Raw genomic sequence first — 56658 nt, 5'->3', positions numbered from 1 at the left:
CCGGCCGCGACGGCGGCCTTCATGGCGGTGAGCAGCCGCTCCTCCAGCTCCCCGGTGGCGGCGGCGTACGCGTCGAGGAGTACGCCGGGCAGGTGTGCGCCGCAGAGCATGTTGCCGGCCGCGACCGCGCCGTCGGCGGTGGCGGCGGCGTATGTGCCCAGGGTGCGCGAGCCGCTGTAGGCGTGTCCGGGGCCGGTGCGGCCCAGCACGGTCAGCTGCCGGTACTCGATGGTGGCGGCGTTGCGGGCGGCGCCGGTGACGTCGGCCAGGGCGCGGGCCGGGTCGCCGTGGCCGGCGAGAGCGTCCAGCAGGCCGGTGCCGAGCGTGGGGTCGGTGATGTTCTGCGAGGTCGCCGCGCCGACGCCGGGCCGCAGATGGACGACGCGGGCGGCGACCGCCGGGCTGGAGGAGCTGGCCGCGACGCCGAACCGCTCGCCGTCGCGGACCACCAGGGAGAAGGTCATGCCCGTGCCTCCTTCGACGGGTCGGGGAGCACGGCGATCGCGTCGATCTCGCACAGCCACTCCGGGCGGGCCAGCGCGGAGACCACCAGGCCGGTGGAGATGGGGTGGACGCCCTTGGTCCAGCGGCCGACGGTGCGGTAGACCGCCTCGCGGTAGCGCGGGTCGACCAGGTAGATGGTCAGTTTGACCAGGTGTTCCATCCGGCTGCCCGCCTCTTCCAGCAGCGTCTTGATGTTGGCCATGGCCCGCTCGGCCTGTGCCTCGGCGTCACCGATGCCCACCGACTCGCTGGTGTCGAGGTCCTGGCCGATCTGGCCCCGGACGTACACGGTGTCGCCGGCGACGACGGCCTGGCAGAGGTCGTTGCCGAGGTTCTGCTCGGGGTAGGTGTCGCGGGTGTTGAACGGGCGGATCCGGGTGTGTCCGCCGGTGACGACGGGGGCGTTCGCCGTGCGGCCCTCGCTCGGGGAGGTCATCGTGCTGCTCCTCAGTTCTGCGCGGCGGCGGGGGCGGCCGCTGATACGGGCGCGGGGGCGGGTACGGGCGCGGTGCCGTGGGCGAAGTAGCCGCGCCGGGTCGCGATGTGGTCGGCGACGTAGCGGGCGTCGTGCCAGACCCCCCAGATGAAGCTGGAGCCGCGGCGGGACAGCCAGGGCAGTCCCAGGAAGTAGACGCCGGGCTCGGTGGAGATGCCGCGCCGCTGGTCGGGCCGGCCGTGCTCGTCGAAGGCGTCGACCTGGAGCCAGCCGTAGTCGGTGGCGAAGCCGGTGGCCCAGACGATGGCGGTGACGCCCGCCTCGGCCAGGTCGAGGTCGGCCCGCGGGTCGGTGACGCACCGCGGGTCGGGTCCCAGGACGTGGGCTTCCGGCTCCTCGGGGAGGTCGAGGCCGTTGCGCTCGACGTACGCGTCGGCGGCTCGCAGCAGGCCGAGGTACTTCTCGTCGCCGAGCGCGATGTTGTCGGCGAGGTCCGGTGCGAAGCGCAGTACGCCGTCGGCGTAGGACTCGGTCATGCCGACGAGCTCGATGCCGGTGCCGGCCAGGGCGCGGAAGTCCACCGTGTGGCCGCCGCGGGCGCCGCTGACCGCGATGGTGACGTGGGCGGCGCCCTGCGGCGGGGTCTGCGCGTCCCAGAGCCCGAGTACGCCGAGCCACCAGCAGAAGTCCCGGCCGCGGTACTGCCGGGGCGGCCGGTCGTGCGGGCCGACGGAGAGCAGGACCCGGCGTCCGGACCGGCGCAGTTCGTCCGCGATCTGGACGCCCGAGGAACCGGCGCCGACGACGAGGACGGCGCCCTCGGGCAGTTGCTCCGGGTTGCGGTACCCGCTGGAGTGCAGTTGGACGGGGACCGCGCCGTCCGGGACGACCGGCGGGATCACCGGCCGCTGGAACGCTCCGGTGGCGGCCACCACGAAGCGCGCGTCGATGGTGCCGTCCGAGGTCTCCACCCGGAAACCGGGCCGGCCGGTGTGCCGGCGCACCGAGGTCACCTCGACACCGCACCGGACGGGGGCGCCGATCTTCGCGGCGTACGCCTCGAAGTACTCCGCGACCTGCTCCTTCGAGGCGAAGGCGTCGGGGGCGACGTCGGGGAACTCCATCCCCGGGAACCGGTCGTGCCAGGCGGGTCCGTTGGCGACCAGGGAGTCCCAGCGCTCCGAACGCCAGCGCTCGGCGACGCGGTGCCGTTCCAGGACGAGGTGCGGTATCCCGTGGGCGCCCAGGTGCTCGCTCACCGCGACGCCGGCCTGCCCCGCCCCGACGACGACTACTTCGGTCTGTTCACTCGGCATTTCGCCTCCACTCGGGCGGTAGTCCATCCGGTGTCGCGTTGACTGTGCTACCGCACGAGACATCCTCAGCCGCACCCATAACCCTGTCCAACAGATGTTTCCGTTGCAGGCAATCTGTTTTCCAGATGCGCTTGCTCGCGGAGCCGGGCGCCGGGCGCCGGGCGCCGGGCGCCGGGCGCCGGGCGGGAACTCCGCGCCCGGATGGGGCGTTGCGGAGGACGACTTGATCGTTTAGAGGTGCGGGACACGGCGGCGGTGCCGTCGGCGGGGGAAGTGAGCAAGCCATGGCCATGGTGGGGCTGTTCTGGATCGCCGAGGGCGATGTGTACGTGGGCGCGAAGCCGTCCGGGCTGCATCCGGGGGTACGCCTGACGCCGGAGGGCGTCGTGGCCCTCGGCGACGGACAGTCCGGTCTGCGTCCGTGGGCGGGCATACGGGCCCTGACGGTGGCGGACGTTCCCGTGAAGACTCTGCGGCGGCGGGTCGGGGCGGTCGCCGACCTGGCCGTGAGCACGGTGATCGGCCTGGTCGAGCCCACCGGCCCGGGCGGGGCGGACGACGCTCCGGGGCTGATGACGGTCCGGGTGCAGACGCCCGACGGCGTGCACGAGCTGGCGGCCCACACCGCCGCGGCCGTCGGCTACTCCGAGACGGAGACCGACCTCTCCCGGGCCCTCCTCGCCCGCCTCACGGAGGGCGCCGCGCCGGCGGCCACGACGCTGGCGGCGATGTCGCAGTGGGGCCGCGCCCGGGAAGGGGACTCGCCCCGGGCGGCCGAGCGGGAGAAGCTGCTGCGGGAGTGGCTGGACCGACGCTGACGGTCCCGGCCGGCGCGGGCCGCCGGCCGCTTCACGGTGTGTCCGGCGCCGTCCGCGCCAGGTACTTCCGGTTGGTCTCGATGAGGCCGTCGAGTGCGGACCTGGCGGCGGCGAGGCCGTCCATGGCGGCGGACAGCCGGGCCCGCTCGTCGTTCATGACCACCAGGGCCCGCCGTGCTCCGCCCCGGCTGGGCTCGGCCATGCAGGGCACCATCTCGGCGATGGTGCCGCTGGACATGCCCGCGGCCAGGAACGCCTGGATCAGCCGCACCCGTTCGACGTGCCCGTCGTCGTAGTGACGCTGGCCGCTGGGTGAGCGGGAGCTGACGAGCAGGCCCTGCTCCTCGTAGTAACGCAGCGACCGACGGCTGACTCCCGTGCGGGCGGACAGTTCACCGATCCGCATCTCGACTCCTCCTCGCGTGCCGGGCCACAGCGGCTTGCCCCTCACATCGATGTGAAGGTTTAGGTTAACTCCCGAAGTCGCCCCGCCTCGACGAAAGAGAGCGCCGTTCCATGCTCAAGTTCGCTTTTATGATCAACCGTATCGACGGGATGTCCTACGAGAGCTTCGCCGCGTATCACCGGGACCGGCACGCTCCCCTCTTCACCTCCATTCCGGAGGCGCGGCGCCATGTGCGGAAGTACACCGTGTCGCACCCGGTGCCCGCCGAGCACTACCCGAGCCCGGCCTACGACGGGCTGACGGAGATCTGGTTCGACAGCTGGGCGGACCACGACGCCTTCTTCGGGTCCGAGAACTACAGGACACTGGTCAATCCGGACGAAGCGAATTTCATCGACATGAGTTCGGTGGCGGTCATGGTGACCGAGGAAAGAGTCGTGCTCACCGTCTGAGGGCCGGCCGGGCCGGGAAACGTCAGGCCCGGATCGCGGAGATGTCGAACTGGAGCCGGATCTTCTCGCTGACCATCGCGCCGCCCGCTTCGAGGCGCTGGTTGTACACCAGGCCCCACTCGGTGCGGTCGATCGTGGTGGTGCCGTCGAAGCCGGCCCGCTCGTAGCCGAACGGGTCCATGACCGAGCCGAGGTAGTCGAGTTGCAGCTCGACCGGCCGGGTGACGTCACGGATGGTCAGGTCCCCCGCCATCCGGAAGCTCTCCCCGCCCTCGTGGACGGTGGACGTGCTGCGGAACACCATCTCCGGGAAGCGGCTCGCGTCGAAGAAGTCACGGCCGACGAGATGCCCGTCGCGCTGTTCCACGCCGGTGTCGACGCTGGCGACCTTGATGACCAGGTGCGCCCGCGACTCGGCGGGCCGGGCCCCGTCGAAGTACAGCCTGCTCTCGTAGTCGGTGAAGGCGCCCCGCACCGTCGTCACCATCGCGTGCCGCACCGAGAACCCGATGCGGCTGTGCGGACGGTCGATGGTCCACTCGCCGGTCAGCGCGCGCAGCCGGGGGTCGAGCCCGACACCGGCGGGTGTGACCTCCTCGAGAGGCGCGCTGAAGTCGACAGGTGACGCCGGCTCGGCGGTCGCGCTCTGGCGACGGCTGAAGATACCCATGAGGTCGTAAGCCCTTTCGACTCGTTCGCTCCGTGCTATCACGGAGTCGACGACGGAGGGTCCGCGATATAGGCACCCTCGTCCGGGTTCCATGCCGCCGACCGCAAAGCTGCACAGGTTCCCCGAAAGTGTGTACGGAATCCCTCCGTCACCAGGTCCGGTCTGAGTAGGGTGCTCCGCATGAAGGCACTTGTGCTGTCCGGTGGCTCCGGTACCCGTTTGCGCCCCATCACCCACACCTCCGCCAAGCAGTTGGTGCCGGTCGCGAACAAGCCGGTGCTGTTCTACGGCCTGGAGGCGATCGCGGACGCCGGGATCACCGAGGTGGGGATCGTCGTCGGGGACACCGCGGCGGAGATCAGGGAGGCCGTCGGGGACGGTTCGCGGTTCGGCCTCGATGTCACCTACCTCCCCCAGGACCGGCCGGCGGGGCTGGCGCACGCGGTGCTGATCGCCCGTGAGTTCCTCGGCGCGGACGACTTCGTCATGTACCTCGGCGACAACTTCGTGGTGGGCGGCATCACACCGCTGGTGGAGAGCTTCCGCTCGGAACGGCCGGACGCGCAGGTGCTGTTGACGAAGGTGTCCGATCCCGCCCAGTTCGGGGTGGCCGAACTCGACGCCGAGGGGCGGCTGGCCGGCCTGGAGGAGAAACCCCGGGCGCCCAAGAGCGATCTCGCGCTCGTCGGTGTCTATCTCTTCACCCCGGCCGTGCACCGGGCCGTGCGGGCCATCGCCCCGTCCCGGCGCGGGGAGCTGGAGATCACGGACGCCATCCAGTGGCTGATCGACGAGGGGCACGACGTCCGCTCCACGACCGTCTCCGGCTACTGGAAGGACACCGGCAACGTCACCGACATGCTGGAGGTCAACCGTTCCGTGCTGGAGACCGTGGAGTCGCTGCGGGCGGGCAGCGTCGACGCGGACAGCGAGCTCATCGGCCGGGTGCGCGTCGAGGCGGGCGCCCGGGTGGTGCGCAGCCGGATCGTCGGCCCCGTGGTCGTCGGGGCCGGCGCCGTCGTGGAGAACGCCTATGTCGGCCCGTTCACCTCGCTCGCGCCGGGCTGCCGGATCGTGGACAGCGAGATCGAGTACTCCATCGTGCTGCGCGACGCGTCGGTGACCGGGGTCCGCCGGGTGGAGGCCTCGCTCATCGGACGCGACGTCGAGGTCACGCCCGCTCCCCGCAGCCCGTCGGCGCACCGGTTCGTGCTCGGTGACCACAGCAAGGTGCAGATCTCCTCGTGACCGCCCGCCCGCTGCCCCGACAGAAAGGTTTCGCCGGATGAACGTACAGGTGCGGCCGACCGCCCAGGTCGACGAGACGGCCACGGTCGGCGACGGGTCGACGGTCTGGGACCTGGCCCAGATCCGGGAGGACGCGCGGCTCGGCCGCGGCTGCATCGTGGGCCGGGGGGCCTACGTCGGCCCGGGCGTGCGGATCGGCGACCACGTGAAGCTGCAGAACTACGCGCTGGTCTACGAACCCGCGGTGCTCGCCGACGGGGTGTTCGTCGGCCCGGCGGCGGTGCTGACCAACGACTACTTCCCCCGGTCGGTGGATGTGGAGGGCCGGCTGAAGCGGGGCGGCGACTGGCAGGCCGTGGCGGTCGTGGTGGACGAGGGGGCGTCGCTGGGGGCCCGTTCGGTCTGCGTGGCCCCGGTGCGGGTCGGCCGCTGGGCGCTGGTCGCGGCGGGTGCCGTGGTGACCCGGGACGTGCCCGACTTCGCGCTGGTGGCGGGCGTACCGGCGCGGCGGATCGGCTGGGTGGGGCGGGCCGGCGTCCGGCTGACCGAGCGCGCGGACACGCCGGGCGGCTGGGAGTGCCCGGAGACCGGAGCGCTGTACGAGGAGAAGGACGGCGGGCTCGTGGAAGGCGCGTGACGCCGTTCCCGGCCATCCTCGGTCCGTCCCGGCTGTTTTCAGCTGTTTCTCGCGAAGCGCGATTACTCGAACATCTACCGGCATAGCATGTGCACGAAGTGTGCAGACCGAGCACAATGAGCACACAAACCAGTCGTGCCCAGGGGGGGTTACGGGGTGATGGGGACACCTGTGTCCAAAGCCGGGAGCGTCTGCCGCGCCGGCGTCTGACGTCTGCTTCTCCACCGTCCGGCCGGTCGCGGCCCGACGGACACCAGTCGGTTGAACACAGGACCCACAGGGGGGTTGGTGTGTCCGAAACATGACCATTTCACGTCTGGCGGCGCTCGGTCGTGACGAACCGTCACTGCTTCCGCTCGCCCAGCGGCTGCTGACCCTGGCGGAGTCGGGCCTGCCGTCGATGCTGCTGCCCGGCAAGGAGGCCTTCGCCTTCACTCTGGCCGCGACCAGGGCCCCGGACGGCTCCTGGCGCGTGGAGCAGCGCGGGACCAGCCGGCGGTACGCGGCCATCACCGCGCTCGGCGTCCAGTACCTGCCCGAGGACCGGCAGCGCGCGGTGCTCGCGGGGCGTACCGCCCAGGAGTTCACCGGTCTGCTGGTGGAGGCCCTGCCCTCGGTGACCAACCTCGGTGACGCGGCGCTCATCGCCTGGGCCGCCGCCGAGACCGGGCACCCCAAGCTGTCCGACGCGCTGGCCCGGGTGGCGGCGCTGGACGACTTCGGCCGCCCCCAGTACACCGTCGAGGCGGCGTGGGTGCTGTCCGCGCTCGCGGCGGCCCGGGACACGGCCGACGTGGAGGGGCACCTGACCGCGGCCCGCGACCGGCTGCTGCGGTCCCGCAGTGGATCCGGCCCGCTGTTCCCGCACGCCACCGGCCCCGGCCTGCTGCCCTGGTACCGGGCGCACGTGAGCTGCTTCGCCGACCAGACGTATCCGCTCCAGGCGCTGGCCCGCGCCCACGTGAGCGGTGCCGGCGACGCCGAGGCGCTGGCCGCGGCGGCGGCGTGCGCCACCCGGATCTGCGAGCTCCAGGGCCCGGCCGGCCAGTGGTGGTGGCACTACGACGCGCGCACCGGCGATGTCGTCGAGGGCTATCCGGTCTACAGCGTCCACCAGCACGCGATGGCGCCGACCGCCCTGTTCGACCTGACCGAGGCCGGCGGCGGCGATTTCGGCGCGGCGGTCCGGGGCGGCCTGCGCTGGATGACGGACGTACCGGAACTGGCCGGGCACCCGGCCGCCGAGGAACCGCTGATCCACGACGAGCTGGGCGTGACCTGGCGCAAGGTCTACCGGGGTGATCCGGGGAAGGCCGTGCGCGCCGTGCGGGGACTGGCCACCCGGGCCGTCGCGGGCCTGCGGCTGAAGCCGCTGGACCGGGTGTACCGCCCGCTCTCCGTGGACCGCGAGTGCCGGCCCTACGAATTCGGCTGGCTGCTGCACGCCTGGCACGGGGGCCGGGCATGAGCGGGCGGCGGTCACTGTTCGGGATCGAACTGGACCCGCTGACCATGGACCAGACCGTGCAGCGCTGCCTGGCCGCGGTGCGCGACGGCCGGCAGCTGGAGATCGGCGTGGTCAACGCGGCGAAGCTGGTGAACATGCGGCGCGATCCGCGGCTGGCGGCGGCGGTGACCGGCTGCGACCTGGTCCTCGCCGACGGGCAGGCCGTGGTCTGGGCCGCCCGGGTGCTGCGCGCCCCGCTGCCGGAACGGGTGGCGGGAATCGACCTGTTCCTGCGGCTGCTGGCCGAGGCGGAGACGGCGGGCATCCCGGTGTACTTCCTCGGCGCCCGGCCGCAGGTGCTCCAGGAGATGCTGCGCCGGGTCGCCGTCCGGTTCCCCGCGCTGAAGGTGGCGGGCCACCGCGACGGCTACTTCGAGGACTCGGAGCAGGAGAGCATCGCCGAATCCATCGCGGAGAGCGGCGCCCACCTGCTCTTTCTTGGCATGACCTCACCAAAGAAGGAGATCTTCACCGCCTCCCACGGCGCGCGCACCGGCGCCCGCGTGGTGCACGGCGTGGGCGGCTCCTTCGACATCCTGGCCGGGGTCACCCGGCGGGCCCCCGAGTCATGGCAGCGCCGGGGACTGGAATGGCTCTACCGGGCCCTTCAGGAACCGCGCCGGCTGGGCCGGCGCTATCTCACCACCAACGCTGTCTTCGTCCTCATGACGGCCCGCGAGCGCTTCCGGCTCACCCCGTCGATCGCTCCCGCGAACAGGAGTCACTGATGCGCGTCGTCGTGGTCGGACAGGGATACGTCGGCCTGCCGCTGGCCATTCGGGCCGCCGAGGTCGGGCACGAGGTGATCGGCTACGACGTCGACACCCGGCGGATCAAGAGCCTCGGCTCCGGGCAGTCCTTCGTGGAGGACGTCTCCGCCGAGCGGATCCGGGCCGCCCTGGACAACGGTACGTATCGCCCGAGCGACCAGGCGCGGGACTGCGGCGGTTTCGACGTCGCCGTCGTGACCGTGCCCACCCCGCTCCACGAGGGCACCCCCGACCTGCGGTACATCAAGGAGTCGGCGGTCACCCTCGCCCGCTATCTGCGCCCCGGCGCCACGGTCGTCCTGGAGTCGACCACCTATCCCGGCACCACCCAGGACCTGTTCGGGCCGCTGCTGGAGGAGGGGTCGGGACTCACCGCGGGCAGCGACTTCCGACTCGGCTACAGCCCCGAGCGGATCGACCCCGGCAACGCGGTGTGGGGTTTCAAGGAGACCCCGAAGGTCGTCTCCGGCGTCGACGAGGCGTCACTGAAGGCGGTCCAGGACTTCTACGGGCGGCTCGTCGACACCACCGTGCCGGTGGGCTCGCCCAAGGAGGCGGAGCTGGCCAAGCTCCTGGAGAACACCTTCCGGCACGTCAACATCGCGCTGATCAACGAGATCGCGATGTTCGCCCACCATCTGGACATCGACGTGTGGCAGGCCATCGACGCGGCCTCCAGCAAGCCGTTCGGGTTCATGAGGTTCACCCCCGGGCCGGGCGTCGGCGGCCACTGCCTGCCGATCGACCCCTCCTACCTGTCCTGGCGGGTGCAGCGCGAACTCGGCCAGAGCTTCCGGTTCGTGGAGCTGGCCAACGACGTCAACAACCACATGCCCGAGTACGTGACCCGGCGGATCACCGACCTGTTCAACGCCAGACGCCGGTCGGTCAACGGTTCACGGATCCTGCTGCTCGGGCTCGCCTACAAGAAGAACACCGGCGACGCCCGCGAGTCGCCCGCGCTGCGCATCTCCCAGCTCCTCCTCGACCTGGGAGCGCAGGTCAGGGCGGCGGACCCCCATGTGGTGGAGAGCCTGCCGGTGGACACCCGGCTGGTCCGGGTCGACCTCCAGCCGGACGAGCTGGCGTCCGCCGACGTGGTGGTGCTGCTCACCGACCACGACTCCTTCGACTACGAACTCGTCGTGGAACACGCTCCGTTCGTCCTCGACTGCCGCCGCCGGCTGCCGTCCGGCCCCACGATCGAGGTGCTCTGAGCGATGCCGCGCATCATCTGTGTCGCCGGGGCCCGCCCCAACTACATGAAGATCAAACCGGTGATGGACGCGCTGGAGCGCCGGGGCGCCGAGGTGCTCCTCGTCCACACCGGCCAGCACTACGACCCGGCCATGAACGACGTGTTCTTCGCCGACCTCGGCATCCGGCCGCCGGACCGCTTCCTCGGCGTCGGCTCCGGCAGCCACGCCGAGCAGACCGGCCGGGTGATGGCCGCGTTCGAGCCGCTGCTCGACGAGGTGTCCCCGGACCTGGTGGTGGTGGTCGGCGACATCAACTCCACCCTGGCCTGCGCCCTGGTCACCGCGAAGGCGGGCCCGCTGCTCGCGCACGTCGAGGCCGGGCTGCGCAGCCGCGACTGGAGCATGCCGGAGGAGGTCAACCGGGTCGTCACCGACCGGGTCAGCGACTATCTGCTGGCCCCCTCCCCCGACGCGGCCGGCAACCTGCGCGCCGAGGGCTACCGGGAGGACCAGATCCACCTGGTCGGCAACGTCATGATCGACACCCTGCTGGCCAACCTGGAGCGGGCCCGGGCCTCGGACGTCCTGGACCGTCTCGGCCTGGCCCGGGGCGGATACGGCCTGGTCACCCTGCACCGGCCCGCCAACGTCGACGACCCCGAGGTGCTCGCCGGGCTGCTGAAGGCGCTGGGCGAGATCGCCGGCCGCTGCCCGCTGGTGCTGCCCGCCCACCCGCGCGCGGCCGGCCGGCTGGCCGAAGTGGGCGTCCCCGGCGGCATCCAAGTCGTCGCGCCCGCCGGGTACTTGGACTTCATCGCCCTCCAGGACGCGGCACGGGTCGTACTGACCGACTCGGGCGGGGTGCAGGAGGAGACCACCGCGCTGGGCGTGCCGTGCGTGACACTGCGGGACAACACCGAGCGGCCGGTCACCGTCGAGGAGGGCACCAATGTGCTCGCCGGGCGGCACCCGGCACGCGTCGTCAGCACCGTGCACGCGGTACTGGACACGCCGCCCGCGCCGCGCCGGCCCGCGCTGTGGGACGGCCGGGCCAGTGACCGGATCGCCGACGTACTGCTGAACGGAGACACCGCGGGCACCCGGCCGCGGCCCACCGGCCGACCGGCCCCCACCGGCCCGACGTTCCCCATATGATCCGATTGCCACACATGCTCGTCGAACATCGTGTCGCCAGGGGGGACCGTCATGGATCTCGCGGAGATCTTCCGGGTCATGCGCAGGCGCTGGTACGTCCTGCTGCCGGGACTGCTGCTGACCGCCGGACTGCTGGCCGTGGTGGCCGTATCGGTGCCGGTGTCGTACCAGTCGCAGAGCACGGTGGTGCTGCTCAACTCGCAGAAGGCGACGGCCGATTACGACGGCAACCCCTTCCTGAGCACCCAGACCTCACTGACCGGCATGGCCGACAGCCTGGCCCGCAGTCTCACCTCCGACGACTCGCTGCGGGAGCTCAAGTCCCGGGGCGCGAAGGGCACGTTCGAGGTGAAGCTCGCCGACAACGCGCAGGGGCCGCTGCTGTGGCTGACCGTGACCGGCACCGACGCGGACGCCGTGCTGGCCTCCGACAAGATCCTGGCCACCTATGCCGGGGAACGGCTGAAGCAGTTCCAGCAACAGCAGTCGGTGGAACCGAAGGCCATGATCAGGATGACCACGATCGTGCCGCCGCAGCAGCCGGTGGCGCAGACCAAGACCCGGCTCCAGTACCTGATCATGGCCGGTGGGCTGGGGCTGGTGCTCACCCTGGTGGCCGCCTTCTACGTGGAGGCGCGCACCAGGCCGCACACCTCCGCGCCGAACCCCGAGCCGGAACCGGAACCGGCGTCGGCGCCGGATGAGCGGCCCACCGCGCAGCAGCCGGCCGCTGACGAGACGCTCGCCATCCGGCGGCCGCCGAGCTGGTCGAAGGCGGCCGGCGCAACACCCGAAGCGCCGCGGTCCGCCGTGGCGGTGACGTCTCCGGCACAGCCGCTCGACGAGGAGCCGACCCATGGACATCGCCCGCGCACCGGAGGGTGAGGCGAGCACCGCGCCCGCTCCGGCGGACGCCGGCCCCTCCCCCTCCGCCTTCGGGCGCAAGGTCCGCTCGGCGGCCCGCTGGAGCCTGATCAACACCGTCGTCCTGCGGCTGGGCAACTTCGCGACCGGCATCGTACTGGCGCGCTTCGCGCTCGGCCCCGCGGAATGGGGGGTGTACGGCATCGCCCAGACGGTGCTGCTGGTCCTGCTGTCCGCGAACGAACTGGGCGTGGGCCTGGCCATCGTGCGCTGGGAGGGTGACGCCCGGCGGTTCGCGCCGACCGTACTCACCCTCAGCACCCTCTCCAGCGGGCTGCTGTACGTTGCCCTGTTCGCGGCGGCACCGGCGCTGGGCGGACTGCTCGGCTCGCCGAACGCCACCGAGGTACTGCGGGTGATGTGCCTGTGCGTGGTGATCGACGGGGTGGCCCAGGTACCCGGTGGCTTCCTCACCCGGGAGTTCGCCCAGGGCAAGCGCATGATCATCGACGCGCTGAACTTCGTGACCGGCACGGCGGTCACGCTGCTGCTCGCCTTCGCGGGCTGGGGCGCGATGAGCTTCGCGGTCGGGGCCGTGGTGGGCAACGTCGTGACGCTGATCGGCTGCTGGCTGGCGGCACCCGGCACCCTGAAGTACGGCTGGGACCCCGGGCAGGCGCGGGCGCTGCTGCGGTTCGGGCTGCCGCTGGCGGGGGCGAGCATGCTGGCGCTGGCCGTGGTCAACGTCGACACGATGGTGGCCGGCGCGACGCTGGGCAGTGTGTCGCTGGGCTTCTACGTGCTCGCCTTCAACATCTCCGGCTGGCCGGTGCGGATCATCTCCGAGGCCGCCCGCCGGGTCTCCTTCGCCGGGTTCTCCCGGCTGGCCGAGACACCGGGGGCCCTCGCCCAGGGGTTCAGCCGGGCCCTGGGGGTGCTGATCACCGGCACGGTGCCGCTGTGCGTCCTGCTGGCCGGCCTCGCGGAGCCGGTCGTCCGGCTGGTCTACGGCAGCCAGTGGACCCCGGCCGCCGCCGCGCTGCCCTGGCTGATGGTGCTCGGCCTGATCCGGATCGGCAGCGAACTCGCCTACGACTGCCTGGTCGCCGTGGGGCAGCGCCGCTCGCTCTTCCTGGTGCAGGGGCTGTGGCTGGTGGCCCTGATCCCGGTGCTGCTCGTGGCCGCCCGGCTGAACGGCGTCGTCGGCGTCTCCCAGGGCCATGTGCTGGTGGCCGGCGGCCTGGTGGTGCCGGTCTTCCTGGTCGCCCTGCGCCGGGGCGGGATCGGTCTCGGGCTGATCGCCCGGGCCTGCGGGTGGCCGTTCCTCGGCGGGGCCGTGATGACCGTGCTCGTCCTCGGGCTGCGGCAGCCGTTCGGCGACGGACCGCTCGGGCTCGCCGCCGTCTGTGCCGTCGCCCTGGCCGGTTACGCGGTGTGCGTATGGCCCAGCCGCGGCTTCCTGCGCGGCCGGCCCCCGGCCGCCGTCCCGGTTCCACCGGCCCGACCGGACATGAGGTGAGCCCGATGACACGGCGTACCGGACCCGGCCCGCTCGCGGGGTTACTGCTCGCCGCCCTGCTGGCGGTGGCCGGCACGGCCTGTTCGGAGCCGGAGCGGTCCGCGGCGCCGCACTGCCCGGACGGGGCACCGACCTGTTCCGCGAGCACCTCCTCGGCCCCGCCGAGCAGCACCCCGGGCACGCCCAGTACGACGGCGGCGGCCCCGACCACCGCGCCGGCCCCGGCTCCGACACCGACGCCCACGTCCACGTCCACGGAGAAACCGGCCGGGAAGCCCACCGCCGGGGGCGCGTGCGCCTCCCCCGGCGCCTGCGGTTTCCCCGACGCCCGCACCACCGGTCACCGCACCGCCCTCGAGCCGCACCACACCGGCTACCAGACCATCCGGACCGACGGGACGGTCATCCGGGGCCGGGACATCACCGGCTCGCTCGACATCTACGCCAACGACGTCACCGTCATCGACACCCGGATCACCTCGGACAACTGGTGGGGCATCAACCTGCGCCCCGGCTACCACGGCCTGCGGGTCCTGCACTCCACGATCACCGCGGTGCCCGGCAAGGGGCCGGACAACGGCGGTGTGGACTACGCGGTGTCGAACATGGGCGGCAGTTCCGTCGAGGTCGGCTGGTGCGACGTCTCGGTGTTCGGCGACGCCCTGTCCATGGGGCAGGGGAACCTGCACGACAACTACGTCCACGGCATCGTCCCGTTCGTCAACCTGGGCGGCGAGTGGCAGCACACCAACGCCGTGATCAGCGGCGGCGGCAACACCGGCCGGCTGGTCATCCGGCACAACACCCTGCTCAACCCGACCAGTCTGAAGCAGGGTGCCTCCGGGAGCATCGGCCTGTTCGCGGACACCGGCGTGGTCCGCAACGTCACCGTGGCCGACAACTGGATCGCGGGCGGCGCGTACGCCCTGTACGGCGGTTCCACCGGTGCCACCAACATCAAGGTCACCGGCAACGTCTTCTCCACCCAGTACCATCCCGCCTCCGGCGGCTACGGCGTGGTGGCGCACTGGAACGCGGCCGGCGCCGGGAACGTGTGGCGGAACAACCGGATGTCCGACGGCCGCCCGGTCCACCCGGAGCCGGCCTCATGAGCGGCGGCACGGCGCGCGGCGTCGCGCGGGCGCCCTGGACGCTGCTCAAGGCCCTGTTCGGCTGGCTGGTGCTCTTCGAGGCGCGGAACAAGGTGCTGCTGGCGCCCGGCGCGGTGCGGCTGCGCCGGTTCGAGGACGCCGAGGTCAGACGGCTGGCGGCGGTCCGGACGGCGCCGCCCGCCGCGCTGGTCGCCACGGTGATCGCCACCCACCGCCGCCCCGAGGCGCTGCGCGCCGCCGTGCGCTCGGCGCTGGAGCAGACCGTCCGCGACCAGGTGGTCATCGTCGTCGACGACGGCGCCGGACTGCCCGAACTGCCCGCCGATCCCCGCCTGTCCGCCGTCTCGCTGGCCCGCAACACGGGGGTCGCGGGCGTCGTCCGCAACGTGGGCATCCGTCTCACCCGCTCGCGGTACGTGGCGTTCCTGGACGACGACAACCTGTGGGAACCCGACCACCTGGAGCGGGCGCTCGCGGTCCTCGCTGCCCCCGGCGGACCGGACGCCGTCTACACCGCACTGCGCCGTGTCCTGCCCGACGGCACCGAGCACGACATCCTGTCGGTGCCCTGCGACCGGCGCCGGGCCGCCCGCGAGGCGTTCTGGGACACCAACGCCTTCGTCGCCCGCCGCACCCGCGCCCTGTACTTCAGCCGGCTGCGCCGGACCCCGGAGGTGCTGCCCCGGGAGGACTGGGAGCTGATCCGCCGGTACGGCCGCCGGCACCGGGTGCGCCATGTGCCGCACCCCACCGTCCGGTACCTGATGAACCCGGCCAGCTTCTACACGCAGTGGCAGCAGTCCCGTTGAGACCCGATACTCCGCTCCGACCACAGGTGGTTGATCCCATGCCCCGCTCCCGCGCCCTGCGGAACAGATTCGTCGACGCGCCCGGCTCGCTGGGCGAACGCCTGCGCGTCGCCCGCTGGGAACGGTTCCAGCGCTGCTTCCCCGGCATCGAGCACATGCGCGTCGTCGACCTGGGCGGAACGGCCGAGATGTGGCTGCGCGCGCCGCTGCGCGCCAAGCACGTCCATCTGATCAACCTGGAGGAGCACCCCGCCGAACTGCCCGACTGGATCACCGCCGAGGTCGCCGACGTGACCGACGCGGCGGTCGCCGCCGAGCTGAGCGCGCACGGCGGCTACGACCTGGTGTTCTCCAACTCGGTCATCGAGCACGTGGGCGGCCACGGCCAGCGCCGGAAGTTCGTCGCGGCGGTCGGGTCGTTGGCCCCCCGGCACTGGATCCAGACGCCGTACCGCTACTTCCCGGTCGAGCCGCACTTCGTGGCGCCCGGCTTCCAGTTCCTGCCGCTGGCCGCCCGGGCCCGCCTGGTTCGGCGCTGGCCGCTGGTGCACAGCCGCCCCGACAGCCCTCAGTCCGCGATGAACGCGGTGATCAACATCGAGCTGCTGACCCGCACCGAGATGCGCTACCTGTTCCCCGACTCGGTGCTGCTCAGCGAACGGGTGCTCGGTGCCCCGAAGTCGCTCATCGCCGTCCGGAGAGGGCTCTGATGCTGAACAACCTGGTCAACCGGCATGACGCGGACCGGCTGCTGCGCAAGGTGCGCAAGCTGGACCTGGACCCGGTGCTGGCCAAGCTGCGGGTGCGGGGCGGCGCGCGGGTGGTCCAGCACTGGTCCCGGGTCGACCCGTCGCTGACCGAGTGGTGGGCGATACCGGCGGTCATCAAGCGGTGGAACCTGCTGATGACCGGCGACCCGGAGCTCTCCTTCCCCGAGTACGTGGCCGCCGAGCACTTCGCGCCGCGCACCGGTCTGCGCGGCCTCTCGCTCGGCTGCGGCACCGGCGGCAACGAGCTGCTCTGGGCGCGGACCGGTGCGTTCGCTCTGCTGGAGGGGGTGGACGTGGCCGAGCAGCGGATCGACTTCGCCACCCGCACCGCCGCCGAGCAGGGTCTCGCCGACGTGCTGCGGTTCCGGGTCACCGACGTCAACCGGATGGCCGCCGACGGCGAGCGTTTCGACGTACTGCTGGGCCTGCAGTCGCTGCACCACTTCGACCGTCTCGACGAGACCCTGCCGCGGCTGTCCGGGCTGCTGGAGCCGGGCGGGACCTTCGTGGTCGACGAGTTCGTCGGCCCCACCCGGTTCCAGTGGACCGACGCCCAGCTGGACGCCGCGAACGCGTTGCTGGCCCTGCTCCCCGAGGAGCGCCGGCGGCTGGCCGACGGCCGGATCAAGCGCCGGGTGGTGCGGCCGAGCCGGATGTCGATGGTGCTGGACGACCCCTCGGAGGCGGTGGACGCGGCGGCCCTGCTGCCCGGTCTGCGGCGCCACTTCGACGTCGTCGAGGAGCGGCCGTACGGGGGCACGGTGCTGCACATCGCGTTCTCCGGGATCGCGCACAACTTCCGGGACCAGGAGCCCGCGACGCTGGCCCTGCTGGAGCGGTGCTTCGCCGCCGAGGACGCGGCGCTGCCGGAGGTCGGGCACGACTTCGTCGCGATGGTCTGCCGGGCGCGCACCCCCTGACCGGAGCGCCGGGGCGGTCAGGGCCCCGGCGTGGCGCGCAGGGCGCCGGGCCGGACCAGCGCGGCCACGGCGGCGCGGGCGGCCGGGCGGCCGAGGGCGGCCCGCGAGGTCTCGCGCAGCAGGACGGCGGCACGGAACGCGGCGGTGGCCAGGGCGCCGTGCCGCCGCCGGTACAGGCGGACCCGGTTGAGGGTGAGCAGGGTCCACAGGCGGGGCGACACCCGGGAGTCGCCACCCAGGTGCACCGCCTCGGCGGTCGGCTCAAGGCAGGTGGCGTGTCCCCGGTCCCGGGCCCGCAGGCAGTACTCGGTCTCCTCCGAGTACAGGAAGAACGACTCGTCCCACCGCCCGCAGTCGGCCAGGCACTCTCCCGATATTGCCATCAGCGCCCCGGTCGCCCAGTCCGCGCGGGTGGGCCGCCGGTACGCGGCCGGGTCGGTGACCATCTCGCTCAGCGCCGGGAAGCGTCCGGCCCGGGTGTTGCCGATGAGCGCCTCCCCGAACGCCCGCAGCACGGTCGGCTCCCGGCGCAGCGACTGGTGCGGCGCCTCGCCGCCGTCCTCGTACAGCAGCGGTACGACGATCCCGGTGCCGTCCCCGAGGCCGTCGACCAGGCGTTTGGCGCAGCCCTGCCGCATCCGGACGTCGGGGTTGCAGATCAGCACGGCCCCGTATTCGCCGGCCGCGTCCAGCGCCGCGTTGATCCCGGCGGCGTACCCGGCGTTGCGGCCGGTCTCCACCACGACGGCGGCCGGGGCCAGCGTCCGCAGCACCGCCACCGTGTCGTCGCCGGAGTCGTTGTCGGCGACGACGAGCCGCCAGTCCAGGCCGGCCATGCCGTCGGGCAGCGCGGCGAGGAAGCCGGGGAGCACCGCGGCGCTGTTCCAGGTGACGACGACGACGGCGACGGTGCTCATCGGGACTCCGCGAGGTGGGGAAGCCGGGCTTCGGGGGCTGTACGGGGTGCGGGTACGGCGATCGTGGCAGCGGCGGCGGCCTCGCGGCGGACGAAGCCGAGGTAGCTGCCGCCGGCGCCCAGGAGCAGGAAGAACATGCCCGCGTACATGGGGAAGCTGAGCGCGTCGAAGGTGGCGCTGATGACGAGGGCGACCAGGGCGGAGGCGAGGAAGGCCTGGCCGAGTTCCCGGTCCGACTCGGTGCGGGCGAGCCGGCGGATGGCGCCGCCGGTGTGGACGCCGGTGACGATCAGCACCAGCAGGGCGATCAGGCCGAGGACGCCCATCTCGGCCAGGACCAGCATGTACTCGTTGTCGGTGAAGAAGTACAGGTCCGGGGTGAAGGTCCCGAACCCGCGGCCGAACCAGGGGTGTTCCTCGAGGTAGGGCACGATGGCGCCGTACTTCACGGTGCGGGCCTGGGTGCTGCTGTCGGAGTCGGACAGGAAGCTGGCGAACAGGTTGGTGATGGTGCCGATCAGGCCGGGGATGATCACCTTGAAGCCGGCCACCGAGCCCAGGATCAGGCCGATGGCGGCCCAGCGGCGCTGCGGCTTCCAGCGGGGCACCAGCACGAGGATCGCGATGAAGGCGCCGATGATGGAGGTCCGGGACACGGTCAGCGGCAGCGCGCCCGCCATGATCGCCACCGGGGCCCAGCGGCGCAGCGCGCCGGCGTGCCGGCGTACCGGGTCGAACGCCTGGTGGACGGCGAACGGGACCAGCAGGGCGAGCATGCCGCCGAACTCCAGCGGGTGGGCGGTGGTGGAGCGGGGCCGGGTGAACGAGCCGCGGTCCATCGCGCCGCTCCCGGCGCTGCTGGACTGGAGGCCGGGGATGCTGATGGAGTCGGCGATGTTGGTCGCGGCGAAGAAGTCGTAGTAGCCGAGCAGTGCCACCACCGTGCCCAGTACGACGAGCCGGCGCATCAGGGTCTCCAGTCGGCTGCGCTCCTGGATGCCGGCCGAGGCCAGCACCACCAGCGCCACCCACACCAGCAGTGCGATGAGCCCCCGGTCGGCGCCGAGGGTCTCGGCGTGCGTGCTGCCGCGGGTGGCGGCCGCCAGGTAGGACAGCAGCACGGCGGCGGCGAGCACGCACATCGCCACCCGCGGCAGTCTGGTGCCCCGGGCGGGCACGATCCGGCCGCCGAGCCAGGTCGCGAGGTACCAGAGCAGCCCGAGCAGGGCGAAGACGTTGGCGGGGGTGCCGACGCCGCCCAGCGCGGGCAGCGTGAGGTTGGAGGGGACGAAGACGGCCAGCACCAGGTAGCCGGTGAGGATCGTGGTGGCGTCCAGCCGGCGCACCAGCAGCCCCCTGGGCCGCTCCGGGGGGCGGGCGCGGTGGCGGCGGGGCACGTAGCCGGCCAGGGCGCGGCCCCGGCGGCGGACCACCGCGACGCCCTCGGCGAGGATGGACAGCAGGAACGCGGCCACCAGCCCGACGATGACGACCGCCGCGATGCCCTGGTAGCGGCTCTTGGACTGCGGGGCCGGGGTCTGCGGCAGGACGACCGGCGCGGACTGCACCGCGTACACCGCCGGCACCTTGGCGGCGGACTGGAGGGCGGTCAGCTGTTCGCCGGCGAACTCGGTGAGGGTGGTGGTCTCGCGCAGCACGTTCGCCCGGTCGGTGCCGGTGACGCCCAGGGTGAGCAGCGGTCCGTCGGCGTTGGCCGCGAAGGCGACCGTGTACTGGTCGGTGACGCCGCGCGAGCGCAGCTCCTTGGCCGCGTCGCTCGACTGGAGGGTGCGGATCAGCACGTCGGCGGTGACCACGAGGGAACCGCCCGCGTTGGAGAGGGGGTTGCCGAAGGTGGGGGCCAGTTCGGCGGTGGCCGTGGAGTCGATGAGGGTGACGGAGCTCTGCGACTCGTAGGAGACCGGGATGGTGCGGTACAGGTAGCCGCCCGCCAGCAGGCTGAGCAGGGTGAGGGGGACGACGAAGTACCAGCGGCGGCGCATGATCGCAAGCAGGTCGGCAAGGCTCATGAGGGCTCCGGGGCGGGTGATTCGGTGGCGGTGGGCCCCGGCGCCTGCGAGGATCGGTGACGCCGACCGAAGGAGTCCCCTTGTCGCCCCGTGACGTCGCCGAAGCGTTGCTCCGCCGCTGGTACGTGGCTCTGCTCGGGCTGGTGCTGACGGCCGCCGGTGGCTGGCAGGTGCTGCATACCGCGCCCCGGTACCTGAGTTCGGCGGTGATCGTGCTCAAGCCGCCCGCGACGGGCAACCAGCCCAATCAGCTGACGAACCTCCAGCCGCCGCTGGCCACCCTCTCCTACGGGGTGATCCAGCAGCTCGAATCGCCCGCCGGGCAGGCGGAGCTGACCAAGGCCGGGGTGCGGGGCGGGTACCGGCTGATCCCGCGCAACAGCGGCACCAGCGCGACGCCGCAGTACCTGATCCCGTCGGTGCAGGTGCAGGCGGAGCGGGCCGGCGGGGCCGCGGCCGACACGGCGGTCCAGCGGGTCATCGACGTCTACACCCGGCACGTGGCGGCCGTCCAGGACGCCCAGCGGGTCGCGCCCCGGCTGCGGATCACCCCGTCCGTCCTGGTCGCGCCGAGTGCCGCTCCGGTGCTCGGCGTCCGCAGCCGGGCGCTGGCGGGCACCGCCCTGCTGGGCCTGACCGGCACCTTCCTGGCCGCGCTGTGGTGGGACCGGTACGCGCGGCGCCGCAGGCGGAACTCCCCGGACCCCGTCCGGCACCCCGAGGGCGTCCCGGTGACCGGCTGAGTGGTGCTGACCACGCATCAGATACCGCGCCGCTTCCAGGACTCCCACCACAGCCGCTCCCGGCCGCGCTCGGCCACCGCCGACCAGACCAGCGGCTGGAGGTACGGCATGGCCCGCGGGCCGATCCGGCGGCGCAGCCGCAGCGCACGGTACTCGGGCAGCGCCCGGTACCCCGGCAGGCACTGCTCGGCGAAGGCCACGCACTCCTCGACCGGGACCACCGCCGTGCGGCCCCGGTCGTAGGCCCGGTAGGCGCGGCGCAGGGCGAACCGGGCCAGCCGGGTGTGCACCTGGCCGGCCAGCCGGTCGGCGCCCGGCAGCCGGTCGGCGCACTTGGCGAGCACCGAGTCGAAGGCCACCAGCCGCTGCCGCAGGTCGTCGAGCTGGCCGCCGAAGTCGGTGGTGGACATGTTGTCGCCGTGCACCCGGTAGTACGCCTGGTCGGCGCCGCGGACGTAGCCGACGTCGGCGTGCGCGGCCAGCCGCATCCACATCTCGATGTCCCCGGCGTGCGGCAGGGCCGGGTCGTAGCCGCCGACCGCGCGCTGGAGACTGGTGCGCACGACGACCTCCGGTGAGGTGATGCAGCCGGTGCCCTCGCGGAACCGCCGGTCCAGCCACCAGCGCCCCGGGTAGACGACCGAACCGGTGCTCGTCGTACGGGCCCTGGGCAGCGGTCCGCCGTGCCGAAAGCGCAGCGGCCGCCCGTAGGCGAACCCCGCCTCGGGGTGGGCGTCCAGCAGGGCGGCCGCCCGGACCAGGGCGCCCGGCACCAGCCGGTCGTCGGCGGAGAGCAGCGCCACGTAGTCGCCGTCGGCCCACTCCAGGAGACCTTCGTTGTACGTGGCGATGTGCCCCTTGTTGGCCGCGTGCACCCGTACCTCGATCCGCGGGTCGGCGGCGGCCAGCTTGTGCGCGGTCTCCGCCGAGTCGTCGGGCGAGGCGTCGTCGATGATGAGCACCCGGACGTCCACGCCGTCCTGCTCGTCCAGGACGCTGCTGACGCAGTCGGCGAGGAAGTGGCCGTACTTGTAGCAGGGGATGACGACACTGACACTGCTCATCGTGGCAAGGCCCATCAGTTCTTCGGGTGGCGGACGGAGTCGGCGGTCAGGGTCCAGGTGCGCGATCGCACCGTTTCGCGGTGCTTGTCCCGGGCCGTCACCGTGATCTCGAACCGGGTGCCGTCCGGCAGCGGCGCGGACAGGTGGACGGTGGCCCTGCGGCTCGCCCGGTCGTAGGCGGTGACGGCCTTGACGTGGAGGTCCTCGGCGGCGGCCCGGTGGGCGCCGGGCAGGATGTCCAGGGTCGCCCTGACGGACGACACCTCGGCGTCGGCCGGTACGGTCACCGCCAGTGGGTCCACCGCGTCGGCGGTGTACGTCACCGTGGACGCGGTCGGCTCCGCGGAGCCCTCCGCCGCCAGCGAGGCGCTCGGGTCGTCGGCGGTGAAGACCGGGCCGACCCAGTAGTTGGCGGAGCCGTAGGAGCCGGTCGGGAAGGCCGGGTCGGTGCTGTACTTGTACAGCCCGTTGGGGTGGGCGGCGGTGTCGGCGGTGGCGGTCAGCGGATAGGACTGGTGGGCGGCGGCGAAGTAGCCGCCGTCCACCGCGTACCGGCCGCCCGGTGCGTGGTAGGAGGCGACGTACGCGGTGCCGGCGGTGACCTTCACGGGGGTGTCGAAGACCAGGGTCTGCCAGCCGGAGTCCGTCTCGCCGGTGAAGGTGCCGCCGGCCAGCAGGGTGCCGTCGTCGGACCAGAGGCTGCCGGTGTGGGTGCCGGTGTTGGCGGCCCCCTTGTAGAAGGTGACGCCGGTGATCCAGCCGTCCGCCGAGGAGGTGAACCGGGTGCCCAGCTCCACCGAGTTGGTGTCGGAGGTCATGTCCGGGACGGCCGGGGTGGCCGAGGGACTCCACAGCGTGCAGGGGCAGGTGACCGGTGGCGGGGTGGCGCTGGTGGTGAAGGACCAGGTCACCGGTGCCGTCATCGTGTTGCCCCAGACGTCGGAGGCGCGCACGGTGGCGGTGTAGGTGGTGTGCAGGGCCAGCTGGCTGGACGGGGTGAAGGTCACCTTGTCCGCCGCGGGCACGGTCACCGCGCCCGGCACCGTGTTGCCACTGGCGTCCCGCACGGTGAAGGTCAGGTCGTCCGGGTCGACGGACGCGCTGAGCACGGCCGACACCGAGGCGGTGATCGCGGTGTCGGTGGCCCCGGAGGGCGGGGAGGTGGCGGTGACGGTGGGCGGGGTGGTGGAGGCCGTCGAGGTGTCCAGCACCACGTCGACCCAGTAGTTGCTGCCGTCCGACTGGGTGGACGGGAAGGTGCTGGCGGAGCCGTACTTGTAGACGCCGTTGCCGCCGTCGGTGCCGGACTTCAGGGCGGTCAGCGGTTCCAAGCCGGTGTCCTTGCCGGTGAAGTAGCCGGCGTCGTAGGAGTATCCGCCGTTCGGCGCGAAGTAGGACGCCACGTAGGTGGTGTTGGCCTTGACGGAGACCGGGGTGGCGAAGTTGAGCTGCTGCCAGCCGGAGGCCGTCTCGTTGCCGAAGGTGCCGGTGGCCAGCCGGGTGCCGGACGCGGTCCACAGGCTGCCGGTGTGCGTGCCGGTGTTGTTGGGCGACTTGTAGAAGCGTACGGCGGTGACCGAACCGGCTTTGGTGGTGCGGAACTTGACGCCCAGCTCGACGGAGCCGCCGTCGCCCGAGTTGACCTTGCCGGGCACGGCGGTGGCCGGCCAGACGGTGCACGGGCAGGTCTGCGGCCCGACGGTGAGCGGGATGGTGGTGACCGGGCCGATGTTGACGCTGTCGTCGACCGCGCGGACCTTGACCGAGGCGGGGCCCGGGGTGGTCGGGATCCAGCTGTAGGACCACGACGCCAGTCCGGTGGCGGCCTGCCAGGTGGCGCCCCCGTCGGTGGAGACCTCCACCCGGGCCACCACACCGCCGGAGTCGGTGGCGGTGCCCTTGACGGTGACCGCCTTCAGGGCCGGCACGGTCGTCTGGGCGGCCGGCGCGGACACGGTGACGGCCGGGCCCGCGGTGTCGGTGGAGGCGGTGGCGGCGACCAGGTCGCTCTGCCGGGTGGCCGGCTGCACGCCCAGGTCGGCCAGCACGTTCACGGTGGCCTGCTGCATCCGGACGTCCTCGGTGACCACCGTGTCCTCGGGGTCGTAGGTGGGCACGTTGGTCAGCCCCCACGACCACTGCACGGTTCCGGCGCCGAACACCAGGGCCCCGGAGTCCTGGTCGCGGAAGGCGACCAGGCTGTGGGTGGCGGTGCCGTTGCCGTACAGGTTGCCCCAGTCCGTGCGGAGCTTGTCGTCGTTGATCTCCACGGTGGTGGACGACAGGTTGATCGCCCCGGTGGGCCGGGTGCTGTTGTCGATGTCGCTGTCCCACTCGTAGCCGAGGGTGCCGGTCGGGAAGGTGGCGGTCTGGCTCGCGGTGAGGTTCGCGACGGAGGTGTTGCGCCAGATGCGGTTCCTGCCGTACGAGCCGGGCACGGTGATGGCGTCGGCCCGGTAGCCGTTCACGGTGAACATGGAGCCGGTGAGGATGTTCGGCGGCTGGTAGTCCTGGCCGTACTGGGTGCTGGCCGGGTCCATCCAGGTGCCGGTCCAGGTGCCGCTGGGGTCGGCGATGCCGTTGTTCTGGGCCATCTTGGTCATCTTGTAGCAGACCAGGGTGCGGTCGGCCGTGCCGGTGCCGTCGATGCTCGGGGCCAGCCGGGTCTGCCAGAACACCTCGTTGCCGCTGAAGAACGCCTGCTGGACGCCGGCCTTGCGGGCGTTCAGGACGTTGGTGTATTGGCTCTGCGTCCAGTACTCGTCATGGCCGGAGGACATGTACACCTGGTGCTTCTTCAGCAGGGTGGCGCCGTTGACCGACACGTCGACGCCGGACAGGTAGCTGACGTCGTAGCCGTTGCGTTCCAGCCAGGCGAGCATCATGAACTCGGAGCCGTAGATGCCGTTGTCGCCGCCGATGTCCAGCGGCCGGTTGTAGCTGACCTCGTAGGCCCGGCCGTCGGGCGCGGGTCCGGCGCCGCCGTAGAGGTCCTGGCCGCCGTAGTCGTTGTACGCCTGCCAGGTCTGGTCGCTGGTCTGCACGACGATGTCGGAGGTGCTGTCGTCGTCGCGGACGACGAACGGGTACGGCATCAGGCCGTCCCCGTCGGCCTGCGCGAGGTTGGCGATGTACAGGCCGGAGACGGCGTCGGCGGGCACCGTCCAGGTGACGTTCACCGGCCAGTTCCCGCAGTCGACCAGACCGGTGTTCCTGGTGGTGCAGGCGGCCGGCGCGGTGGTGTAGTTGCCGGGGTACGTCACCGCCTTCTGGGCCTCGGTCGACATCAGGCGCGCGCCGTCGCCGCCGTACCAGCCAAGGCGGTAGATCTCCACGTGGTACGGGACCGGCGACTGGATCTTGAACTGGACGGTGTCACCGGCCTGCACGCTCTCCTTGGTGGTGAAGCCCTGGATGTCGCCGTAGGAGTTCGACGCGAACCAGTCGGACTTCGGGCTGCCCGCCTTGGAGTTCTCGCACACGATCGGGTTCGAGCCGGTGCCGCACGGATCGGCGGCCGCCTGCGCGGCCCCGGCCTGCGGGAGCACCGCCCAGATCAACGCCGCCACGACGGCGAGCCGGATGCCCTGAAGCCGTCTGCTCCATCTTTTCATGAGTACCTCTCAGCGGTGCCGCGTCAGCCGTCGAGCGCGTGGGCGAGCGTGTCGACGACACGCCGCTGCTGGTCGGGGGTGATCTGGGGGAAGAGCGGCAGGGACAGCGTGCGGTCCGCCACCCCCTCCGCGTTCGGGAAGTCGCCCCGGGCGTGGCCGAGGTGACGGAACGCCGGGGTGAGGTGGACCGGGTCCGGGTAGTGCACCCCGGCGCCGACGCCCTCGGCGTTGAGCTTGCCGACGACGGCGTCCCGGTCCGCGCCGGTGACCTGGACCGTGTACAGGTGCCAGACGTGCACGTTGCCCGGTTCGGTCACGGGCAGCACGATCCGGCCGGCCGCCGCGAGACCGGCCAGCAGTTCGTCGTAGCGGGCGGCGGCCGTGCGGCGGGCCGCGTTGCCGGCCGCCAGCCGTTTCAGCTTGGCCCGCAGGACCACGGCCTGGAGTGCGTCGAGGCGGCTGTTGAACCCGGGGACGTCATGGCGGTACTTGGCGACACCGCCGTGGTTGGCGACGGCGCGCACCAGGCCGGCCGCCTCCTCGTCGTCGGTGAGCACGGCGCCCGCGTCGCCGTAGGCGCCGAGGTTCTTGCCCGGGTAGAAGCTGGTGGCGGCGAGGTGGCCGCGGCCCGGGGTGCGGCCGTCGCGGGAGGCGCCCTGGCACTGCGCGGCGTCCTCGACGATCCGCACCCGCGCGGGCAGCCGCTCGGCCAGCGCGGCCACGTCGGCCATCTGCCCGTACAGGTGGACCGGGACCACCGCGCGGGTGGCCGGGCCGACCGCGGCGAGCGCCGCCGCCGGGTCCAGGAGGTGGCTGCCGGGCAGGCAGTCGGCCGGCACCGGGCGGGCGGCGATCCTGGCCACCGCGCCGGCCGTGGCGATGAAGGTGTTGGCGGGCAGCACCACCTCGTCGCCCGGCCCCACCCCGGCGGCGCGCAGCGCCAGTTCGAGGGCGTCGGTGCCGTTCGCGACGCCGACGCAGTGTCCGACACCGCCGAAGCCGGCGTACTCGCGCTCGAAGCGGCGGACCTCCTCGCCGCCCACGAACGCGGTGTGCGCCAGGATCCGGTCGAAGCCGGCCCGTACCTCGTCGGCGACCTCCTCGTGGGCCGCCTTGAGGTCCACCAGCGGTATCCGGTTCATCTGACAGGTCCCCCCTGTGCGTGCGCTGTGCGCGAGTCGAGTTCGGCGCGCGCGGGCGCGGGCGCCGCGCGCAGCCGGCGGGCCGGGCTGCCCACCCAGACCTCGCCCGGCGGTACGTCGCCGAGCACCGCGCTCCCCATGCCGATCAGCGACCAGGCGCCGACCGTCGTGCCTTCCCTGACCAGCGCGCCGGACGCCACGTAGGCGCCGCGCCCCAGCCGTACGCCGCCGCCCAGCCGCACTCCGGCGGCGAGGGTGGCGAAGTCCTCCACCACGTCGTCGTGGGTGAGCACGGTGTGCGGCATCACCGCGACGTGCGCGCCGACCCGTACCGCGGCGGTCAGCACGCAGTGCGCGAGCAGCACCGAGCCCGGCCCGAGCGCCGAGGTGGCGGACACCGAGGCGGTCGGGTGGACCACGGTGGCGTAGCGCTCGCCGGGCAGGCCGAGGCGCCGGGCGAGGCGGGCCCGGGCCGCGTAGTCGCGGGTGTTGCCCACGCAGATCACGAAGCGGGCCCCGGGCAGTTCGTGGACCAGGTCGCAGTCGCCGAGCACGGGTACGCCGTCCACCTCGGTCCCGTGCAGTGCCGGGTCGTCGTCGAGATGGCCGAGCAGCTCGAAGGCGCCCGTGGCACGCACCGCCTGGGCGGTCTCCCGGGCGAATCCCCCCGCGCCGACGATCACCAGTGCGGTCATCCCGGCGCCCGTTCCCGCAGGGCGGCCACGACCCGGTCCTGCTGGGCCTCGGTCATGGTGTGGAACAGCGGCAGGATCAGCGAGTCGCGGCTGATCCGTTCGGTGACCGGCAGCGGGGCGGCCGGGTGGCCGGCGTAGGCGGGTTCGAGGTGGGCGGCCATGATGCCGCGCCGGGCGGAGACCCCGGCGGCGGCGAGCGCGCCGAGCAGGCCGTCCCGGCCGCCGGGGAAGTCCTCGGCCAGCAGCACCCAGTAGGACTGGAAGTTGCTCTGCCCGTGTCCGGGGTCGCGCACCGGGGTGAGGCCGGGGACGTCACGCAGCAACCGGTCGTAGCGGGCGGCGAGTTCGCGGCGGCGGGCGATCATCGGGTCCAGCTTGCCGAGCTGGACGAGGCCGACGGCGGCCTGGATGTCGGTCATCCGGTAGTTGAAGCCGACCTCCAGGTAGCTCTCCAGGACCGGCTGGTCGCTGGCGTGGCGCTGGGCCGCCGAGGCGTTCATGCCGTGCTCGCGCAGCCGGCGCAGCCGGGCCGCCCACTCGGCGTCGTCGGTGGTGACCATGCCGCCCTCGCCGGTGGTGACGAGCTTGCGGGGGTGGAAGGACCAGGCGGCGAGCAGCGCGCCGTGGCCGACCGGCTTGCCGCCGACGGTGGAGCCGATGGCGCAGGCCGCGTCCTCCACCAGCGGCAGGTCCCAGTCGGCGCAGGCGGCGCGCAGGGTGGCCACGTCGGCCGGGACGCCGCCCTGGTGGACCGCGAGGACGGCCTTGGTGCGGGAGGTGCGGACCGCGTCGACGGTCGCCGCGGTCAGGTTGCCGGTGGCGAGCTCGACGTCCGCGAAGACGGGCTCGGCGCCCGCGTACCGTACGGCGTTGGCGGTGGCGATGAAGGACAGTGAGGGCACCACCACCTCGTCGCCGGGCCCGATGCCGAGCACGACGAGCGACAGGTGCAGGGCGGTGGTGCAGGAGCTGACGGCGACGGCGTGCTCGGCGCCCACCCGCTCGGCGAAGGCCCGCTCGAAGGCCGCGACCCTGGGGCCCTGGGCCACCCAGCCGGACAGCACGGCGTCGGAGGCGGCCCGCGCCTCCTGCTCGCCGAGCCAGGGGATCATGACCGGGATGCGGTCGGCCGCGGTGCTCACTGGGCCGCCTCCCGCTCCGCGCGCCACCACTGCACCAGGTCGCTGAGGCCGGTGCGCAGGTCGATCCCGGCGGTGAAGCCGAGCCGTTCGGCGGCCTGTGCGGTGTCCGCGAGCCGCCGGGTCACGCCGTTCACCGCGCGGGCCGGGCCGTGCACCGGGGCCAGGCCCTCGGCGCCCATCGCCGTCAGGAGGCCCTCGGCCAGTTCCTTGAGGGAGGTCTCGGTGCCGCTGGCGATGTTGAACACCTCGTCGGTGAGGTCCGACTCGGCGGCCAGCACGTTGGCCCTGGCGATGTCGCGGACGTCGACGAAGTCCATGGTCTGGGTGCCGTCGCCGAGGATCAGCGGCGGTTCGCCCGCCTCGATGCGTTCCATCCAGCGGATGAGGACCTCGGTGTAGAGGCCGTGGATGTCCATCCGGGGGCCGTAGACGTTGAAGTAGCGCAGGGCCACGTAGTCCAGGCCGTACATGGCGTGGAAGCTGCGCAGCATGGCCTCGTTGAAGGCCTTGGCGGCGCCGTAGAAGGTGTCGTTGTTGTAGGGGTGGTGGCGTTCGGTGGTGGGGAAGGTCTCGGCCAGGCCGTAGATGGAGGCCGAGGAGGAGGCGACGACCTTGCCGACGCCGGCCTCGGCGGCCGCTTCCAGCACGTTGAAGGTGCCGTCCACCAGCACCTCGTTGGCGAGCCGTGGTTCCTCCGCGCACTGGGTGATGCGGATCGCGGCGAGGTGGAACACCAGGTCGGCGCCCTCGGTGACCTTGCGTACGGTGGCGGCGTCCCGGACGTCGCCCTCGACTATCTCCACGACGCCGCTGGGCAGGGCCCGGGCGAGGTTGGCCCGGCGGCCGCGGACGAAGTTGTCCAGCACCACGATCTCGCGGGCGCCGCCCTCGGCCAGCAGGTCGACCAGGTTGGAGCCGATGGTGCCCGCTCCCCCGGTGACCAGGATCTTCTTTCCTTCTACGGTGCTCACCTGTGGTGCCTTTCCTTGACTGGGTGGGGGTCCGTCAGCGGCCGGCGCGCAGGCCGACGACCGCGCCCTTGAACTCCAGGCTGCGGGAGGCCGCTTCCAGGATGTCCAGCACCCGCAGTCCGGCCCGGCCGTCGGTCAGCGGTGCCCGGCCGCCGTGGACCGCGTCGGCGAACTCGTCGACCATGGAGCGCAGCGCCTCCTTCTCGGCGAGGGCGGGCGCGACCATGTCCCCGGAGCGGTAGGAGACGAGCATGTCGCGGCGTTCGTCGACGCCGATCTCCTGCGGCGAGGCGAGGTCGACGCCCCGGTCGTAGACCGCCACCCGTTGCAGGGGGTTGAGGTCGTCCCAGAGCAGGGTGCGTTTGGCGCCGCCCACCATGGTGGTGCGGACCTTGGTCGGGGAGAGCCAGTTGACGTGCACGTGGGCGATGGCGCCGGTGTTGAGCTGGAGCGTCAGATAGGCGACGCAGGCCTGTCCGGCGCCGATCGGGTCGGCGCCGTGCGCGGCGACCGCGACCGGCTCGACGTGGTCGGGGAGGATGAAGTCGAGGATCGACAGGTCGTGCGGGGCGAGGTCCCACAGCACGTCGATGTCCTTCTGCACGAGCCCCAGGTTGATGCGGACCGAGTCGACGAAGTGGATCTCGCCGAGTTCGCCGGAGCGGACCGCCTCCCGGATGCGGCCCACGGCGGGGGTGTAGCAGTAGGTGTGGTCGCACATCAGGGTCAGGCCGCGCTCCTCGGCCTCGGCCACCAGCCGGGTCCCGTCGGCGTAGGTCGCGGCGAGGGGTTTCTCCACCAGGACGTGTTTGCCGGCCCGCAGGGCGGCCAGGGCGATGTCGAGGTGGGTGCCGGCCGGGGTGGCCACGGCGACCGCGGCCACCTCGGGGTCGGCGAGGACGGCCGCGTAGTCGGCGGTGGCCCGGACGGTCGAGTAGCCGCCGAGGACCCGCCGGGCGCGCTCCACGTCGAGGTCGCACAGGTGACGCAGCCGGAACCGGTCACTGGCCTGGAAGTTGCGCACGAGGTTGGGGCCCCAGTAGCCGGCGCCGACCACGGCGACCCCCAGCGGCTCGGGTGTCACGGTTCCGGTTCTCCTCTTGGCTCGGTCCATCAGTAGGCCCCCGTTCCTCGCACCACCGCGGACCCGGTCCGCAGCAGGATCGTCAGGTCGAGGCTCATCGACCAGTTGTCCACGTATCCGAGATCGAGCCGGACGGCGTCGTCCCAGGGCAGGTCGGAGCGGCCGCTGACCTGCCACAGGCCGGTGAGGCCCGGTTTGACGAGCAGCCGGCGCTTGATGTCCGGCGTGTACTCCTCGACCTCCGCGGGCAGCGAGGGGCGGGGGCCGACCAGCGACATGTGGCCGCGCACCACGTTGAGCAGCTGCGGGAGTTCGTCGAGGGAGCTGCGGCGCAGGAACGATCCGACGCGGGTGATGCGCGGGTCCTCGCGCACCTTGAACAGCAGTCCGTCGCTGTTCTGGTTGAGATGGACCAGCTCCGCGCGCAGCGCCTCCGAGTCCGGGCGCATGGTGCGGAACTTGAACATGGTGAAGTGGTCGCCGTAGCGGCCCACCCGCTGCTGGCGGAAGAGCGCGGGCCCCGGGCTGTCCAGCCGCACGACGAAGGCGATGACGAGCAGCGGAACGGCGAGCAGCAGCAGGAGTGCGGCGGCGAGCGAGCGGTCCACGAGTTCCTTGGGCAGCCGGGCGGCCCGCGAGAGACTGGGCGCCTCGATCCGTATCAGGGGCACCCCGCCCGCGGGCCGGATCGCCAGCCGGGCCGCCGAGATGTCGCCGAGCATGGGGACCAGCAGGAAGTCGACACCGCGCGCGGCGGCCGTCCAGGACATCCGGCGCAGCACCGAGGCGTCCAGGCCGGGGGCCGGGAGCACCACCACGGTGCCGATGCTCAGGGCGCCGACCACGTCGTTCAGGTCGTCGACACCGCCCAGCACGGGCAGTCCGGTGCCGCGGATCTGCGCGGCGTTCTCCGGATCGCTCAGGCACACCCCGGCGACCTGCAACTCCTGGGCGCCGCCCCGCCGCAGCACGCCGACCAGTTCCAGCACGTCGCGCGCGGGTCCGACCAGGAGTGCCGGGCTGCGGCCCCGGCCCCGCGCCCAGCGCCGGTGCAGCCGGCGGCGCAGCGCGTACCGGACCGGCAGACCGATCCCGACCACCGGCACGGCAGCCATGATCATGTCATGAAGGAGGTCGGCGTCCTGGGTGAACAGCCAGTAGACGGCGGCCGACAGGGCCGGCAGCGCGACGGCGCCGCGCAGCACCCGGCGGTACTCCTCGGTGCCCAGACCCAGCGCGCCGCGGTCGTAGGAACGATGGGCGCACATGATCGCGATCCAGGTCGGCGGCAGTACCAGGGCCACCGCCCACCGGCCGTACGCCCCGTGGATCAATAACGCCGCGACGACGGCCACCAGGCCGTCCGCGACCAGCAGGACCGTGCGGTACTTGCAATCCCAGGGTCTTCGGCGGGCCTCCGGACGCCCGCGTTCCACATCGATCGGCTCATGCGTGACCTCAATGGTCATGGCCCCCCACCACCACACGCGCAGCTGTCCCCGACCGCGCACACGCGGAACTACGGTCACTGCCCGCAGCCAGGGCTGGATCGGCCCCGACGCGTCTCCTCCACGCGGCGGCACCGGAACATCACAAAGCCTCAGCGGTTCCCCAACCGCCTTGTAGCGCTTGCATGTTGGTTATGTGTCTGCATCCGGGCCGGTCTTCAGGTGTGGCTTCGGCTAGGCAGCCGGCGACACGTTCCCCTCCCTCATCACCGACCCGGCGGACGTCAATCTAGACCATGGAACGCAGCCACGGGAACAGTTGGACGAAACATGCCTCGCAAGGGTGACACCGGCGGCATACTGCCCAAGTGACGAGCATCGTGATCCCGGCGCACAACGAGGCGCGTGTGATCGGCCGGCTCCTCGATTCCCTGCTGGCCGGCGCCCCCGAGAGCTCCGCCGCCGGCCGCGCGGAGGACGAGACCGACATCGTGGTCGTGTGCAACGGCTGTACGGACGACACCGCGCGGATCGCGGCCCAACGCGGGCCGCGGGTCCGGGTCGTGGAGATCCCGGTCCCCTCCAAACACGCCGCGCTGCGGGCCGGCGACGACCACGCCCTCGGCTTCCCGCGGCTCTACGTGGACGCCGACGTCGTGCTCAGCGCCGCCGCGGTACGGGCGCTGGCCGCGCCCCTGGCCGACGACGCCTCCGGCGTCCTGGCCACCGCCCCCGAGCGGCGGATCCCGCTGGCCGGGTGCGGGCGGCGGGTGCGGGCGTACTACCGGGTGTGGCAGCGGCTGCCGGCCGTCCGCGCGGGCCTGTTCGGCCGGGGTGTCATCGCGGTCTCCAAGGCCGGGCACGTCCGGATCGCCGCGCTGCCGCCGCTGATGGCGGACGACCTGGCCGCGTCCCTGGCGTTCACCGAGCGGGAGCGGCTGGTGGTCGGCGCGGCCGAGGTCGTGGTCCATCCGCCGCGCACCTGGCGGGACTTGATGAACCGGCGGGTGCGGGCCGCGGTCTCCACCGCCCAGGTCGAACAGCGGCCGGGATCGGAGGACGACGCCGCCTCCGCCCGCACCGGCGTCGCCGATCTGACGGCCATGATCCGCCGGGAGCCGCGGCTCCTGCCGAGCGTCGCCGTCTTCCTCGCGGCGGCGGTCCTGGCCCGCCGCCGGGCCCGGCGGGCCATCGGCGCCCAGGACTTCGGCACCTGGCTGCGGGACGACAGCAGCCGGCAGAACTGAGCCCACCGCACCGGGAGTTGCTCGACACATGTACCTCACCGACCGCTCCGCCCCGCCGGCGGACACCGGGCCGGCCCGAAGACGCGGCCCGCGGCCCCGGGTCGCGCCGGTCGTCCTCGTCCTCGGCACGGTCAGCCTGATCACCGACATCTCCTCGGAGATGGTCACCGCCGTGCTGCCGCTCTACCTCGTCACCACCCTCGGCTTCAGCCCGCTGGCGTTCGGCACCCTCGACGGCGTCTACAACGGCGTCAGCGCGCTGGTCCAGCTCACCGGCGGCCACCTCGCCGACCGCGTGCGCGACCACAAGCTGCTCGCGGGGCTCGGGTACGGGCTCTCCGCGCTGTGCAAGCCACTGCTCCTGCTGGCCGGCGGCATCGGCAGCCTCGGCACGGTGCTGGCGCTGGAGCGCACCGGCAAGGGCCTGCGCACCGCGCCGCGCGACGCGATGATCTCCCTGTCCACGCCGGTCGCGCACCAGGGCCGGGCGTTCGGGGTGCACCGGGCGATGGACACCACCGGCGCGATGCTCGGCCCACTGGCCGCGTTCCTCATCCTGAGCGCGGCGGCCGACGGCTACGACGCCGTGTTCGGCGTGAGCGCGTGCGTCGCCGTACTCGGGGTGCTGGTGCTGGTGCTGTTCGTGCCGGGACGGCGGGGGGTGCCGGCCGGGGGCGGGGTGAGCGAGACGGCTGCCCCGGGCCTGGGCGGAAACACCGATACCGGCCCGGCCGGCACGCCCCCTGGCACCCCTGACCCCCCTGGCCCACATGAGGCACACGAGACAGGGGAAGGCGCCCGGCCCCCCGTCCGCGTCCGCGAGGCCCTCGCCCTGCTCCGGCTGCCCCGGCTGCGCGCCCTGGCCGGCTGTGCCGCGCTGCTCGGTCTGACCACCGTCAGCGACGCGTTCGTCTACCTCCTGCTGCAACGCCGGGCGGGCGTCGGCGAGGAGTGGTTCACCCTGCTGCCGCTGGGCACCGCCGTGGTGTTCCTGCTGCTGGCCGTGCCCCTGGGCGCGCTGGCCGACCGGATCGGCCGGCACGTCGTGTTCCTGGCCGGCCACCTGGGCCTGCTCATCGCCTACGCCCTGCTCCTGTGGGCCCCGGACACCGGGCTGCTCGTCCCGCTCGTCCTCGCCCTGCACGGCACCTTCTACGCGGCCACCGACGGGGTGCTGCCGGCCGCGCTGGCCGGTGTGGTGCCCGAGCGGCTGCGGGCCAGCGGTCTGGCCATCGTCGGCACCAGCCAGGCACTGGCCAGATTCTGCTGCTCGCTCGGCCTCGGGGCCGCCTGGACGCTGTGGGGCGACGGCCCGGCGCTGGCCGGCTCGGCGCTCGGCCTGCTGTGCTGCGCGGCGGTGGCCGGCCTGGTCCTGCGGCCCGACCGCCGCACCAGACAGCCGCTGAGCACCGCCGACGACCACCCGTCAACACCCAAGACGTGACAAGGACCCAGATGACCTCGCTACGCCGCCGCCTGATCGTCCTCGTCGCGGCGGTCCTGGTGCTCGCGGGCACCGCGACCGGCATGGTGCTGCGCGCCGCCGACCGCGCGGACCGCGCCGACCGGCCCCGGTCCGGGGACCCCGCCGTCAGCGCGGGCCAGGTCACGCTCCGGCAGCGGGACCGGCTGATGTTCGTCAACGGCACGGCCGGCCCGCACCGCACGGCGGTCGCCTCGGTGCCGGCCGCCGACCCCGGGGGCGACCGGACCGCCGCCGGTCTCAAGTGCGTGCGCTTCTACGCGGCGGCCGGCACCGGCGTCTGCCTCCAGTCCAACCCCGGGGTGCTCAAGCAGAGCAACCGCGCCCTGCTGCTCGACGCGCGGCTGCGGACGAAGCGGACCTTCGCGCTGGCGGGGACGCCCAGCCGGGCCCGGGTCTCGCCCAGCGGCCGGTTCGCCGCCTGGACCGTCTTCGTCTCCGGCGAGTCCTACGCCTCCACCTTCTTCTCCACCCGAACCTCCATCCTGGACACCCGCACCGGGCGGCTGATCCCGAGCCTGGAGACGTTCGACATCACCCTGGACGGCGAGTCCTACCGCGCCGCCGACGTCAACTTCTGGGGTGTCACCTTCGCCGCCGACGACGACACGTTCTACGCCACCCTCAACACCGCCGACAAGACCTACCTGGTCCGCGGTTCGGTCTCCGGCGAGTCGGTCACCACGCTGACCGAGAACGTCGAGTGCCCCTCGCTGTCCCCCGACGGGACCCGGATCGCCTTCAAGAAGCGGGTGCTCTCCCGCACCGACCTGTGGCGCGAGTACGTCCTCGACCTGCGCACCCTGCGCGAGACCCCGCTCGCCGAGCGGCACAGCGTCGACGACCAGGCCACCTGGCTGGACGACGACACCCTCGCCTACGCCCTGCCGGCCGACGGCGAGGTCGGCGGCAGCGACCTGTGGAGCGTGCCGGCCGACGGCACGGGCAGCCCGCGGCGGCTGGTCGCCGGGGCGTCCTCCCCCGCGCCGCTGTAGCGGACCGGCCCCGCCGGGGTCTTGACCTCACGCAGAACCCCTCCTAAAGTCCTCGCACCCTCGTGGGTACATCGATTAACCACTCGTTAACCGCCCCGGTTGACCGACTTGGTTGGAGACCCCCCGCTGTGCGCTCACCGCTGACCCGGCGCGGCTTCCTGGCCGCCGGTGGTGGCCTCGCCGCCGCGACCGCCCTGCCCGCTCTGTCCGGCTGCGCCGCGCTGGCCGCGGCGGACTCCGACCCCGACACCCTCGTCGTGCACAGCCAGCTGGGCACCACCGCGCCGGGGTCGCCCACCTACCTGGACTGCCTGGACCGGTTCCGGTCCGAGAACCCGGGCCTGAAGGTCAGGAACCTGGTCAACGGCGACGACCTGGCCCAGGTCTACGAGACCTCCCGGCTGGCCCGCAAGGAACCGGACGTCGTCATGGTCAACCTGTACGACAAGACGCTGGCCTGGACGGACGTCGGCGCCACCGTCGACGTCAAGGGCTACCTGGACGACTGGGGGCTGCGCGAGCGGGTGCTGCCGGTGGCCCTGGACGCCTGGACCGACGGCGCGGGCAGGCTGCGGGCCTTCCCCTACTTCGCCACCAACTGGCCGGTCGCCTACAACCGGGCGCTGCTCGACAGGGCGGGCGTGGACGGGATACCGGTCACCGGCGACCAGCTGATCGCCGCCGCCCGCAGACTGCGCGCCAAGGGCATCGGCCCGGTCACGACCGGCGGCAACGACTGGACCGGGCAGAAGCTGCTGGCCCAGGTCGTCCAGACCTTCCTCACCGAGGACGAGGCCCGGCACGTCTACTCCACCGGCGACTTCAGCGGCAGCCGGGGCGCGAAGGAGGGCATCGAGTACTTCGTCGCGCTGCGCGACGCCGGGGTGTTCGTCGACAAGGCGCAGGGCCTGACCTCCGACTCGATGACCACCCAGTTCAACACCGAGGAGGCGGCGATCCAGTCGGCGATGTCGTCGGCGCTCGCCAAGGTGCCCGAGAACGTCGCCCGGCACACGGAGGTGGGCGGCTGGCCGCTCGCCGGGGGCGCCGCGCACCAGCGGCCGACGATCCTGCGGACGTACACCCTGATCGGTTTCTGGATCAGCCCGAACGGCACCAAGAAGATCGACGCCGTCGAGAAGTTCCTGCGGTTCATGTACCGCCCCGACACGGTGTCCCGGTTCATCCGGGAGAGCGGCCGCGACATGGCGCTGCGCTCCGCCACGGTCAGTACGGACTTCCCGCTGGTCGCGGCGGCAGCCCAGCGGCTGGGGGACGACGTCAGCCAGGTGCTGCTGCCCGACGTGTACGTGCCGCCCGTGGCCACCCAGCCGCTCATCACCGCCACCAGCACGTCCTTCACCCGGGGGACGAGTGCCGCGAAGGTGCGCGCCGCCCTCGAAGCCGCGTACCGCTCCGCGTGAACCCCCAGCCACCTCCCCCGCCACAGCCCCTCGGAGTCCGAGCATGACGACGTTGACGCCCGCCCCGGGCGACACCACGGTCCCCCGCCCCGGACCGCCCACCGCCCGCGCCGGCCGCCGCCCGCCCCGGCAGGGCGGCACCGTCCTCGCCGTGCCCGCCCTGGTCTGGTACCTGGTGTTCATGGTCGGCCCGCTGGCCGCGATCTTCGTGGTCGCCGCCCTGCGCTGGCCGGGCATGCTCCAGCCGGTGTCGTTCGCCGGCCTCGGCAACGTCCGCACCGTCCTGGCCGACCCGGTGTTCTGGGACGCGGTGCGCAACACCGCCGTGCAGCTCGCCGTCGCCCTGCCGGTGATGATCGGGTGCGCCTACATGCTGGGGTACTACGTCGCGCAGAAACCGCCGGGCCACCGCGTCATCCGCTACCTGCTGTTCATCCCCGGGCTCATCTCCACCCCGGCGAAGGCGATGGTGTTCTACGCCGCGCTGTCCCCGGACGGGCTGGCCAACGGCGCCCTGGAGTCGGTCGGCGCCGGCTCGCTGACCGACGCCTGGCTGGCCTCGCCGTCCACCGCGCTGGCCTGTCTGATCGCCCTCGACATCTGGGCCGGGATCGGCTTCACCGCCGTGCTGTTCGCGGCCCGGCTCGGCAGCGTGCCGGACGAACTCGGCGAGGCCGCCCAGCTCGACGGCGCCGGGCACTGGCGCACCATGTGGCGGATCCACTTCCCCGTCATCCGCGACTACGTCGGCGTGGTCACGATGCTCCAGTTCCTGTGGACGCTGTTCGGGTCCGCCCAGCACGTCCTGCTGCTCACCCAGGGCGGCCCCGGCAGTTCGTCCACCACCCTGTCGTTCCTCGTGTACCAGAAGGCGTTCATCGCGGCCGACCTGGGCTACAGCCAGACCGTCGGCGTCCTCCTCTTCCTCGCCGGACTCGCCGGACTGCTCACCATCCGCCGCGTGTTCCGCCAGACCTACTGATCGGAGCCGCTCAGCATGAAGCTCTCCAAGCGCTGGCTGCCCGCGCACATCCTGGTGTGGTGCTACGCGGTCCTGCTGATCGTGCCGCTGTACTACTTCCTCGCCTCCGCGTTCAAGACGAACGACGAGATCTTCGCGCATCCCTTCGCGCTGCCCGCCTCGTTCGGGTTCGGCAACTTCCGTACCGCGTTCGAGAGCGCGGACCTCGGGCTCGCCGTCGTCAACTCGACGCTGGTGACGGTCCTCGCCCTGGTGCTCACGCTGGCCCTGGCGCTGCCCGCCGCGTTCGCCCTGGCCCGGTCCTCGGGCCGGCTCGCGTCGCTGGTGGAGAAGGTGTTCTCGCTCGGCTTCCTGATCCCGACGTTCGCCGCGCTCTTCCCCACCTTCCTGCTGGCCGCGGCGACCGGACTGTTCCACACCCGGACCTTCATGGTGCTGTTCCTGCCCGCGACCGCGATGCCGCTGTCGGTGGTGATCCTGGTGCAGTTCATGCGGACCGTCCCCAAGGAGATGGAGGAGGCCGCCCGGATGGACGGCGCGTCCACGTCCGCGGTCCTGCGGCACGTGTACATCCCGATGTGCGTGCCGGGCATCGCGACCGTCCTGCTGCTGAACTTCCTCACCTTCTGGAACGAATACCTGTACTCGCTGGTGATCATCGGTCCCGATCCGGCGCAGCGCACCGTCCAGGTCGCGCTGCCCACCCTGAAGTCGATCACGGGTACCGACTACGGGGTGCTCACGGCGGGCACGGTCCTCACCCTCGTACCGGTGTGGATCGTGTACACGGTGCTCCAGCGGCGTATGCAGCAGGCGCTCGTCAGCGGGGCGGTGAAGATGTGACCGCCCCCACCGAGAAGCCCGGCCGGCGTCCCACCATCAAGGCCGTCGCGGCGGCCGCCGGGGTGTCCACCGCGGCGGTGTCCCAGGCGTTCAACGACAAGGGCCGGCTGTCCGCGCGGACCCGGCGCCGCATCCTGGACACCGCGCTGGAGCTGGGCTGGTCGCCGAGCGCGCCCGCCGCCGCGCTGCGCAGCGCCCGCACCCGCACCCTCGCCCTGGTCGTCCGCCGGCCCACCGACGTGCTGGGTGCCGACCCGCACTTCAGCGAACTGATCACCGGCATAGAGGGCGAACTCGCCCCGCGCGGCTACGGCCTGCTGCTGCACCTGGTGGCCGGCGCGCAGGAGGAGAACGTCCTCTACGAGCGGCTCGCCGCCGAGGGCCGGGTGGACGGCGCGGTCCTCACCGACGCGCGCGCCGACGACCCGCGCCCCGCCCTGCTGGCCCGCCTCGGGCTGCCCGCCGTGCTGCTCGGCGCCCCCGACCGCGCGGCGGCCGTGCCCAGCGTCGGCCTCGGCCGGCAGGGGGCCGGTGTGGAGGAGGTCGTCGCCCACCTGCTGGACCTCGGCCACCGGCGGGTCGCCTACGTGGCCGGTCCCGCGGAGTTGCAGCACACCCGGCTGCGGCTCGGCGCCTTCGGCGCGGCGCTGCGGGCGGCGGGCGCCCGGCCGGCCGCCGTGCTGCACACCGACTTCTCGGAGGTCTCCGCGGTCGCCGCGACCGACGCGCTGCTGGCCATGGCGGACCGCCCAACGGCCATCGTCTACGCCAACGACTCGATGGCCGTGTGCGGGACGGGTGCCGCCCAGCGCGCCGGCCTGCGCGTCCCCGCCGACCTCTCCGTGGTCGGCTACGACAACCTGCCGCTGGGCCGCTGGCTGCACCCCCGGCTGACCACCGTCGACCAGCAGGTGCAGCGGGTCGGCGCGCTCGCCGCGCGGGTGCTGCTCGCCCGCTGCGGCGAGGACGTCGCGGCCGGCCCCCTGGACGACCGGCCCCGCCTGGTCGTCCGCGAGTCCACCGGCCCCGCGCCGCACTGACCGGACCACTGCGCACGCCCCCCGCCCGACCCCGCCCGACCCCGCACGATGCCGACCGATCCGAGAAGGACCATGCGACGCCACAGCGCCCACCTGACCCACCACCCCGCCGTACTGCCCTGGCTCGGCGCCAACTTCTGGTCCCGCACCGGCGGTCCCCTGATGTGGCGCGACTACGACCCGAAGACGGTCCGCGAGGAACTCGGGGTGCTGCGCGAGCACGGTCTGACCATGACCCGGTCCTTCTTCTACTGGCCCGACTTCCACCCCGAGCCGCACCGGATCGACGAGACCCTGTGCGACCGGTTCGCGGACTTCCTGGACGCCCACACCGAGGCGGGCATGGGCACCGTGCCCACCTTCATCGTCGGCCACATGTCCGGCGAGAACTGGGACCCGGTGTGGCGCGGTGGGCGGGACCTGTACGAGGACGTGTGGATGGTCGGCCGGCAGGCGTGGTTCGCCGGGCGGATGACCCGCCGGTTCAAGGACCACCCGGCGGTCACCGGCTGGCTGATCACCAACGAGATGCCCGGCTACGGCCGGATCTACCAGGAGAACCCGCCCTCCTCCGACGTCGTCACCGCCTGGGCGCAGGCGATGTGCAACGCCGTCCGGGCGGCCGGGGCGACCCAGCCCGTCTCGCTCGGCGACGGCGCCTGGGGCATCGAGGTGACCGGCCGCGACAACGGGTTCTCGCTGCGCGACACCGCCGAGTACACCGACTTCGTCGGCCCGCACGTCTACCGTTCGGACACCGACCGGCCGCGCCAGCACCTGCGGGCCGCCTTCGAGTGCGAACTGGCGGCGGTGACCGGCCAGCCGGTCGTCCTGGAGGAGTTCGGCCTGTCCACGGACACGGTCTCGGCCGCGAACGCCGCCGTCCACTACCGGCAGACCCTGCACAACTCCCTGCTCGGCGGCGCGACCGGCTGGATCGCCTGGAACAACACCGACTACGACGACCTGTGGGACCGGTCCCCCTACGACCACCACCCCTTCGAGATGCACTTCGGCATCACCGACAGCACCGGCGCCCCGAAGCCGCCGCTGCGCGAACTCGCGGCGTTCGCCGAGGTGCTGAAGGCGGTCGACTTCGCCCGCTGCCGGCGCGCCGACACCGACGCCGCCCTGGTCGTCCCGGCGTTCCTGGAGCGCGGCTACCCCTACAGCAGGCCCGCCGACCGCCCGCTGATCTTCACCTCGCTGCACCAGGCGTACGTCGCCGCACGCGCCGCCGACCTGCCCGCCGGACTGCTCCGCGAGGCCGACGGCCTGCCCGGCGACGCCCGGCTCTACCTGCTGCCCGCCACCCGCCAGCTCACCACCCGCACCCGGCGCGAGCTGGCCCGCCGGGCGGCCGACGGGGCGACGGTCTACCTGTCGTTCTGCTCCGGTGAACACCCCGGCACCCGCGGGCCGTGGTTCGACGACCTGGACGGTCTGTTCGGGGTCGAGCTGCAACTGTCGTACGGGGTCGCCGAGCCGGTGACCGACGACGTGCTGGAGATGACCTTCACGGAGCGGTTCGGGCCGATCGCGGCGGGCGAGACCCTCACCTTCCCGGTGGCGGGCAACGAGGACAGCCGGGCCTTTCTGCCGGTGGTGCCGCGCGATGCCCGGGTGGTCGCCGTGGACGGGCACGGCCGGCCCGCGCTGCTGGTCCGGGAGACCGGACGGGGCCGTACCGTCCTCGCCACCTACCCGCTGGAGCACATGGCCGCCCGCACCGCGCACGTCAACCCCGAGCAGACGCACCGCCTGTACGCGGCGCTCGGGGACCTCGCGGGCGCGGCCCGTCCGGTCACCGTCGACAGCCCGTACGTGGGCGCCGACCTGCTGGCGCACGAGGACGGGCGGCGTTTCGTGTGGCTGGTGAGCCAGTGCGCCGAGGAGCTGACGGTGCGCCCCCGGGCCACCGGCACCCTGCGCGAGGTGACCACCGGCGAGCCGGCGACCGACGTGCGGCTGGCCCCGTACGGGGTCGCGGTCCTGGAGCTGACATGACCCGGGTCCGCTACCGCGACCCGCGGGCACCGGTCGCGGCCCGGGTGCGGGACCTGCTCGGCCGGATGACCCTGCGGGAGAAGGTCGGCCAGGTCAACCAGCGCCTGTACGGCTGGGACGCCTACGAGCGGACCCCGGACGGGCACCGGCTCACCGACGCCTTCCGGGCCGAGGTCGCCGCCCACGACGGCATGGGCGCCCTCTACGGGCTCCAGCGCGCCGACCCGTGGTCCGGGGTCGGTTTCGCCGACGGCATCACGGCCGCCGACGGCGCCCGGGTCACCGACGCCGTGCAACGCCACGTCGTGGAGCACACCCGGCTGGGCATTCCGGTGCTGTTCGTGGAAGAGGTGCCGCACGGCCACCAGGCGCTCGACGGCACCGTGCTGCCGGTGAACCTCGCCGTGGGCGCCACCTGGGACCCCGGCCTCTACGAGACGGCGGCCGAGGCGGTGGGCGCCGAACTGCGGGCCCGCGGCGGCCATGTGGCGCTGGTCTCCGCCCTGGACCTGGTGCGCGACCCGCGCTGGGGCCGGGCCGAGGAGTGTTTCGGGGAGGACCCGCACCTCGCGGCGCGGTTCACCCGGGCGCTGGTGCGCGGCATGCGCCGGGCGGGGGCCGGTGTCGTCCTCAAGCACTTCGCCGGGCAGGGCGGCACGGTCGGCGGCCGCAACAGCGCGGCCACCGAACTCGGGCCGAGGGAGCTCCACGAGATCCACCTCGCGGCGGCCCGCGCGGGCGTCCGGGAGGGCGCGGCGGGGGTGATGGCGGCCTACAACGAGCTGGACGGCCTGCCCTGCGTCGCCAACCGGCCCCTGCTGACCGGGCTGCTGCGCGAGCAGTGGGGCTACGACGGGATCGTCATGGCGGACGGCACCGCGATCGACCGGCTGGTCCGCCTCACCGGCGACCCGGTGGCGGCCGGTGCGGCGGCGCTCGCGGCGGGCTGCGACCTGAGCCTGTGGGACGCCTGCTTCCCCCGGCTGGCCGAGGCCGTCGCCCGGGGCCTGGTCCCCGAGGCCGCACTCGACACCGCGGTCGCCAGGGTCCTCACCCTCAAGTTCCGGCTCGGCCTCTTCGAGCAGCCGTACACCTGCGGCCGGCCCGTGCATGAAACCGCCTACCCCGTCCGGGAGTTGAGCGAGCGGATCGCCGGGGCCTGCGTCGTCCTGCTCGACCACGACGGACGGACGCTGCCGCTCGGGCCGTCGGTCCGGCGGATCGCCGTACTGGGTCCGAACGCCGATTGCGTGCCGCACCAGATCGGCGACTACACCGCGCCCCAGCGGCCGGGCACCGGCAGCACCGTCCTCCAGGGCGTCCGCGCGGCGGCGCCAGCAGGCGTCGAGGTCACCCACGCCGCCGGGTGCGCGCTGACCGGCGCCGACGAGTCCGCGATCCCCGCCGCCCTCGCCCTGGCCGCCGCGGCGGACGTGGCCGTGCTGGTGCTGGGCGGCTCCAGCGCCCGGGACGCCGCCACCGCGTTCGACAGCAACGGCGCGGCCCTGGCCGGCGCCGCCGGACCGGCCGGCATGACCTGCGGCGAGGGCGTCGACCTGGCCGACCTCGCGCTGCCCGGCGCCCAGTCGCGGCTGCTCGACGCGGTGGCCGCGACCGGCACCCCGGTCGTCGTGGTCCTGGTCCAGGGCCGCCCGCACGCCCTGCCGGACCTCTCCGGAACCGCCGCCGCCGTACTCAGCGCCTGGTACCCGGGGCCGTGGGGCGGCCGGGCGGTCGCCGACGTCCTCTTCGGCCGGGCCGAGCCGCGGGGGCGGCTGCCCGTGTCGGTACCGCGCTCGGCGGCACAGCTGCCCGTCCACTACAACGGCAAGGACCACGGCTACCGGGGTTACGTCGACCAGCCGGCCACCGCCCGGTACCCGTTCGGGCACGGGCTGTCGTACACGACGGTGTCCTACGGCCCGCCGGTGCTGTCCCGTGCGTCGGTGCCGGCCGAGGAACCCGCGCTGACCTGCACGGTCACCGTCACCAACACCGGGCACCGGCCGGTGTGCGAGACCGTCCAGTTGTACGTGCGGCGGCTGTCGGGCGGCTCGTCGTGGCCCCGGGTCAGGGAACTGCGCGGGTTCACCCGGGTGCGGCTCGGGCCGGGCGGGAGCGCGCGGGCCGTGTTCGACATCGACGCGGACACGCTGGCGTCGGTGTCGCGCGACCTCTCCCTGGCCGTGGAGCCGGGTGAACTCCTGCTGGAGACCGGCCCGTCGTCCGACCGGACGCGCGGGGCACGTCTCACGGTCGGGCCCTGAGAACGCTCGGTCCAGCGAAACTCTCCGCTGCCGCCGGACTGCCGGACATTGCCCCCGCCGCCCAGGTGGACGCGGTTCTGCCGCCGCTCGGAGCGGCGAAGCGGTGCCCCCGCTGCACGGGGGCGGACAGCAGGGGCACCGCGGTTCGGGGAGGGGCGGCTAGGAGGTGGCCAGCGCCTCCGTGGGGGGCAGCCGTGCGGCGCGCAGGGCCGGGTAGAAGCCGGCCAGGCCGCCGATGACCAGGGTGGCGCCGATGCCGCCGGCCATCGCCCAGACCGGCACGACCGTGCTCATCCCCTGGTAGCTGGCGTACGCGATGGTCACGCCGATGCCGAGCAGCACCCCGCCGATGCCGCCGAGGGCGGACAGCAGCAGTGCCTCGGCGAGGAACTGCGTACGGATCTGGCCGCGGGTCGCGCCGAGGGAGCGGCGCAGGCCGATCTCGGAGCGGCGTTCGAGCACGGAGATGACCATCGTGTTGGCCACGCCGACGCCGCCGACCAGCAGCGAGACACCGCCCAGTCCGAGCAGCAGGCCGCTGAGGGTGTCGTCGGTGGCCTCCTTGGCCGCCAGCACGTCGGAGGGCCGGGAGACGTCGACCTCGTTGGGGAACTCCGGGTTGGCGGTGGCGCCCAGCTTGGCCTGCACCTCGTTGACCGCGGACTCCTCGACGCGGGTGTACACGGAGGTCGGGTAGCCGTCGAAGCCGAGGTCCTGCTCCGCCACGGCCCAGCCGACCATCGCGTTGCTGTCGAGGTCGGGCAGCAGCTCGTTGGGCGCGAGCAGGCCCACCACCGTGAACCAGCGGCCGCCCAGCCACACCTTCACCTCGGGTCCCGCGTAGTGGATGCCGAGCTGTTCGGCGGCGTGCGAGCCGAGGACGACGGCCGGGTACTCGCTGGTGGCCGCGTTGAGCCAGCTGCCGTCGGTGAGTTCGGCGCCGATCGCCTCCGGCAGGTCGGTGCGGGCCGCGGTCACCCTGAGGCCGCCGGACTGCGCCACCGGCACCCGGTCGTTGCGGTAGACCTTGGCGGACGTCTTCCCGAGCGCGGACACCGTCTCGACCTCGGGGATGTCGCCGATCATCGCGAGCGACGTGGTGGGCAGGTGCGCCTCGCCGCCGTCGAAGGACTCGCCGGGCGAGACCGTCAGGAGGTTGGTGCCGAGCGCGGCCAGCCGCTCGTTCAGGTCGTTGGTGGACGACGTGGAGATGCCGACCACGCCGATCATCGCGGCGATGCCGATGGCGATGCCCAGCGCGGAGAGGAACACCCGCATCGGCCGCGCGCGCAGTCCCGAGCCGCCGACCCGGACCACGTCGGCGGGCCCCATCCGCGCCGCCTTGGGACGCGGCGGCGGGGGGAGGTCCCGCCAAGGGGCCTGGCCGGGCTCCCGGTCCGTGGTCGTCAGGCTCATCGCACGCCTCCTTCGGCGGACACGAGTTCCCCGGCCGGCGCCTGGCCGAGAGCCGAGTCGTGCTCGATCCGGCCGTCCTTCAGGCGGACCTCGCGGGGCAGTGAGGCCGCGATGTCCCGGTCGTGGGTGATGACCACGACCGTCGTCCCGGCCTCGTGCAGCTCGTGCAGCAGCTCCATCACCACGGCTCCGGAGCGGGAGTCCAGCGCGCCGGTGGGCTCGTCCGCCAGGAGCAGCGGCGGATCGCCGAGCACGGCCCGGGCGATGGCCACCCGCTGCTTCTCGCCGCCGGACAGCTGGTGCGGCTCGTGGTACAGGCGGCGGCCGAGGCCGACCCGGCGCAGCGCCCGTTCGGCCAGTTCGCGCCGCTCGGCGCGGCCGCGGCCGCTGTAGAGCAGCCCGTCGGCGACGCTGTCCAGCGCGGGCACCCCCTGGGCCAGGTGGAACTGCTGGAAGACGAAGCCGATGGTGGCGGCCCGCAGCGCGGACAGGTCACGGTCGCGCAGTTCGTCGATGTCGTGGCCGGCGATCCGCACCTTGCCCGCCGAGGGCCGGTCCAGGGTGCCCATGATGTTGAGCATCGTGGACTTGCCGGAGCCGGACGGTCCGACCACGGCGAGCAGTTCGCCGCGGTCGACGACCAGATCGGCCGACTGGAGGGCGGCCAGCTCCCCGTAGGACTTGGACACCCCGGCCAGGTCCACGACCGGATGGGAGGCAGCGGTCACTTCGCCACTCCTACGACGGTTCCCTCGGTGATGCCGGCTCCGGAGACCTCCACCATGCTGTCGGCGAAGATGCCGAGCTCGACCGGCACGTACTCGACGCCGTGCGGCGCGGAGGGCTTCACCACCTCCAGCGCGTAGCCGCCGCCGTCCCGTGCCACGAGGGCGTTGACGGGGACCGCGAGCACGTTCTCGCGGCTCTCCGACTCCAGGGTCACGTCGACGGAGGCGGCCTGGTAGTCGCCGAGCCCCTTCTGGTCCTTCACCGTCAGTTCCACCGGCAAGGTGGCCTCCTGGTCGCCCTCCGACCCGCCGGCGCCGCCGTCCTCCCCGGACTGGTCGTCCGACACGTTGGACGGCGCGCCGACATCGGTGACCTTCCCCTCGACGGTGCTGCCGTCGGGCAGCACGACCTCGGCCTTGGTGCCGACCTCGACCAGGTCCTCGTACTGCGCCTCGAGTTCCACGGTGACCACCCGCTCGGTCGCGGTCCAGCTCAGCAGCGGGCCGCTGGGCGCGGCGCCGGGCGCGGCCTGCACCTTGGCGACCTTCCGGGCGCCGTCGGCGACCACCGCGTCGCCCGGTTCCACTTCGCCGGTCTGCTCGCGGTTCAGGTCGTCCTGCCAGTCCTGGACGGCGGCGGCCGTGGCCGCGTTGTAGGTGGAGTCCGCGGTGAAGCCGTCGTAGCCGAGAGCCTTCAGATTCGCTTCGAGGATCTTGACGTCGCTGCCCGAGTCCCCGGCCCGCATGGTGCGGTAGAAGGGGATGTTCCCGTAGAGCAGCGGGGTCTTCAGCTGGTTGACGCTGTAGACGTTCTCACCGCGTTCGATGGTGTCGCCGGCCTCGGGGACCCAGGTGAGGATGCCGGCGCCGCCGCCCCCGCCGCCCTGGCCGGAACCGGCGCCGGTGACGGCCTGTACGGTGCTGGCCTCGCCGTACCCGATGTTGCCGGCCACCGTCTCGGCGTCGGTGAGCGTGGTCCGCTTCACCTTGGCGGTGGCCGCCGGGCCGGTGGGGGCCTGCGCCGCGCCGTCGCCGTCGTCGCCGCCCAGGACGCCGCTGGCGGCGAGCCCCGCGGCGGCGGCCACCACGATCGCGACGAGCACGATCAGGGAGGTCCGCACCGGGCGCCGCCTGCGGCCGTCCGCCCGGGGCTCCTCGGCGGGCACGGCGGGACCGTGGCCGCCGCCCGCGGTCCGCACCGCGGTCTCCGGCTCCGGCTCGGCGGCCAGCGTGCCCGGCGCGCGCACCTCTAGGGTGCCGGTCGGATCGCCGCCGGGCCGGACCGGGCCGCGCTCGTGGGTCTCGTCAGGGGCGGTCATTCGCCGACCTCGAAGATGAGCGAACCGCCCGGGGACTTGTCCTGGCAGGCCGCCGACGCCTTCTGCATCCGCGCGTCACTGGGGTCCATGCCGAGCGTATCGATGTTGATCTTGATCTGGCCGCCCTCGACCTCCGGGTCGGGGAACTTGGGCACGCCGTTCTCCCGCATGCACTTCGCCCAGGCCTGGACCTTCGCCGAGTCGACGTCGCCGCCCCGGGCGTCCTGCCCGACGCCCTGCGGCATCTTGTCCCGGCACGCCTCCTGGGCCGCCTGCGAGTCGGGGTCGTCCGCGTTGCCGGGGTTGATGAGCACCCTGCCGTCGCCGCCCTGCTCCGGGTCCTGGTAATCCTCGACCCCGTTCTCCCGCATGCACTCGGCGTAGTCCAGGGCCTGCTGATATCCCGAACCGGCGGCGGCCGACGACGACCCGTCGGCCTCTTCCTCCGCGGCGCTGGAGTCCGAGCAGCCCACGGCGGCGCCCATGACGAGAACGGCGGAGGCGGCAAGAAGAATGTGCGCTTTGACGCGCTTACGTGTGTTGGACATGGCCCAAGTCCTACGCGGACGGCGGTCACACGGCGGACACAGAATTGCCCGGCGCCGACCGATTACGCGTCTCGCGCGCAACGTGTGACCGTCCTGTGACCCGATGCCCTGTCACGGTAAGTCCACTTGCCCCAGCAGTTCGCGGAAATTCCTTTTATCCGGACGACGAAAGGAAGTCCGACATGCTTTCGGACCTTTCGACCCTGGCTCCCGGAACGGCGGCCGTGCCCGACGAACCGGCGGCGCCGCCGCGGCGGCGCCGGCTGGTGTTCTGGCGCTCTCCCCCGGACCAGCCCGGCTGGGCCCGTCCGGCACTGCTGGCCGTCGCCGCGCTCGCCGCGCTGCTGTACACCTGGAACATCGTCGGCAGTGACCTGTCCCCGTACTACTCGGTGGCCGCGCGGAGCATGTCGGAGAGCTGGACGGCGTTCCTGTTCACCGCCTTCGACCCCGCCGCCACCATCACCCTCGACAAGATCGGCGGCTTCCTGTGGCCGCAGGCGCTCTCCGCCCGGCTGTTCGGCTTCCACGACTGGGCGCTGACCCTGCCGCAGTGCGTCGAGGGCGTGGTCTCCGTGCTTGTCATGTACCGGGTGGTACGGCGCTGGCAGGGGGCGGCGGCCGGGCTGATCGCGGCGGGGCTGCTGACCCTGACGCCGCTGGCCGCCTCCATGTTCGGGCACGCGATGCTCGACTGCTCGGTCACGATGTGTCTGGTGCTGGCGGCCGACCAGTACCAGAAGGCCGTCCTGACGGGCCGGCTGAATCCGCTGCTGCTCAGCGGCGGGTGGATCGGACTGGGTTTTCAGGCCAAGATGATGCAGGCCTGGCTCATCGTCCCGGCGCTCGCCGTCGGCTACCTGGTCGCCGCCCCGCACGGGCTGCGGCGCCGGCTCGGGCACCTGCTGACGGCGGGCGGTGTGCTGCTCGCCGTGTCCCTCTCCTGGGTGGCGCTGATGACCTTCACGCCGGAGGATTCCCGCCCCTACGCGGACGGCTCGACCAACAACAGCGCCTTCGCCATGGTCTTCGGCTACAACGGCTTCAACCGCTTCCACGAGGGGCTGGTCCCGGGGGCGGTCGATGTGCCCTCCGGGGGCGGCGGCACGGGAGCGGCGACGAGCGGCACGGCCGGGGACGCCTCGCAGGGGGCCGCCGACAGCGCCGGCCGGGCCGGTTCCGGGTCGTCGGACCCGGCCTCGCGGTCCTCGTCCGCGCAAGGGGCAACCGCCGCGCTCGCGGTCCTGCCCGACTCGGAGGGCTGGGGCAAGCTGCTCGGCGCACGCTTCACCACCCAGATCGGCTGGCTGTACCCGCTCGCGCTGATCGCCCTGGTGCTGGGCCTGGTGCGGCACCGCGGGGCCGCGCGCACCGACCGCCGACGCGCCGGATACCTGATGTGGGGCCTGTGGCTGGTCACGTCGGCTCTGGTGCTCAGTGCCATGAGCGTCCCGCACACGGCCTACGCCGCCCTGCTCGCGCCGCCCCTGGCCGCGCTGTCCGGCGCCGGCGCGGTGGCCCTGTGGCGCACCCACCGGGCGGCCCGCGGCGGCCCGCGGGCCTGGCTGCTGCCCGTGGCGGTGCTCGCGCAGGAGGTCTGGACGATCCGCACGGCCGCCCCGTACATGGACTTCGCGCCCTGGCTCGTTCCGCTGGTCCTGGTGACCTCGGTCGCCGCCTGCGCGGCCCTGGTGTACACCGCCCTGCCGAACCGGTCCGGCCGCCGGCTGGCCCGCCGCGTCGCCGCCGCCGGCCTGGCGAGCGGCTGCGTCGCCGTGCTCGCCGCACCGGCCGCCTGGTCGCTGAGCGTGCTGAACGAGCGGTACGCGGGCTCGCCGTTCGACGCCTACGCGGGGCCGCCCTTGAAGCTGTCCGGCGGCTCCAGCTCGGGCAAGGGGATGCGGACGGCCAAGAACGGCAATCTCGGCGGCCTCACGTCCACCACCACCACCCAGGGCCCCGACGTGCTCAACGAACCCGGCTCCGACCAGGAGAAACTGATCGAGTACGTCGAGCGGAACAACCGGGGCGCCGCCTACACCTTCTCCACGAACAGCTGGCAGACGGCATCGCGCTACATCTACCTCCGGGCCCTGCCGGTGCTGCCGCTGGGCGGGTTCCTGGGCGAGGCGAACGTCGTGACCCTGGCCGAGTACCAGGACCTGATCCGGGCCGGCGACCTGCGCTTCGCCCTGGTCGGCACGCACGAGGGAAGCATGAGCGGGGTCGGCGGCGGACAGGCCAGCGAGCCGCCGCCGGACAGTTCGGTGGCGCGGATCGACCGATGGGTGAAGTCGGCCTGCACCGAGGTCGATCCGGCCTCCTACGGCGCGGCCGCGGCGAGCGGCACGGACAGCGGCGCAGGGAAGGGCGAGAGGAGCGGCACGGGCGGGACGGGCGGCAAGGACAGCGGGGGTTCCGAAGGCGGCACGGAGACGCTGTACGACTGCGCCTCCGCCGTGCGCTGACGGCGGCTCCCCGTCCACCCGGGAGCGGCGGCGGCCCGGGCGGGCCGCCGCCTTCGTACGTCTTCGTGCACCTTCCTAATCCTTCGTACTGCCGGAGGAACCGGGAACCGTCACCAGGCGACGGGCAGTTCCTCCACCCCGTACTGCACGGCGAACTGGCGGAACCGCAGGTCGTCGACGGGCACGGCGAGCCGCAGGCCGGGGAACCGGGACAGCAGCGCCGCGAAGCTCAGCCGCAGCTGGGCGCGGGCGAGGGCGGCCCCGACGCAGTAGTGGATGCCGTGTCCGAAGGCCACGTGGCCGGTGTCCTCGCGGGTGATGTCCAGGCGGTCCGGCGGCAGTCCGGCCGGCCGGGTGCGGTTGACCGCGAGCAGCGAGCAGGACACGACCTGCCCCTTCTTGATCTGCTGCCCGCCGACGGTCACGTCCGTCAGCGCGGTGCGCGGCGAGGCCGTGGAGACCACCGACACGTACCGCAGCAGTTCCTCCACCGCCCGCGGCAGCAGCGCGGGGTCGGCGCGCAACCGGGCGAGCTGGCCGGGGTGCTGGAGGAGGGCGAGGAGTCCGAGTCCCAGCATCTGCGCCGAGCCCTCCAGACCGGCCGCCATGAACGAGGCGCAGACCCCGGCCAGTTCCGCGTCGGTGACGTCGTCCCCGTGCTCCCGGATCAGCATGCCGAGCATGTCCTCGCCGGGCTCCCGGCGCTTTTGGGCGACGATTCTGCTCATGTACGAGGCGAACGCCTTCTGCGCCGCGACGCGTTTACGGGTACGCCCGGTGGAATGCGCGTCCATACGGCTGGGCGCCCGCACGTCGAGCATTCTGCCCAGGTCGGCCAGGTCGTCGCGGGGAATGCCGAGCAGCGCGCAGATGACCAGTCCCGGGACCGGCCAGCCGAAATGCCGCATGAGATCGGCCGGCGACCCGGCCGCGGCCAGTACGTCCAGCCGTTCGGCCACGATCTGTTCGACGATGGGTTCCATTCTGCGCATGCGGCGCAGCGTGAATTCCGGCGCGATCAATTTGCGCAACCGGGTGTGCTCCGGGGGATCGTAATGCAGCAGATTCCCTTCTTCTCTGGCGCCGCGGGAAATCGCCCGTTCGAGGTCGGGCGGCTTGGCGGTGAACCGGTCCGCGTCTGCCAGGATGGCCCGTGCCTCGGCGCGTCCGGTGGCCAGCCAGTCGGCGGCTCCGGGGTCGGGGCACACGGGTGTCTCGTTGCTCATCCGGCTCAGCTCGGGCAACGGGTCAAGACCCTCGCGGCGCAGGTGCGGGGGGAGGTCCGGCGGCTTCGGCATGACTGGCCTTTCGGTGCGGTGGCTACCAGGAGACGGGCAGGTTCTCGATGCCGAAGGTGGCCAGCCACGGCGGGCGGAAGCGCAGTTCGTCGCGCGGTACGGCGAGCCGCAGCGCGGGGAAGCGGCGCAGCACGCCCGCGAAGGCGATGCGCAGCTCCATGCGGGCCAGGGCCGCGCCCGCGCAGTAGTGGATGCCGTGCCCGAAGGCCACGTGCGTGGTGCCCTCGCGCAGGATGTCCAGGCGGTCCCGGGGTGCGCCGGGCGGCTGGGCGCGGTTGACCGCGAGCAGCGAGCAGGACACCACCTGGCCGGGCTCGATCACGTGGTCGCCGACGGTCACCTCGGTCAGGGCGGTGCGCGGCGAGGCGACCGCGACGACGGTGACGTACCGCAGCAGTTCCTCGACCGCCTGGCCCATCAGTTCGGGCCGTTCGCGCAGCAGGGCGAGCTGGTCGGGGTGGTCGAGCAGGGCCAGGACGCCCAGGCCCAGCATGCCGACCATGTTCTCGATGCCGGCGGCCATGACGGAGGCGGCCAGGCCGACCAGTTCCTTGTCGGAGACGTCCGTCCCGTGTTCCTTGACGAGCATGCTCACCAGGTCGTCGCCGGGGGCGCGGCGGCGGTCGGCGACGTACCGGGCCAGGTAGTTGTCGAAGGTCTTGGCCGAGGTGCGGCGGGCCTGCCAGCCCCGGTTGTCGCGCCGGCTGAGGTCGAGGTGCCGGGCCAGTTCCGCCTGGTCGTCGCGGGGGATGCCGAGCAGGGTGCAGCCGACCAGGCCGGGGATGGGCCAGGCGAAGTGCCGCATGAAGTCGGCCGGCCGGCCGGCCCGTTCCATGACGTCCAGCCGGTCCTCGATGATCCGCTCGACCTGCGGTTCGATCCGGCGCATGCGGCGCAGCGTGAACTCCGGTGCCAGCAGCTTCCGCAGCCTGGTGTGTTCCGGCGGGTCGTACATCAGCGGGTTGCCGATCTGGGTGATCCGGCGGGACTCCTCCTCGGTGTCGGCGGGCGGCCGGGTGCTGAACCGCTCCGCGTCGCCGAGGATCGTCCGTACCTCCTCGCGGCCGGTGGCGACCCAGCTGATCAGGCCCGGCCCGGTCTCCGCCACCAGCGGTGTCTCGGTGCTCATCCGGCCGAGGCCGGGCGGCGGGTCCATTCCGTCCCGCAGGTGGTTGGGGATGATGTCCGCCTTCTTGTCGCGCTTCTTGTCCCTGACCTCGCCGGTGTCCCTGGTCATGTCCTTCACTGGCCCTTTCGTGCGCGCGTCGTCGCGGTGCGGATCTTGTGGTCGAGGACGCGGCCGATGCCGGGGCGGTGCGCCGGTTCGAGCATGTCCTCGTGGGCGGCGGTGACCTCGTGCGTCTCGATGTCCCCGGCGACATACGGCCGCCAGCTCGCGATCGCCTCGGTCGCCAGCAGCGTCTCGGTCCTGCGTTCGGTCGCCACGAACACCAGCAGGTCGCCCTGGAAGACGGCCGGCCGGTGGTCCCGGATGAGGCCGACCGTGTTCTTGATGACCTCCCGCATGTTCTCCAGCAGCGGCCCGCGCACCTCCATGGCCCGGCCGTCCTTCCCGGCCTCGTTCTCGCCCCAGGTCGCCCGGCCGTCGTCGGGTCCGAGCCCGGACTCGTCCCCGGTGGCGATCTCGCCGACGTCGCGCAGCGGGTAGGCGTCGAGCAGCGCCAGCAGGTCCACCCGCTGGCCCGCGTCCTGGAGCCGGCAGGCGATGGCCTGGGCGACCACCCCGCCGAGCGACCAGCCGAGCAGCCGGTAGGGGCCCTCCGGCTGCACGCTGCGGATCTGCTCGATGTAGTCCGTGGCCATCTCGTCGATGGTCCGGGGCAGCGGCTCGGGACCGCCGAGCCCGCGCGCCTGCACACCGTAGACCGGCAGGTCCGCCGGGAGATACGGCAGCAGCGTGGCGTAGCTCCAGCTCAGCCCCGTGCCGTGGTGCACGCAGAACAGGGGGCGGCGGCTGCCCTCGGACCGCAGCGGCAGCAGCACCCCGAGGTCCTCGGAGTTGCGCACGGTGCGACGCAGCACGCCGTCGCGCGACTGCCGCCCGGGGGCACCGGCCTGGAGGTGCAGCCGTCCGGCGGCGTCCCGCCGCGCCCACCGGCCGGTGCGGAACATCCGCTCACCGCTGCCGCCGACGGGGTTCGCCACGAAACGGCTGCCGGTCGCGCCCGGCGCGTCGGCGTAGCCGCGGGCGAGTCCGTGACCGGCGACGTACACCTCGCCGGGGACGCCCGGGGGGACCGGGCGCAGGAAGTAGTCCAGCAGGTAGGCACGGGCGGCGCCGACCGGGGTGCCGCTGTCGAGCGTCGCCGGGAGGGCCTCGTCCGGGGCCGTGCGGTGAGCCAGCCAGGCGCCGCCGGTCTCGGCCGCGCTCCGGGCGCCGACCAGCACCGGCCGCGGCCGGCCGGCCCACCACTCCCCGGCGCCGTCGGCCGGCTCCGGTCCCCCGTCGCCGATCAGGACCACTTCGGCGGCGGGCGGGTACGGCACGGTCGGCAGCAACGCCCGTGTGGTGATCAGGCGGTCGGCCGTCGTCGCCGCCGCGCCGTCGCCGCCGGGCTCGCCCAGCCGGACCCGGTCCCCCGCGCCGAGCGCGGTGAGCAGCGGGACCAGCAGGTCGGTGACGGGCATACGGGTGTCCAGCCGGGTCTCGGTGGTCTCCGTGCCCGGCGGGAGGCCGTCCCGCAGGCGGTCGGCGACCCGGCCGGCCAGCGCACGGTGCTCGATGACGGCTCCTCCCCCGGCGTCCGCCGCCGGGTCCGTCGCCGTGGCGGGAAGGATCAGTGCCGCGTGGGCGGGCAGCGGCGGGGCCGGCGGGGTGCCGCCGGGCGCCGCCTCGGTGGCCGGTGCGTCGACCGGCAACCACAGGCCGACGCCCTCGCCGACCCGCCCCACATCTCCGGCATCCCCGGTGGCCCCGGTGGCCCCGGTGGCCCCGGTGGCCTTCGTACTGCCGACGACGGCCGCGAGCCGTCCGCCGCCGGGTGCCGCGAGCGGGTCGGCCGGTGTCCGTGCGTCCTCGGTGACCCAGCAGGCCGCACCCGCCTTGAGTACGCCGAGCAGTGCGGTGACCAGGTCCGTCCCGGCCGGCAACGCGATCGCGACGGTGTCCTCGTGCCGCACGCCGCGCGCCGCCAGCCGGCGGGCCAGCGTGTCGGCCGCCGCGTCCAGGCCGCCGAAGGTGACCGAGGTCCGCCCGTCGGACACGGCGACGGCCTCCGGGGTCAGCGCGGCCCGTTCGGCCAGCAGCTCGACCAGGGTGCGCTCGGGAGACGGGTCGGGCGCCTGCGCCCCGGCCCCGACCGCCTGTTGCAGCTCGGCCTCGTCCAGCAGCACCTCGATCTGGCCGACCCGGAGTTCGGGGTCGTCCGCGACCTGTTCCAGCACCCGCACCAGCCGGCGGGCGAACGCGGCGGCGGTGGACTCGTCGAACAGTTCGGTGGCGTATTCGAGGGTGCCCACGATGCCGTCCGGGTCGCCGTAGTCCTCGAAACTCTCGGTGAGGGTGAGCCGCAGGTCCAGCGCGGAGGCGGTCGGCGGCAGGGTCAGCCGGGTGGTCGCCAGTCCCGGCAGCTCCGCGTCCTCCCACTTCTCGGCGATGTCGTCGCGGACGTCGAGCAGTACCTGGAACACCGGGTGGCGGTCCGCGGAGGTTTCCGGGGACACCAGTTCCACCAGCCGCTCGAACGGCACGTCCTGGTTCTGCAGGGCCTCCTGGTAGACCTCGCGGGCCCGTTCGACCAGCCCGAGGAAGGTGGGGTTGCCGAAGGTGTCCAGGCGCAGCGAGAGCAGGCCGGACAGCGGTCCCACCACTCCCTCCAGGCTTTCCTCCCCGTCCGGCCTGGGCAGCACGGTGCCGATCACGAGGTCGGTGCCGGCGGCGAGGCGGGACAGCAGCAGGGCCAGTGCGGCGTGCACGGCGGTGAAGGAGGTCGCGTCGGCGGCCTCGGTCGCGTCCATGAGCTTGGCGTGGGTCTCCGCCGGGATGCGCACCGGCAGGGACGCGGTGCGCCAGGCCGGCTGCGGCGGGCGTCGCCGGTCCGTGGGCAGCGGGGTGTGCGGGGGCGCGTCGGCCCAGGTGGCCTTCCAGTACTCCAGTTGGTCGGCGACCAGGCTGTCCGCTTTCTCCTCGCCCTTGAGCAGCTCTTTCTCCCACAGGGCGTAGTCGGCGAACTGCACGGGCAGCGGGGCCCGTTCGGAGCTCCGTCCCTCGCGCCGCGCTCCGTAGGCGGCCGCCAGGTCGCGGACGATCAGGTTGACCGAGGACTCGTCCGCGGCGATCGGATGGACCACCACCAGCAGCACGTGCTCGGTCTCGGAGAGCGTCAGCAGGTACGGCGCCCAAGGCGTCTCGCGGGCCAGGTCGAAGGTCCGCCGCGTACGCGCGTCCAGCTGACCGGGGAGGTCCTCGGCGCTGGTCGGCACCACCGCCAGCTCGGGGACGACGGCCGCGTCGCCGGCCTCGGACACCCGTTGGACGAGCCGCCCGTCCGCGGTCTCGCCGAACCGTGTGCGCAGCAGTTCGTGCCGGTCCACGAGGTCGCCGAGGGCCGCCCGCAGCGCGGGGATGTCCAGCTCGCCGTCTAGCCGCAGAGCGGCGGGGAGCTGACCGG

The 56658-nt window shown here is 73.1% G+C and carries 47 protein-coding genes (2 of these 47 running past the window's edge); 25 read left to right on the top strand and 22 right to left on the bottom strand.

From position 1 onward, the window contains the following. The 3 genes in view from AB0G32_RS08700 to AB0G32_RS08690 are tightly spaced (at most 11 nt apart) and all read right to left on the bottom strand, a layout consistent with a single transcriptional unit that may run on beyond the window. Positions 1-464 carry the 5' portion of a DUF1028 domain-containing protein gene (locus AB0G32_RS08700; protein WP_361160147.1) on the bottom strand. It extends 211 nt beyond the left edge of the window, so the window shows 464 of its 675 coding nt (coding positions 1-464); it begins with the start codon at positions 462-464; its stop codon lies off the left edge, out of view. After that, a complete protein-coding gene (locus AB0G32_RS08695) occupies positions 461-940 on the bottom strand; it encodes a RidA family protein (protein ID WP_361160145.1) in 480 nt (159 codons plus the stop codon). Before AB0G32_RS08695 ends, AB0G32_RS08700 begins: the two co-directional genes overlap by 4 nt. Before the next feature lie 11 nt (positions 941-951). Further along, a complete protein-coding gene (locus AB0G32_RS08690) occupies positions 952-2256 on the bottom strand; it encodes an NAD(P)/FAD-dependent oxidoreductase (RefSeq protein WP_361160142.1) in 1305 nt (434 codons plus the stop codon). A 284-nt stretch (positions 2257-2540) separates the two neighbouring features. Here AB0G32_RS08690 and AB0G32_RS08685 point away from each other — a divergent pair, with 284 nt between their 5' ends. Beyond that, positions 2541-3074, top strand: coding sequence for a hypothetical protein (locus AB0G32_RS08685; protein ID WP_361160139.1), 534 nt, complete (start codon positions 2541-2543; stop codon positions 3072-3074). Between the two features lie 31 nt (positions 3075-3105). Here the strand turns inward: AB0G32_RS08685 and AB0G32_RS08680 are convergent, their stop codons facing one another. Then, positions 3106-3480, bottom strand: a complete 375-nt coding sequence (locus AB0G32_RS08680; protein WP_361160136.1) for a MerR family transcriptional regulator — start codon at positions 3478-3480, stop codon at positions 3106-3108. A 110-nt stretch (positions 3481-3590) separates the two neighbouring features. Between AB0G32_RS08680 and AB0G32_RS08675 the strand changes: the two genes are divergently transcribed. Then, positions 3591-3932 carry an EthD domain-containing protein gene (locus tag AB0G32_RS08675; RefSeq protein WP_361160133.1) on the top strand — a complete coding sequence of 114 codons (342 nt, stop codon included), beginning with the start codon at positions 3591-3593 and terminating at the stop codon, positions 3930-3932. Between the two features lie 22 nt (positions 3933-3954). Here the strand turns inward: AB0G32_RS08675 and AB0G32_RS08670 are convergent, their stop codons facing one another. Further along, entirely contained in the window at positions 3955-4602 is a 648-nt protein-coding gene (locus tag AB0G32_RS08670) for a YceI family protein (protein ID WP_361160130.1), read from the bottom strand. A gap of 180 nt (positions 4603-4782) precedes the next feature. Between AB0G32_RS08670 and AB0G32_RS08665 the strand changes: the two genes are divergently transcribed. From AB0G32_RS08665 to AB0G32_RS08610, 12 genes are all read left to right on the top strand, one after another. Further along, the gene (locus AB0G32_RS08665; RefSeq protein ID WP_361160128.1) at positions 4783-5850 is read left to right on the top strand and encodes a glucose-1-phosphate thymidylyltransferase; all 1068 of its coding nucleotides are present in this window, start codon (positions 4783-4785) and stop codon (positions 5848-5850) included. Between the two features lie 37 nt (positions 5851-5887). After that, positions 5888-6487: an acyltransferase gene (locus tag AB0G32_RS08660; RefSeq protein WP_361160126.1), complete on the top strand. Its 600-nt coding sequence runs from the start codon at positions 5888-5890 to the stop codon at positions 6485-6487. Between the two features lie 301 nt (positions 6488-6788). After that, positions 6789-7955, top strand: a complete 1167-nt coding sequence (locus AB0G32_RS08655; RefSeq protein WP_361160123.1) for a hypothetical protein — start codon at positions 6789-6791, stop codon at positions 7953-7955. Then, positions 7952-8722, top strand: a complete 771-nt coding sequence (locus tag AB0G32_RS08650) for a WecB/TagA/CpsF family glycosyltransferase (RefSeq protein ID WP_361160120.1) — start codon at positions 7952-7954, stop codon at positions 8720-8722. Before AB0G32_RS08655 ends, AB0G32_RS08650 begins: the two co-directional genes overlap by 4 nt. Further along, on the top strand, positions 8722-9981 hold the full coding sequence (locus AB0G32_RS08645) for a nucleotide sugar dehydrogenase (protein ID WP_361160118.1): 1260 nt from the start codon (positions 8722-8724) through the stop codon (positions 9979-9981). Before AB0G32_RS08650 ends, AB0G32_RS08645 begins: the two co-directional genes overlap by 1 nt. A gap of 3 nt (positions 9982-9984) precedes the next feature. Continuing rightward, positions 9985-11118, top strand: coding sequence for a UDP-N-acetylglucosamine 2-epimerase (non-hydrolyzing) (wecB, locus tag AB0G32_RS08640; RefSeq protein WP_361160116.1), 1134 nt, complete (start codon positions 9985-9987; stop codon positions 11116-11118). Positions 11119-11169: 51 nt separating this feature from the next. Continuing rightward, complete coding sequence (locus AB0G32_RS08635; RefSeq protein WP_361160113.1) at positions 11170-12003, top strand: chain length determinant protein; 834 nt, start codon at positions 11170-11172, stop codon at positions 12001-12003. Next, positions 11975-13501 carry an oligosaccharide flippase family protein gene (locus AB0G32_RS08630; protein ID WP_361160110.1) on the top strand — a complete coding sequence of 509 codons (1527 nt, stop codon included), beginning with the start codon at positions 11975-11977 and terminating at the stop codon, positions 13499-13501. The genes AB0G32_RS08635 and AB0G32_RS08630 overlap by 29 nt, the downstream gene beginning before the upstream one ends. A 5-nt stretch (positions 13502-13506) precedes the next feature. Beyond that, positions 13507-14613 (top strand): hypothetical protein, encoded by a 1107-nt coding sequence (locus tag AB0G32_RS08625; RefSeq protein WP_361160108.1) that lies wholly within the window; start codon positions 13507-13509, stop codon positions 14611-14613. After that, positions 14610-15422, top strand: a complete 813-nt coding sequence (locus AB0G32_RS08620) for a glycosyltransferase family A protein (protein WP_361160105.1) — start codon at positions 14610-14612, stop codon at positions 15420-15422. The genes AB0G32_RS08625 and AB0G32_RS08620 overlap by 4 nt, the downstream gene beginning before the upstream one ends. Positions 15423-15460: 38 nt before the next feature. Then, positions 15461-16132 carry a class I SAM-dependent methyltransferase gene (locus AB0G32_RS08615; RefSeq protein WP_361160102.1) on the top strand — a complete coding sequence of 224 codons (672 nt, stop codon included), beginning with the start codon at positions 15461-15463 and terminating at the stop codon, positions 16130-16132. Next, positions 16132-17112 (top strand): class I SAM-dependent methyltransferase, encoded by a 981-nt coding sequence (locus tag AB0G32_RS08610; protein ID WP_361160099.1) that lies wholly within the window; start codon positions 16132-16134, stop codon positions 17110-17112. Before AB0G32_RS08615 ends, AB0G32_RS08610 begins: the two co-directional genes overlap by 1 nt. A 17-nt stretch (positions 17113-17129) precedes the next feature. On the opposite strand, the gene AB0G32_RS08605 is transcribed toward AB0G32_RS08610, so the two are convergent. Together AB0G32_RS08605 and AB0G32_RS08600 are read right to left on the bottom strand one after the other, a co-directional pair. Next, the gene (locus tag AB0G32_RS08605) at positions 17130-18029 is read right to left on the bottom strand and encodes a glycosyltransferase family 2 protein (protein WP_361160096.1); all 900 of its coding nucleotides are present in this window, start codon (positions 18027-18029) and stop codon (positions 17130-17132) included. Then, positions 18026-20059 carry an O-antigen ligase family protein gene (locus AB0G32_RS08600; protein ID WP_361160094.1) on the bottom strand — a complete coding sequence of 678 codons (2034 nt, stop codon included), beginning with the start codon at positions 20057-20059 and terminating at the stop codon, positions 18026-18028. Before AB0G32_RS08600 ends, AB0G32_RS08605 begins: the two co-directional genes overlap by 4 nt. Positions 20060-20139: 80 nt before the next feature. On the opposite strand from AB0G32_RS08600, the gene AB0G32_RS08595 reads away from it, so the two are divergent. Next, the gene (locus AB0G32_RS08595) at positions 20140-20802 is read left to right on the top strand and encodes a hypothetical protein (RefSeq protein ID WP_361160092.1); all 663 of its coding nucleotides are present in this window, start codon (positions 20140-20142) and stop codon (positions 20800-20802) included. 17 nt (positions 20803-20819) lie between these two features. Here AB0G32_RS08595 and AB0G32_RS08590 read toward each other — a convergent pair whose 3' ends face one another. The 8 genes from AB0G32_RS08590 to AB0G32_RS08555 are packed head-to-tail and all read right to left on the bottom strand — an operon-like array spanning position 20820 to position 31983. After that, complete coding sequence (locus tag AB0G32_RS08590) at positions 20820-21866, bottom strand: glycosyltransferase (RefSeq protein ID WP_361160089.1); 1047 nt, start codon at positions 21864-21866, stop codon at positions 20820-20822. Between the two features lie 14 nt (positions 21867-21880). Continuing rightward, positions 21881-25480, bottom strand: a complete 3600-nt coding sequence (locus AB0G32_RS08585; protein WP_361160087.1) for a DUF4082 domain-containing protein — start codon at positions 25478-25480, stop codon at positions 21881-21883. 23 nt (positions 25481-25503) lie between these two features. Continuing rightward, positions 25504-26622, bottom strand: coding sequence for a DegT/DnrJ/EryC1/StrS family aminotransferase (locus tag AB0G32_RS08580; protein ID WP_361160085.1), 1119 nt, complete (start codon positions 26620-26622; stop codon positions 25504-25506). Beyond that, a complete protein-coding gene (locus AB0G32_RS08575) occupies positions 26619-27317 on the bottom strand; it encodes a NeuD/PglB/VioB family sugar acetyltransferase (protein WP_361160083.1) in 699 nt (232 codons plus the stop codon). The genes AB0G32_RS08580 and AB0G32_RS08575 overlap by 4 nt, the downstream gene beginning before the upstream one ends. Continuing rightward, positions 27314-28459, bottom strand: coding sequence for a DegT/DnrJ/EryC1/StrS family aminotransferase (locus AB0G32_RS08570; protein WP_361160081.1), 1146 nt, complete (start codon positions 28457-28459; stop codon positions 27314-27316). The genes AB0G32_RS08575 and AB0G32_RS08570 overlap by 4 nt, the downstream gene beginning before the upstream one ends. Beyond that, positions 28456-29430, bottom strand: coding sequence for an NAD-dependent epimerase/dehydratase family protein (locus AB0G32_RS08565; protein ID WP_361160079.1), 975 nt, complete (start codon positions 29428-29430; stop codon positions 28456-28458). Before AB0G32_RS08565 ends, AB0G32_RS08570 begins: the two co-directional genes overlap by 4 nt. Positions 29431-29464: 34 nt before the next feature. Continuing rightward, the gene (locus AB0G32_RS08560; RefSeq protein WP_361160077.1) at positions 29465-30514 is read right to left on the bottom strand and encodes a Gfo/Idh/MocA family oxidoreductase; all 1050 of its coding nucleotides are present in this window, start codon (positions 30512-30514) and stop codon (positions 29465-29467) included. Between the two features lie 29 nt (positions 30515-30543). After that, positions 30544-31983, bottom strand: coding sequence for a sugar transferase (locus AB0G32_RS08555; protein WP_361160074.1), 1440 nt, complete (start codon positions 31981-31983; stop codon positions 30544-30546). A gap of 347 nt (positions 31984-32330) precedes the next feature. Here AB0G32_RS08555 and AB0G32_RS08550 point away from each other — a divergent pair, with 347 nt between their 5' ends. From AB0G32_RS08550 to AB0G32_RS08510, 9 genes are all read left to right on the top strand, one after another. Then, complete coding sequence (locus AB0G32_RS08550; protein ID WP_361160071.1) at positions 32331-33209, top strand: glycosyltransferase family 2 protein; 879 nt, start codon at positions 32331-32333, stop codon at positions 33207-33209. 28 nt (positions 33210-33237) lie between these two features. Continuing rightward, on the top strand, positions 33238-34653 hold the full coding sequence (locus tag AB0G32_RS08545) for an MFS transporter (RefSeq protein ID WP_361160068.1): 1416 nt from the start codon (positions 33238-33240) through the stop codon (positions 34651-34653). An 11-nt stretch (positions 34654-34664) separates the two neighbouring features. Further along, positions 34665-35687: a TolB-like translocation protein gene (locus AB0G32_RS08540; RefSeq protein ID WP_361160065.1), complete on the top strand. Its 1023-nt coding sequence runs from the start codon at positions 34665-34667 to the stop codon at positions 35685-35687. 128 nt (positions 35688-35815) lie between these two features. Continuing rightward, on the top strand, positions 35816-37111 hold the full coding sequence (locus tag AB0G32_RS08535; RefSeq protein WP_361160063.1) for an ABC transporter substrate-binding protein: 1296 nt from the start codon (positions 35816-35818) through the stop codon (positions 37109-37111). A 43-nt stretch (positions 37112-37154) separates the two neighbouring features. Beyond that, positions 37155-38093: a sugar ABC transporter permease gene (locus AB0G32_RS08530; RefSeq protein ID WP_361160060.1), complete on the top strand. Its 939-nt coding sequence runs from the start codon at positions 37155-37157 to the stop codon at positions 38091-38093. A gap of 15 nt (positions 38094-38108) precedes the next feature. Then, positions 38109-38936 carry a carbohydrate ABC transporter permease gene (locus AB0G32_RS08525; RefSeq protein WP_361160057.1) on the top strand — a complete coding sequence of 276 codons (828 nt, stop codon included), beginning with the start codon at positions 38109-38111 and terminating at the stop codon, positions 38934-38936. Beyond that, a complete protein-coding gene (locus tag AB0G32_RS08520) occupies positions 38933-39976 on the top strand; it encodes a LacI family DNA-binding transcriptional regulator (protein ID WP_361160055.1) in 1044 nt (347 codons plus the stop codon). The genes AB0G32_RS08525 and AB0G32_RS08520 overlap by 4 nt, the downstream gene beginning before the upstream one ends. A 72-nt stretch (positions 39977-40048) precedes the next feature. After that, complete coding sequence (locus AB0G32_RS08515; RefSeq protein ID WP_361160052.1) at positions 40049-41983, top strand: cellulase family glycosylhydrolase; 1935 nt, start codon at positions 40049-40051, stop codon at positions 41981-41983. After that, positions 41980-44250, top strand: coding sequence for a glycoside hydrolase family 3 N-terminal domain-containing protein (locus tag AB0G32_RS08510; RefSeq protein WP_361160050.1), 2271 nt, complete (start codon positions 41980-41982; stop codon positions 44248-44250). The genes AB0G32_RS08515 and AB0G32_RS08510 overlap by 4 nt, the downstream gene beginning before the upstream one ends. 159 nt (positions 44251-44409) lie before the next feature. Here the strand turns inward: AB0G32_RS08510 and AB0G32_RS08505 are convergent, their stop codons facing one another. The 4 genes from AB0G32_RS08505 to AB0G32_RS08490 all read right to left on the bottom strand — a co-directional run bounded on the left by AB0G32_RS08505 (position 44410) and on the right by AB0G32_RS08490 (position 48261). Continuing rightward, a complete protein-coding gene (locus AB0G32_RS08505; RefSeq protein WP_361160536.1) occupies positions 44410-45582 on the bottom strand; it encodes an ABC transporter permease in 1173 nt (390 codons plus the stop codon). 80 nt (positions 45583-45662) lie between these two features. Beyond that, positions 45663-46394, bottom strand: a complete 732-nt coding sequence (locus AB0G32_RS08500) for an ABC transporter ATP-binding protein (RefSeq protein ID WP_361160049.1) — start codon at positions 46392-46394, stop codon at positions 45663-45665. After that, on the bottom strand, positions 46391-47713 hold the full coding sequence (locus tag AB0G32_RS08495; RefSeq protein WP_361160046.1) for a peptidoglycan-binding domain-containing protein: 1323 nt from the start codon (positions 47711-47713) through the stop codon (positions 46391-46393). Before AB0G32_RS08495 ends, AB0G32_RS08500 begins: the two co-directional genes overlap by 4 nt. Further along, positions 47710-48261 carry a hypothetical protein gene (locus AB0G32_RS08490; RefSeq protein ID WP_361160043.1) on the bottom strand — a complete coding sequence of 184 codons (552 nt, stop codon included), beginning with the start codon at positions 48259-48261 and terminating at the stop codon, positions 47710-47712. Before AB0G32_RS08490 ends, AB0G32_RS08495 begins: the two co-directional genes overlap by 4 nt. A gap of 182 nt (positions 48262-48443) precedes the next feature. Here AB0G32_RS08490 and AB0G32_RS08485 point away from each other — a divergent pair, with 182 nt between their 5' ends. After that, complete coding sequence (locus tag AB0G32_RS08485) at positions 48444-50729, top strand: glycosyltransferase family 39 protein (protein ID WP_361160040.1); 2286 nt, start codon at positions 48444-48446, stop codon at positions 50727-50729. Between the two features lie 110 nt (positions 50730-50839). On the opposite strand, the gene AB0G32_RS08480 is transcribed toward AB0G32_RS08485, so the two are convergent. The 3 genes in view from AB0G32_RS08480 to AB0G32_RS08470 are tightly spaced (at most 22 nt apart) and all read right to left on the bottom strand, a layout consistent with a single transcriptional unit that may run on beyond the window. Then, entirely contained in the window at positions 50840-52027 is a 1188-nt protein-coding gene (locus tag AB0G32_RS08480) for a cytochrome P450 (RefSeq protein ID WP_361160038.1), read from the bottom strand. Positions 52028-52049: 22 nt separating this feature from the next. Continuing rightward, positions 52050-53264 carry a cytochrome P450 gene (locus AB0G32_RS08475; RefSeq protein WP_361160035.1) on the bottom strand — a complete coding sequence of 405 codons (1215 nt, stop codon included), beginning with the start codon at positions 53262-53264 and terminating at the stop codon, positions 52050-52052. Between the two features lie 5 nt (positions 53265-53269). Continuing rightward, a protein-coding gene (locus tag AB0G32_RS08470) for an amino acid adenylation domain-containing protein (protein WP_361160032.1) crosses the window boundary here: on the bottom strand, positions 53270-56658 show its end. The gene runs 9397 nt beyond the window's last position; the window shows 3389 of its 12786 coding nt (coding positions 9398-12786); the start codon falls outside the window, past its right edge — the gene reads right to left on this strand; the stop codon is at positions 53270-53272.

It is taken from the genome of Streptomyces sp. NPDC023723 (assembly GCF_040639815.1).
Classification (GTDB): Bacteria; Actinomycetota; Actinomycetes; order Streptomycetales; family Streptomycetaceae; genus Streptomyces.
This window is presented reverse-complemented; position numbering and strand designations above follow the sequence as displayed.

What these genes read in the sequence shown, in the direction of transcription:
- AB0G32_RS08580 (WP_361160085.1), bottom strand. Translation starts at nt 26,622, where the DNA reads ATGAACCGGATACCGCTGGTGGACCTCAAGGCGGCCCACGAGGAGGTC.
- AB0G32_RS08555 (WP_361160074.1), bottom strand. Translation starts at nt 31,983, where the DNA reads ATGACCATTGAGGTCACGCATGAGCCGATCGATGTGGAACGCGGGCGT.
- AB0G32_RS08590 (WP_361160089.1), bottom strand. Translation starts at nt 21,866, where the DNA reads ATGAGCAGTGTCAGTGTCGTCATCCCCTGCTACAAGTACGGCCACTTC.
- AB0G32_RS08540 (WP_361160065.1), top strand. Translation starts at nt 34,665, where the DNA reads ATGACCTCGCTACGCCGCCGCCTGATCGTCCTCGTCGCGGCGGTCCTG.
- AB0G32_RS08525 (WP_361160057.1), top strand. Translation starts at nt 38,109, where the DNA reads ATGAAGCTCTCCAAGCGCTGGCTGCCCGCGCACATCCTGGTGTGGTGC.
- AB0G32_RS08475 (WP_361160035.1), bottom strand. Translation starts at nt 53,264, where the DNA reads ATGACCAGGGACACCGGCGAGGTCAGGGACAAGAAGCGCGACAAGAAG.
- AB0G32_RS08645 (WP_361160118.1), top strand. Translation starts at nt 8,722, where the DNA reads ATGCGCGTCGTCGTGGTCGGACAGGGATACGTCGGCCTGCCGCTGGCC.
- AB0G32_RS08615 (WP_361160102.1), top strand. Translation starts at nt 15,461, where the DNA reads ATGCCCCGCTCCCGCGCCCTGCGGAACAGATTCGTCGACGCGCCCGGC.
- AB0G32_RS08490 (WP_361160043.1), bottom strand. Translation starts at nt 48,261, where the DNA reads ATGTCCAACACACGTAAGCGCGTCAAAGCGCACATTCTTCTTGCCGCC.
- AB0G32_RS08660 (WP_361160126.1), top strand. Translation starts at nt 5,888, where the DNA reads ATGAACGTACAGGTGCGGCCGACCGCCCAGGTCGACGAGACGGCCACG.
- AB0G32_RS08620 (WP_361160105.1), top strand. Translation starts at nt 14,610, where the DNA reads ATGAGCGGCGGCACGGCGCGCGGCGTCGCGCGGGCGCCCTGGACGCTG.
- wecB (WP_361160116.1), top strand. Translation starts at nt 9,985, where the DNA reads ATGCCGCGCATCATCTGTGTCGCCGGGGCCCGCCCCAACTACATGAAG.
- AB0G32_RS08650 (WP_361160120.1), top strand. Translation starts at nt 7,952, where the DNA reads ATGAGCGGGCGGCGGTCACTGTTCGGGATCGAACTGGACCCGCTGACC.
- AB0G32_RS08485 (WP_361160040.1), top strand. Translation starts at nt 48,444, where the DNA reads ATGCTTTCGGACCTTTCGACCCTGGCTCCCGGAACGGCGGCCGTGCCC.
- AB0G32_RS08545 (WP_361160068.1), top strand. Translation starts at nt 33,238, where the DNA reads ATGTACCTCACCGACCGCTCCGCCCCGCCGGCGGACACCGGGCCGGCC.
- AB0G32_RS08610 (WP_361160099.1), top strand. Translation starts at nt 16,132, where the DNA reads ATGCTGAACAACCTGGTCAACCGGCATGACGCGGACCGGCTGCTGCGC.
- AB0G32_RS08630 (WP_361160110.1), top strand. Translation starts at nt 11,975, where the DNA reads ATGGACATCGCCCGCGCACCGGAGGGTGAGGCGAGCACCGCGCCCGCT.
- AB0G32_RS08655 (WP_361160123.1), top strand. Translation starts at nt 6,789, where the DNA reads ATGACCATTTCACGTCTGGCGGCGCTCGGTCGTGACGAACCGTCACTG.
- AB0G32_RS08495 (WP_361160046.1), bottom strand. Translation starts at nt 47,713, where the DNA reads ATGACCGCCCCTGACGAGACCCACGAGCGCGGCCCGGTCCGGCCCGGC.
- AB0G32_RS08530 (WP_361160060.1), top strand. Translation starts at nt 37,155, where the DNA reads ATGACGACGTTGACGCCCGCCCCGGGCGACACCACGGTCCCCCGCCCC.
- AB0G32_RS08505 (WP_361160536.1), bottom strand. Translation starts at nt 45,582, where the DNA reads ATGGGGCCCGCCGACGTGGTCCGGGTCGGCGGCTCGGGACTGCGCGCG.
- AB0G32_RS08585 (WP_361160087.1), bottom strand. Translation starts at nt 25,480, where the DNA reads ATGAAAAGATGGAGCAGACGGCTTCAGGGCATCCGGCTCGCCGTCGTG.
- AB0G32_RS08635 (WP_361160113.1), top strand. Translation starts at nt 11,170, where the DNA reads ATGGATCTCGCGGAGATCTTCCGGGTCATGCGCAGGCGCTGGTACGTC.
- AB0G32_RS08515 (WP_361160052.1), top strand. Translation starts at nt 40,049, where the DNA reads ATGCGACGCCACAGCGCCCACCTGACCCACCACCCCGCCGTACTGCCC.
- AB0G32_RS08510 (WP_361160050.1), top strand. Translation starts at nt 41,980, where the DNA reads ATGACCCGGGTCCGCTACCGCGACCCGCGGGCACCGGTCGCGGCCCGG.
- AB0G32_RS08675 (WP_361160133.1), top strand. Translation starts at nt 3,591, where the DNA reads ATGCTCAAGTTCGCTTTTATGATCAACCGTATCGACGGGATGTCCTAC.
- AB0G32_RS08665 (WP_361160128.1), top strand. Translation starts at nt 4,783, where the DNA reads ATGAAGGCACTTGTGCTGTCCGGTGGCTCCGGTACCCGTTTGCGCCCC.
- AB0G32_RS08670 (WP_361160130.1), bottom strand. Translation starts at nt 4,602, where the DNA reads ATGGGTATCTTCAGCCGTCGCCAGAGCGCGACCGCCGAGCCGGCGTCA.
- AB0G32_RS08685 (WP_361160139.1), top strand. Translation starts at nt 2,541, where the DNA reads ATGGCCATGGTGGGGCTGTTCTGGATCGCCGAGGGCGATGTGTACGTG.
- AB0G32_RS08695 (WP_361160145.1), bottom strand. Translation starts at nt 940, where the DNA reads ATGACCTCCCCGAGCGAGGGCCGCACGGCGAACGCCCCCGTCGTCACC.
- AB0G32_RS08600 (WP_361160094.1), bottom strand. Translation starts at nt 20,059, where the DNA reads ATGAGCCTTGCCGACCTGCTTGCGATCATGCGCCGCCGCTGGTACTTC.
- AB0G32_RS08625 (WP_361160108.1), top strand. Translation starts at nt 13,507, where the DNA reads ATGACACGGCGTACCGGACCCGGCCCGCTCGCGGGGTTACTGCTCGCC.
- AB0G32_RS08680 (WP_361160136.1), bottom strand. Translation starts at nt 3,480, where the DNA reads ATGCGGATCGGTGAACTGTCCGCCCGCACGGGAGTCAGCCGTCGGTCG.
- AB0G32_RS08605 (WP_361160096.1), bottom strand. Translation starts at nt 18,029, where the DNA reads ATGAGCACCGTCGCCGTCGTCGTCGTCACCTGGAACAGCGCCGCGGTG.
- AB0G32_RS08690 (WP_361160142.1), bottom strand. Translation starts at nt 2,256, where the DNA reads ATGCCGAGTGAACAGACCGAAGTAGTCGTCGTCGGGGCGGGGCAGGCC.
- AB0G32_RS08480 (WP_361160038.1), bottom strand. Translation starts at nt 52,027, where the DNA reads ATGCCGAAGCCGCCGGACCTCCCCCCGCACCTGCGCCGCGAGGGTCTT.
- AB0G32_RS08575 (WP_361160083.1), bottom strand. Translation starts at nt 27,317, where the DNA reads ATGACCGCACTGGTGATCGTCGGCGCGGGGGGATTCGCCCGGGAGACC.